Source organism: Microbacterium gubbeenense DSM 15944, from assembly GCF_000422745.1.
In the GTDB taxonomy this organism is placed as follows: Bacteria; Actinomycetota; Actinomycetes; order Actinomycetales; family Microbacteriaceae; genus Microbacterium; species Microbacterium gubbeenense.
Map to the genome: position 1 here is coordinate 56126 of NZ_AUGQ01000009.1, position 41494 is coordinate 97619.

Consider the following 41494-nt stretch of genomic DNA (forward strand, 5'->3'; position numbering starts at 1 on the left):
CGCCGACGCCGAGTCCTTCGGACGCCACCGGCTCTGGGCTCGAGACGCCGATCTCCAGGAGTTCGTGGGTCGTGCGCGTCGACATCATCTGCAGCTTCTGGCGGGGCACGAAGGATCCGTCGATCATGCGCACGTACGTCACGACGCCGCGGTAGGCGTCGTAGACCGAGTCGAAGATCACGGCGCGCGGAGCCGCGTCCGCGTCGCCGGTCGGCGCGGGGATGTCGCGCACGATGCGGTCGAGCAGCTCCTCGACGCCGATGCCCGTCTTGCCCGATACGCGCAGCACGTCTGCGGGGTCGCCGCCGATGAGATCCGCGAGCTCCTTCGCGAACCGCTCGGGGTCGGCGGCCGGCAGGTCGATCTTGTTGAGCACCGGAATGATCGTGAGGTCGTTCTCGAGCGCGAGGTAGAGGTTCGCGAGGGTCTGCGCCTCGATCCCCTGCGCGGCGTCGACGAGCAGGATCGCGCCCTCGCAAGCGGCCAACGACCGCGAGACCTCATAGCTGAAGTCGACGTGGCCCGGCGTGTCGATCATGTTCAGGGCGAAGGTGTCGCCGTCGACCTGCCACGGGATCCGCACCGCCTGGCTCTTGACCGTGATGCCGCGCTCGCGCTCGATGTCCATGCGGTCGAGGTACTGCGCGCGCATTTCGCGGTCGCCGACGACGCCGGTCAGCTGGAGCAGCCGGTCGGCGAGGGTCGACTTGCCGTGGTCGATGTGGGCAATGATGCAGAAATTGCGGATTCGCGCGGGCGGGGTTGCCGCGGGCGCGAGCGGCTGAGAGGCACGGGGCGACATATCTAGGCGAGTCTACGCGGAACGCCCGACAGACGCCTGGTGACCGTCAGGGCATGTCGTCGCCTCGTGCATGACATATGGAGGAAAAGTGTGCAGACTAGAGACATCCCGCAACGAAGCCGGTGCGCAGAGTGCTCAATTGGCACCTGCAGCTGATTACGAAACGGTCCGTCCGATACAGATTGATAACGCTTTATTGCTAATGGCCACCCCATTCGCAGAAGCGGACGAACGCAGACTAGAGTCACCTCTCAGCCCTGTGCTCCTCGAGAAAGCCACCTGACACCTTGTTCCGATACTTGACGCGCCGCCTGATCAACTGGCTGGTCATCATCGTCGTGTCGACCAACATCACGTATCTGCTCGCGTGGAACTTCATGGATCCTCGCAGCAACTACGTCGGTCGACGCCCCCCTCTCAGCCCGCAGCAGATCACGGATCTGTTGGAACCGCGCAACCTGAGCGACTCGGTTCCTCTGCTCGAGCGGTGGTGGACATGGCTCACGAACATCGTTCTGCACTGGAACTGGGGCCTCGCCCCCAACGGCGACACCGTCAACACCCAGATGGCGGCCCGCATGTGGGTGTCGGCGGAGTTCACGGGAGTGACGCTCATCATCACGACGGTGGCGGGCATCGCGCTCGGCGTCTACACCGCGAACCGGCAGTACAAGCTGGCCGACCGCATCGGGCACTTCAGCTCGACGATCACGATGAACATTCCGCCGATCGTCGCAGCCCTCGGCTTCGTGCTGGTCGGCATCTGGGTCAATGACCTCGCGGGCAGGACGATCTTCTACGTCACCGGACCCGTCGGGCTCTCGTCCGAACATTGGTGGGTGCCCGTGCTCGATACGCTGCACCGGCTGATCCTGCCCACGCTCGCGATGTCGCTCGTCGGATACGCAACGACGCACTTCCTGCAGCGCGCGCTCCTGCTCGACAACATCAGCGCCGATTACGTGCGCACGGCGCGCGCGAAGGGCCTCACGAAGAAGCACGCGATCCGCAAGCACGCGCTGCGCACGTCGCTGATTCCGATCGCGACGCAGATCGCCTTCTCGATCCCCGTCATCTTCCTCGGCGCGGTGCTCTCCGAGCAGATCTTCGCGTGGCACGGCCTCGGCGAGTATCTCGTGCAGACCATCGGCCGCAACGATGTCCACGGCACCGTCGCCATCGCCGCTTTCGGCGCGTTCCTGACCGCGATCGGCGCACTGCTCGCCGATATTGCGGTCGTGGCCCTCGATCCGCGAGTGCGGGTGAATTGATATGACGACCATTGAGGCACCCGCCATCCAGCGCTCGAAGCCACTGTCCAAGTGGACGTTGTACTCGCGCCGCTTCTTCCGCAACATCCCCGCGACCGTCGCCCTCGGCATCTTCGTCGTGCTCGTCCTGTTCGCCGTCGTCGGCCCGGTCTTCCAGAAGTGGAACCACGTCGAACTCGACTTCCTCGCCCTCAGCGACGGCCCGAGCGCGGACCACTGGTTCGGCACGACGAACTCCGGCAACGACGTCTTCGCGATGACGATCGAGGGCCTGCGCCGCTCGCTCATGATCGCGCTGATCGTCTCGACGGGCACGACCGTGATCTCCGCCCTCCTCGGCGGCATCGCCGCCTACTTCGGCGGATGGTCCGAGCGGGTCATCCTCTGGGTGATCCACTTCATGATGGCGGTGCCGGGCTTCCTCATCGTGGCGCTCGTCACCAACGGCTCCGGCGGCAACTGGTTCGTCCTCGCCATCATGCTGGTCGTGATCGGTTGGATGACCCTCGCCCGCACGGTGTGGACGCTGTCGCTGTCCATCCGCGAGAGCGAATACATCCAGGCGGCGCGATACATGGGCGTCGGCAGTTTCCGCATCGTGCTGCGCCACATGCTGCCGAACATGGCCTCGCTGCTCATCATCAACTTCACGCTCGGCGTCGTCGCCGCCGTCAACTCCGAGACGAGCCTGTCGTTCCTGGGCTTCGGCGTGCGGGTTCCCGACGTTTCGCTCGGAACGCTCATCGCGATGGGATCCAGCGTCGTGACGTCGGCGCCGTGGATCTTCCTGTTCCCCGGCGCGATCCTGACGCTTCTCACGGTCTCGATGGCGTTCGTCGCGGATGGCCTGCGCGATGCCCTCGATCCGAACTCGGCAGCAGGAGGCCGCGCATGACCGAACCGATTCTGTCCGTCAACGACCTCACCGTCACCTTCGCGAGTGAGGCCGGTCGAGTCGACGCCGTGCGCGGCGTGAGCTTCGATCTGTTCCCCGGTAAGACGATCGGCATCGTCGGCGAGTCCGGATCCGGAAAGTCGGTGACGTCGCTCGCCATCATGGGCCTGCTGGCCGACAACGCGCGGGTCAAGGGATCCGTACGCTTCAACGGGCAGGAGCTGCTCGGCAAGTCCGACAAGCAGATGTCGGAGATCCGCGGCAACGGCCTGTCGATGATCTTCCAGGATCCCCTGACGTCGCTCACCCCGGTGTTCACGATCGGCGACCAGCTCGTCGAGGCGATCACCGCCCACCGCGGCGTCTCGAAGTCGGCCGCGTGGAAGCGCGCCGTCGAGCTGCTGAAGACGGTCGGCATCCCGAACGCCGAGGTGCGCATGCGCGCCTTCCCGCACGAGTTCTCGGGCGGCATGCGCCAGCGCGTCGTCATCGCGATCGCCCTCGCGAACGACCCCAAGCTGATCATCGCCGACGAGCCGACGACCGCGCTCGACGTCACGATCCAGGCACAGATCCTCGAGGTCATCAAGAAGGGTCAGCGCGAGACCGGGGCCGCCGTGATCATGATCACGCACGACATGGGCGTGGTCGCGAACGTCGCCGACGACGTGCTCGTGATGTACGCGGGCCGCCCCGTCGAGCACGCGCCCGTCGATCAGCTCTTCTACGACACGCGCATGCCGTACTCGGTGGGCCTGCTCGCCGCGATCCCCCGCGTGGACAAGAAGGACAAGCAGCCGCTCGTACCGATCAAGGGCAACCCGCCCCTCCTGATCGACCTTCCGGATGCTTGCCCGTTCGCCGATCGCTGCCCGATCGCCGTTGCCGCGTGCCGACAGGGTGAGCCCCCGCTCGCCGTCGTCGAGGGCGGCGAAGAGGGCCACCGCGCCGCCTGCATCCGTGCCGATGAGATCCGCAACGGCGTGATCGACGGCGAGCCGGTGTTCCCGCCGCCGGTGATCCCCGAGAGCGAGCTGCTCGCCACGCCGCGCGAGGAGCGCAAGGAGACGTTGCGCGTCGAGAACCTCACCAAGACCTTCCCGCTGCTCAAGGGAGCGCTCGCCAAGCGCAAGGTCGGCGAGGTGCACGCGGTCAAGAACGTCTCGTTCGACATCCGCGAGGGCGAGACCCTCGCGATCGTCGGCGAGTCGGGATCCGGTAAGACGACGACGCTGCTCGAGATCATGGAGCTCGCGCAGCACGACGACGGCGACATCGTCATCGGCGGAACGAGCGTCAAGGACATCGGTTCCAAGCGCCATGAGCGCGCGCTGCGCCGCGACATCCAGATCGTCTTCCAGGATCCGATGGGCGCGCTCGACCCGCGCATGACGGTGTTCGACATCATCGCCGAGCCGTTGCGGACGATCGGCGTCGACAAGAACAAGACGCACGAACGCGTCGACGAGCTGATGGGCCTCGTCGGCCTGAACCCCGCGCACGGCGACCGCTTCCCGCAGGCGTTCTCCGGCGGCCAGCGGCAGCGCATCGGCATCGCCCGGGCGCTCGCTACCGAACCCCGCCTCATCGTGCTCGACGAGCCGGTCTCGGCGCTCGACGTGTCGATCCAGGCCGGCGTCATCAACCTGCTCGACGAGCTCAAGGCGAAGCTCGGCATCTCCTACCTCTTCGTCGCACACGACCTCTCGGTCGTGCGCCACCTCGCCGACCGCGTGGCCGTGATGTATCTCGGCCAGTTCGTCGAGCTCGGCGACGTCGACGAAGTCTTCGACGACCCGCAGCACCCGTACACACAAGCGCTGCTGTCGGCGATCCCGGTTCCGGATCCCCATGTAGAACGCACACGAGAACGTGTGGTGTTGACGGGGGATCTTCCCAGCCCGACCGACAAGATCTCGGGCTGTCCCTTCGTGAGTCGCTGCCCGTTGTACCAGACTCTGGATACGGCGAGCAGGACCCGCTGCGAGGAGGAGCCACCACAGCTCACTGGACGTGAGGGCGTGCACACCAACGCGTGCCACTTCCGGTAGGTCTCCCCCTTGAATCCCACCCCCAGCGCAATAGCGCGAAAGGAACACCAATGAACAAGCACTCAAAGTGGATCGGAGCGGCCGCCTTCGCGGCGACCTTCTCCCTCGCTCTCACGGCCTGCAGCGGCGGCGGATCCGGAGACGGTAACGGCGGCGACGGCGGCGGAGACGCAGCTCCCGTCGAGACGAAGGAAGCCGACTACAACCCGGTTGACCGCGCCGACATGCAGCAGGGCGGCGACGTCACGGTCGCGATCAGTGAGATCACGCCGCAGATGAACGCCATGAATCAGGATGGCGCTGTGCCGACCCAGACGATCTGGACCTGGTACAACCCGCAGATCATCCTGTCGACCCCCGAGGGAGAGTCGTACCCGAACCCGGCGTACATCTCCGACAAGACGGTCGAAGAGGTCGACGGCAACACTGTCATGACCCTGACGTTCACGGACGAGGCCGAGTTCAACGACGGCACGCCCATGGACTGGAAGACGATCGAGAACACCTGGATCGCCAACCGCGGCGAGGGCGACTATGCGCCCAACAGCACGGAGGGCTACCGCAACATCGCGTCCGTCGAGGCCGGCGATACTGACAAGCAGGCCGTCATCACCTTCGACGGTACGTTTGCCTGGGTCGATGCGCTGTTCTTCAACGTGACCCACCCGGCGGTTGACAGCGCCGAGAAGTTCAACGAGGCCTACCTCGACGGTGCTCACCCCGAGTGGGGCGCAGGTCCGTACATGATCGATGAGTTCGATCGCGAGGCCGGTGTGATCTCGTTCGTCCCGAACGACAAGTGGTGGGGCGACGAGCCGATGCTCGATACGGTCACCTTCCGCGTCATGGAGCCCACGGCCGAGATCAACGCGTTCCGCGCCGGCGAGATCGACATGGCGGGCAACTCGCAGTCGCTCACGGCCGACACGCTCGAGCAAATTGCTGACGTCGAGGACACGACGGTCTACCGCGCCGCCCGCGCGTCGAACAACCTGATCCAGCTGAACGCCGAGCGGGAGCAGTTCGCCGACCTCGAGACGCGCCAGGCGATGTTCATGGCCATCGACCGCGAGCAGATCACCGACGTGATGTGGGATGGGCTCGACTACTCCGAGGAACCGGCCGGTTCGCTGAACCTTTACCCCTACCAGGACGGGTACGAGGACGCGCTGGCAAACTCGGGCTACGAGTACAACGTCGAGGAGGCGAACTCGATCCTCGACGAGGCCGGCTGGGAGATGGGCGACGACGGCATCCGCGAGCGCGACGGCGTGCGCTTTGAAGGCCGCCTGCCCACATTCGGCGATGACGCGCTGACCGAGGCGCGTGCCCGCGTGGTCCAGCAGCAGCTCAAGGCCATCGGCTTCGACATGCAGCTCGACCAGCGTGCATCGAGCGAGTTCTCGACCACGCTGACCGAGAAGGACTGGGACCTCGTGACCCTCGGCTTCAGTTCGTCTGACGCCTACGGCGTGATGTGGATGTGCCAGGTCTACTGCGAGGACAGCGGACTGAACCTTTCCGCGACGATGAACGAGACGTTCGACGAGCGCATCCACGAGGTCGAGGCGCTGCCGACGGCCGAGGAGCAGATCCCCGCGGCGATGGAGCTCGAGTCGGAGCTGATGGCCGAGTCGTGGGGCATCCTGCCGCTCTACGCCGGCCCGCAGATCATGGCGGCGAAGGACGGTCTCGCGAACCTCACCCCCGAGCCCTACACCGGTCTGGACCTCTTCGGAGTGCTGCCGGTGGAGAACTTCGGGTGGGCGAAGTAGCCCTCTGATCGACAGCGGGGTCGGTGCTTCGGCACCGACCCCGCTGTCGTTGGGTCGGGTTCTCCAGGAACTTCCTGGTAGAGTTATTCCTTGGCTTGCGTGTGGGTTCCCACGCCCGCACACGTCGAACGGCAGCCCCTCTACCTGCCCGACGACAACATCCGATTTCACTCGAACGAAAGTCTGTACAGACGTGGCAAACATTAAGTCGCAGATCAAGCGCAACAAGACCAACGAGAAGGCCCGCGAGCGCAACCGCATCGTGAAGAGCGAGCTGCGCACGGTCGTCCGCGCGACGCGCCGCGCAATCGCCGGTGCCGACAAGCCCGCCGCGGAGACCGCCTTCGCGAAGGCCTCGAAGAAGCTCGACAAGGCCGTCTCGAAGGGCGTGATCCACAAGAACCAGGCAGCGAACCGCAAGGGCGCCCTGGCGAAGCAGATCAACGCTCTCTGAGCTGAGTGCCGAGAAAAGCCCGCCCCAAGGGGCGGGCTTTTCTGCGCCCCCACGCTAATTCTTCATTTCTGGCACTTTTCTACACGCAATTGCGTGTAGAAAAGTGCCAGAAATGAAGGGTTGGGGGCCGGTGAATGGTCGGGGCGCCAGCGTTACGCGCCGAAGGGTGCGCGCGTGGCGACGACCGTCACCATGCGCTCGAGCGCGAAGATCGGATCCCGCGATGCGCCCTTGACCTCGGCGTCGGCGCGCGCGACGGCCTGGATCGCGAGGCCGATCTGGCCCCCCGTCCACCCCACGAGATCGCGCTGTGCGCGCTCGATCTGCCAATCGGGCATGCCGAGCTCGCGCGCGAGCTGCCGCGCCGGCCCGCGCTTGCCACCGACCCGCGCCATGGTGCGCAACTTCATCGCGAAGGCGGCGACCATCGGCACCGGATCCGCGCCGGAGTCGAGCGCGTGCCGCAGCGTGATCAGCGCCCGCCCGTAATCGCCCGCGATCGCGGCATCGGCCGCGGCGAAGGCGTTCGTCTCGACTCGCCCACCGTAGTAGCGCGCCACGACCTGCTCATCGATGACGCCCGTCGTGTCCTGGATCAGCTGCTGGCAGGCGGCGGCGAGCTCGGCGAGGTCGCCCGTGAACGCCTGCGTGAGGGACGCGAGGGCGTCGGTCTTGATCCGGCGCTTCGCCTGACGGAACTCGTCGCCGGCGAACTGCACGCGGTCGCGGTCGTTCTTCACCGTCGGGCAGGCGATCTCGACGCCGCCGCCCGTGCCCGCGCGGATGGCGTCGAGGAGCTTCTTGCCGCGCACCGTCGCGCCCGTGTGGCGCAGCACCACCGTGGCGCCCTCCTGCGGGGCGTCGATGTACGCGAGGGCCTCCGTGAGGAACGCGTCGCTGCACTTCTCGACGCCGCCGACGCGCACGAGGCGCGGCTCGCCGAACAGCGACGGCGAGGTCACCCCGAGCAGCGTTCCGGACGTGTAGTCGTCGGCGCGGAGGTCTGTCACCTCGAGCGCGGGATCGTCGGCCTTCAGCAGCGTACGGATCGAACCCGTCGCACGCTCGGCGCAGACCTCTTCCGGCCCCGACACGAGCACGACGGCAGCCGCCCGCGGGTCGCGCCAGTCGAGCTGCGGGATGACCGTGGCCTTCTTCGCGGGTCCGGGTCGTCGAGCAGCAGCCATGGTTCAACAGTACCGACCCGCGCTCGCGAGATGCTGTTCACAATCATCGATTCGGCGGAGTTATCTGACGATCGCGCGATCGGGCCGCATCTCGTCGCGCTCGACTGCATAGCGTCGATCCCATGTCGGATCTCGAGGGCTATCGGCGCGCATCGCCGCGGGCCCGCCTCGGCATCGGCGGCGCCATCGTGCTCGTGCTGGTCGCGCTCGCCGCGACGGTCGGCATCGGCATCTGGCGGGGTCAGACCGCGCCCGTCGAGCACATCGCCGAAACGCCCGCAGTCACGACGAATCCGTCGGGGGCCGTCGCGGAGGAATCGTACGTGCACGTGTCGGGCGCCGTGCGACATCCCGGCCTCTACGTGGTGCGGCCTGGCGCGCGCGTGATCGATGCGGTGTCCGCGGCGGGCGGGCTCGCCGACGACGCGGACGAATCGGCCGTCAACCTCGCCCGCCCGGTGACCGACGGCGAGCAGCTCGTCGTGCCCGCCGAGGGCGAGGCGCCGGCACCATCGGCGCCCGGCGGCGGATCCGCGCCCGGACTCGTCAGCATCAACACCGCCGACGCGGCCGCGCTCGAGGATCTTCCGGGCATCGGCCCCGCGCTCGCCGGCCGCATCATCGATTGGCGCGACACCGAGGGGCCCTTCGGAACGGTCGACGATCTGCTCGCGGTCTCCGGCATCGGGCCCAAGGTTCTCGAATCGCTGCGCGACCTGGTGACGGTGTGACGCCGCGCGACTTGCGCATGATCCCCGTCGCGGGCGCGACGTGGGGCGCCGCCCTCGCGTCCGTCCTGCGGCCGGAATGGGCGCCCGGGGTCGCGGCGCTGCTCTGGGGCTCGACCGCCGCAGCGTTCGCCGCCGTGGCGATCCTCGAGGTTCGACATCGCCGCACGAAGCCCCGGCCCGAGCTCGTCGGACCGAGCCCCGGCCGTTTCGCCCTGCTCCTCCCCCTCGTCGCGGTCGCCTGTGCCGCGGCGGGGATCGCCTCCGCACACGTCGCGATCGTCCACGCGGAGCGCGCGGCCGTCGCGGCCGCCCTCGATGGCCGGGTGACCGACCTCGCCGTCACGGTCACGACGAAGGTCGAGCCGTCCACGGGCGGCGTGCGCTTCGACGGCACCGCGACCACACCGGACGGATCCGCGCGCATCAGCGTTCTGCTCCGGGCCGACCCTCCGCCGGACGGGCTCGATCTCGGATCGGTCGTGTCGGTCTCCGGCGGCGGGGAACCGGCCGATCCGGGCGACGCCGCCGTCGCGGTCGTCTTCGCGGATGGCCTGAACGTGCGCGCACCGCCCCAGCACGTGTTCGCGGTCACGAGCCAGCTGCGGCGCGGCTTCGTCGACCTCGTGCGCCAAGGCCTCCCCGACCCCGGTGCCGGGCTCTTGCCGGGGCTGTCGGTCGGCGAGACGAGCGGCGTCTCGAACGAGCTCGATGCCGACATGAAGGCGTCGTCGCTCTCACACCTCACAGCCGTATCCGGCAGCAACTGCTCGCTCGTCGGCGCGATCGCGTTCGGCATCTGCGCGGCCTGTGGCGCCGGCCGTCGCACGCGCGTGATCGTCTCTCTCGTCGCCCTCGCCGGATTCGTCGTGCTCGTCACCCCCGAGGCGAGCGTCATCCGCGCCGGCGCCATGTCGACGATCGCGCTGCTCGCCCTGCTGACGGGCCGCCGGGGTGCGGGGGTCGCGGTGCTCTCGCTCGCGGTGACGGTGCTCGTGGCGGCGGATCCGTGGCTCGCGACCTCATACGGGTTCCTGCTGTCGGCCAGCGCGACGGGCGCCCTTCTCCTGCTCGCCGAGCCGCTCGCGACAGGCCTCAATCGGTGGATGCCGCGTGCGCTCGCGCTCGGGATCGCCGTTCCCCTGGCGGCGCAGCTCGTGTGCGGCCCGATCATCGTGCTGTTCGCGCCGCAGGTGTCGCTCTACGGCGTCGTCGCGAACATGATCGCGGGCCCGGCCGCTCCCGCCGCGACGGTGCTCGGCCTCGCCGCCTGCCTCGTACAGGCGATCCCTCCGCTCGCGCTCGGTCTGGCATCGCTCGCGTGGCTGCCGTCCGCGTGGGTCGCGCAGACCGCCGAGACGTTCGCCGCGCTGCCCGCCGCGGGGCTCGGCTGGCACGAGGGATGGCTCGGCTTCCTCGCGCTCACCGCCATCGGCGCGTGCGTCGTCGTCGCGATCACCGGGGCTCCCCGTCGCCTCCCGGCCGCCGCGCGACGATGGATCCTGCGATCTTCCGTCGCCGTTCTCGCGCTCGTCGTCGGCGCCGGAGGCGGAACCGTCGCGCTCACGAGCGTCGTCGGCCCGCTGACCGCCCCGCGCGACTGGTCGATCGCGCTGTGCGACGTCGGGCAGGGCGACGCGATCCTCCTGCGCTCGGCCGGCCGCACGGCGATCGTCGACACCGGGCCCGACGTCGACGCGCTCGAACGGTGCCTGACCCGCCTCGGGGTCGACGAGATCGACGTGGCGTTCCTCACCCACTTCGACGCCGATCACGTGACGGGCGTGCCCGCGCTCGCGGGACGCGTGCGAACGATCGTCCACGGGCCGTACGAGAGCGAGGACGACCTGAGCGACGCACGAGGCGTCTCGGGCGACGTGCGCGAGGGATACGCGGGCATGCACGGCGCGCTCGGCGACGCAACGTGGCGGATCCTCTGGCCCGCGCGCGATACGCGGGCGTTCGCTCCCGGCAACGACACCAGCCTCGTGGTCGAGGTCTCGGGCGGCGCCGTTCCCCGCACGCTGCTGCTCGGCGATCTCGGCGAGGACGCGCAACGACTGCTCTGGGGATCGGGCCGCGTGATGGGAACCTACGACGTCGTCAAGGTGTCCCACCACGGCAGCCGCGATCAGTCGCCCGCCCTCTACGCCGAGATCCGCCCGCTCATCGGGCTGATCGGCGTCGGCGAGAACGACTACGGCCACCCGCATCCCGACACGCTCGCGCTCCTCGCGGGATCCGGCACCGCGGTCGCCCGCACCGACACCGACGGGCTCGTGCTCGTGAGCGCGGCGGACGGGCTCAGCGTCTGGCGCGAGCGGTGAGCGCGGGGCTCACTTCACGACGAGACTCACGATCTTCGGCGCGCGCACGATCGCCTTGACGATCTGCCCATCGCCGACGAAGCGCTGCACCTTCTCGTCGCCGCGTGCGAGGGCCTCGAGCTCCTCGGGCGTGATCTCCGCCGACACCTGCAGCTGCGATCGCACCTTGCCGTTGACCTGCACGACCGCCGTGACTTCGTCTGCCGTGAGCAGGGCCGGATCGGCGTTCGGCCACACGACCGCGCTCACGCTCGGCGCGTGGCCGAGGATCTCCCAGATCTCCTCCGCTGTGTGCGGAGCCACGACGTCGAGCATGACCGCGAGCGTCTCGGCGGCCTCGCGCACGGCGGGATCCGCCCCGCCCGCGCCGGAATCGATCGCCTTGCGGATCGCATTGACGAGCTCCATGAGCCGCGCGACGAGCACGTTGTACTTCGTGTGCTCGACGATGGCCGGGGCGTCGTTCAGCAGGTGGTGGGTGACGCGGCGCAGGGCCTTATCGCCGGTCGCCGGATCGGCGCCGACCTCGGAGGCGACATCCTCCGCCGCGCGCATCGCACGGGCGAGGAACTTCTTCGCGCCCGCCGTCTGGACGTCATTCCAGTCCTTGTCGTCCTCGACGGGCCCCGCGAACGCGAGCGCGACGCGCACCGCGTCGGATCCGTGCTCGCCGAGCTGGTCGGACACCTGCACGAGGTTGCCCTTCGACTTCGACATCTTGGCGCCGTCGAGCAGAATCATGCCCTGGTTGATCAGCGCCGAGAACGGCTCGGTGAAGTCGACGAGCCCCATGTCGTGCAGCACCTTCGTGATGAAGCGCGCATACAGCAGGTGCAGGATCGCGTGCTCGACGCCGCCGATGTACGTGTCGACGGGCGCCCAGCGGTTCGCCTCGGCCGGATCGAACGCGACGGTATCGCTCTTCGGCGACAGGAAGCGCAGGTAGTACCAGGAGCTGTCGACGAACGTGTCCATCGTGTCGGGGTCGCGCAGGGCGGGCTCGCCGGTGACGGGATCCGTCGTGGTGACCCACTCGGTCGCGCCGCCGAGCGGCGAGGTGCCCTTCGGCTTGAGGTCGATGTCCTTCGCGACCGGCAGCGTCACGGGCAGCTGGTCGGCCGGCACCTTCTCGATGCGGCCGTCTGCCGTGTGGATCATCGGAATCGGCGTTCCCCAGAACCGCTGACGCGAGATCAGCCAGTCGCGCAGGCGGTACTGCGTGGTCGCGCGGCCGGATCCGCTCTTCGCGAGGATCTCGGTCATGCGCGCGATCGCCTCGGCCTTCGGCAGCCCATCGAGCTCGCCCGAGTTGATCAGCACGCCCTCGCCGGCAAGGGCCTCGCCCGTCTCGGTGGGATCCGGCAGGTTCTCTCCCTCCGCGCTCGTGTCGAGCACGACGCGCACGGGCAGGTCGAAGGTGCGGGCGAAATCGAGGTCGCGCTGGTCGTGCGCAGGAACGGCCATGACGGCGCCGTGCCCGTAGTCGGCCAGCACGTAGTCGGCGGCCCAGATCGGCAGGCGCTCGCCGTTGACGGGGTTGATCGCGAAGCGCTCGAGAGACACTCCGGTCTTCTCGCGATCGGAGGACTGGCGCTCGATGTCGGTCTGCTTCTGCGTCTTGTCGAGGTAGTCCTGGAAGCGCATGCGCGTTTCCGGGCTCGCCGATGCGGCCAGCTCGGCGGCGAGGTCGCTGTCGGGGGCGACGACCATGAACGTGGCGCCGTGCAGCGTGTCGGCGCGCGTGGTGAAGACGGTGACCTTCTCGGCGCGGCCCTCGATCTCGAAGTCGATGTCGGCACCGGTGGAGCGGCCGATCCAGTTGCGCTGCATCTGCAGCACCTTGTGCGGCCAGACGCCCTCGAGCGCGTCGAGGTCTTCGAGCAGGCGGTCGGCGTATTCGGTGATCTTGAAGTACCACTGCGTGAGCTTCTTCTTGATCACCGTGGCGCCGCAGCGGTCGCAGGATCCGTCGACGACCTGCTCGTTCGCGAGCACGGTCTGATCGTTCGGGCACCAGTTCACGGGGCTCTCGGCGCGGTACGCGAGGCCGCGGTCGTACATCTGCTGGAACAGCCACTGGTTCCACTGGTAGTACTCGGGATCCGACGTGTGCAGCACCCGCGTCCAGTCGAACGAGACGCCGTACTTGCCGAGGCTGTCGCGCTGCTGCGCAATGTTGTCGTAGGTCCACTCGCGCGGATCCGCGCCGCGCTGGATCGCCGCGTTCTCTGCCGGCAGCCCGAACGAGTCCCAGCCGATCGGCTGCAGCACGTTGTACCCGCGGTGGCGCCAGAACCGGGCGACGATGTCGCTGTAGAGGTAGTTCGAGGCGTGGCCCATGTGCATGTCGCCCGAGGGGTACGGGAACATGGCGAGAACGTACCGACGCGGTCGCTCGTCATCCGCGCCGCCCGCGAGGAAGGTGCCGTTGTTCTCCCAGTAGCGCCGCCACTTCTCTTCCACGGCGTGCACGTCGTGCGGCTCGGCGGTGGCGGTGATGTCGGGAGAAGAGGAATCGGTCACGTCGGAGGGGGCCAATCGATCGGGGCTTCTCCCGCGGCATGCCCCGCGGGAGATCGGGAATACTCCAGATTACCGCGCCCTCGGGGGCATTTCATGACCGTAGTATTTATGGGATGCTCAACGATGTCCTCTCGTCGATCCTCGACGTCGTCTCGGGCGTCGAGCCGTGGCTGCGGATCCTCATCGCCAGCGTTGCGATCATGCTCGAAACGAGCGTGCTGATCGGCCTGATCGTGCCGGGCGACTCGATCGTCATCGTCAGCGCGATGGGCGTCACCTCGATCCCCGAGGCGATCATCCTCGGCGCGTTCGTCGTCGCGGGCGCCCTCGCGGGCGAGAGCATCGGCTTCATGATCGGCAGGTGGGCGGGGCCGAAACTGCGGCATTCCCGGCTCGGCCGCTGGATCGGCGAACACAACTGGCTGCGCGCGGAGACCTACCTCCGGCGGCGCGGCGGCATCGCCATCTTCCTCTCGCGCTTCCTGCCCGTGCTGCACTCGGTCGTGCCGCTGACGGTCGGCATGTCCGGATACTCGTATCGCAAGTTCCTCGCGTGGACGCTGCCCGCCTGTGCCCTCTGGTCAGCCCTGTACATCACGATCGCCGCGGGCGCCGCTGAGACGTACCGCGAACTCGCCGACAGCGCGCACTGGGCCGGGTACGTCTTCTTCGGCCTGATCGCGCTCGGACTGCTCGTCGTGTTCGGTGGGAAGAAGCTGCTGCACTTCCTCGAACACCGACACATGAAAGACTAGGACGGATGGCCTCTCGACCCGCGCAGACCGCGCACGACCCGGCACGCAGGATCCATTGGTTCGCGCGCCTGGAACGGCGCTTCCATGCGTGGCGCGAGCGCGTCGCGCGCAAGAAGGGGCGCACCCCGGTCGTGCTCCCCTTCCAGGGGTACGGCGGCGACGGCTGGGTCCGCGTGCTCGGGCGCGTGCTGATCGTTCCGCCGCCGACCGGTCACATGCGCAGGAATGATGGCGTGCGCGGCTGGCGGTCGTTCGTCGGGATCGCGGTGGCGTACGCCAGCGTCTCGGTCACGATCGGAGACGAGACCCATGAGGTCGTCGCCGACCGCGGCGGGGTCGTCGACATCGTCCTGCCCGCGTCGCTCGAGCCGGGCTGGCAGACGTTCCGCATGTCGGTCGAGGGCGGCGAGGCCGTCGAGGCGCACTCGTTCGTCGTGGATCCGTCGGTGCGGTTCGGCGTCGTGAGCGACGTCGATGACACGGTGATGGTCACGGCGCTCCCCCGCCCGCTGCTCGCCGCGTGGAACTCGTTCGTCCTGAACGAGCACGCGCGCCAGCCCGTTCCCGGCATGGCGGTGCTGCTCGAGCGGCTCGTCAAGGAGCACCCGGGGGCGCCGATGATCTACCTCTCGACCGGCGCCTGGAACGTCGCGCCGACGCTCAACCGGTTCCTGCACCGCAATCTCTTCCCGCGCGGGGCGATGCTGCTCACCGACTGGGGCCCGACGCACGACCGCTGGTTCCGCAGCGGCCGCGAGCACAAGGAGAGCAACCTGCGCCGACTCGCGCGGGAGTTCCCGGAGATCACCTGGCTGCTCGTGGGCGATGACGGTCAGCACGACGACGAGATCTACACCGAGTTCACAGCCGAGTACCCCGCGTCGGTTGCGGGCGTCGCGATCCGCCGCCTCACGACCGCCGAGGCCGTCCTCGCGGGTGGACGCGTCTCGGTTGACGACCACTCGGCGGCGGGCGTGCCGTGGATGTCTTCGCCCGACGGCGCTGGTCTCGCGAAGCGTCTCGAGCGCACCGGGATCCTCTCCTAGCCTTCTCCCCTCCCCTCTGACCTTCGTTTGTCAGGGGTTCGAAATAGTGTTCGAAAGCCACTTGGCATATTCGAACATTATTTCTAGAATGAGGGTGTGGGAATGGCAGCTCAGTCGGCAGAGGTCATGCGCCTGCGCACGCAGATCGGGCAGATGCAGCGGCGCACGGCGCACGCCGACGCGCTGTCGGTGCCGGAGGCCCTCGCTCCCCTCTTCCCGTCCGGCGGCCTGCGACCGGGGGCGGCCTATGCCCTGGCCGATTCGCCCAGCCTGCTGTTCGCCCTCGCCGGCCGCTCTTCACGCGAGGGGTCATGGTGCGCGTTCATCGGCATGCCCGACCTCTCGCTGGAGGCCGCGGAGGGGTACGGCGTCGCTCCCGGCCGCGTCGCCCTCATCCCAGCCCCTGGCGAGCGGTGGCTGCAGGCGGTCTCGTCGGCCGCGGAGGTGTTCCCCCTCGTCGCGGTGCGCCCGCCGCGGGCGGCGTCCTCCGCCGAGGCCGCGCGGCTCGGAGCCCGCCTGCGCGATAGGGGCTGCGCCCTGCTCGTGGTCGGGCCATGGGAGGGCGCCGAGGCCTCGCTCAGCATCAGCGACCCCGCCTGGGGCGGGATCGGTCGAGGCCACGGCCTGATCTCTTCTCGCGCCGTCACGGTGGCTTCTGCGGGCCGGGGATCGCCCCGGCCACGCCGGGTGCGCGTGCTGCTGCCCGGTCCCTCCGGCGGCGCGGAGGCGCACGGCGCAGGCACCGTCGCCGGCCGCCCGCACCTCGTGGCGGTGGGCGCATGACGCTCGACACGCGCACCATCATGCTGTGGCTGCCCGATTGGCCGATCACGGCGCACCTGCGCACTCAGGCGCTCGAGGTGCCGCAGGCCGAGCGCACGCTGCCCGATGAGCCGCTCGCCATCGTGCATGCGGGCGCCGTCGTGGCGTGCTCCGCCGCGGCGCGGGCGGAGGGCGTCGCGCGGGGTCAGCGGCGGCGCGACGCGCAGGCCGCGTGCGCCCGCCTGCGCCTGATCCCGTTCGATGCGGCTCGCGACGAGCGCGCCTTCCACGGCGTGCTCACCCATCTCGAAGATCTCGTTCCCGGCGTGCAGCCGCTGCGGCCGGGGCTCGCCGCGATCCGCGCGCGCGGCCCCGCCCGGTTCTACGGGGGCGAGGCCGAGGCGGCCGAGGCGCTGCGCGCCGCGCTCGTCGGCATCGGCCTCGACGAGGCGCGCGCGGGCATCGCCGATGGCCTCTTCACCGCCGAACAGGCCGCGCGGGCGGCGCATCCCCTCGCGATCGTGCCTCCCGGCCGCTCCGCGGAGTTCCTCGCCCCGTTGCCGGTCACCGTCCTCGGCGACGACGACCTGGCCCTGCTGCTCGCGCGGCTCGGCGTGAAGACGCTCCGAGAGTTCGCGGCTCTCGATGCCCAGCGCGTGCACGAGAGATTCGGGCCCCGGGGGCTGCGGCTGCGCTCGCTCGCCGCGGGCGCCGACTCGCGCGTGGCCGCGCCGCGAATCCCACCGCCCGAGCTGATGCGCGAGCTCGTTCTCGAGCCTGCCCTCGAGCTCGCCGAGCAGGTCGCCTTCGCGGTGCGCCAGACCGCCGAATCGTTCTGCGAGGGCATCCGAGCAGAGCGACTCGTCTGCACGGCGGTGCGCATCACGGTAGAGACCGATCGAGGCGAGCGCAGCGAGCGGGTCTGGCAGCACCCCACGAGCTTCGATGCCGCCGGCGTCGTCGACCGCGTGCGCTGGCAGCTGCAGCCCTCCGCGCGGGAGGCGCCCGTCGAGGGCGGCGTCTCGCGGATCCAGATCGAGCCCGAGGCCGTCGACGACGGCGCGGCCCACCAGCCCGCGCTCATCGGCCAGGGCCCCGACGAGCGCTCCCACCACGCGATGACGCGCGTTCAGGCGGTCCTGGGTCATAGGGCGGTGCTCACCCCGAGCCTCGGCGGCGGCCGGTGGTCGGCCGAGCGCGAGGGCCTCGCCCCGTGGGGCGACGTCGCCCCGCCCGAGCATCCGCGCGATCGGCCGTGGCCCGGCTCTCTCCCCGTCCCGCTCCCCTCCGAGGTGTTCCGCGATCCGCACCCGGCGCGCGTCCTCGGCGGGGGCGGCGAGATGATCTCGGTCGACGAGCGCGGCTTCGTCACCGATCCGCCCGCCACCATCGATGGTCTCGCGGTGACCGCGTGGGCGGGGCCGTGGCCCGTCATCGAGCGCACGTGGGATCCGCGCCGCGCGCGCCGCGCCCACCGATTCCAGCTGGTCGACGCGCGGGGCACCGCCTGGCTCGCCGTGTTCGAGAACGACGTCTGGTGGCTCGAAGGGCGGTACTCCTGATGGGCTTCAAGAATCCGCCCGTCTCGTGGAACGAGATCGAGCGCACGCTCAGCGGCCGCCGTCCCACGGCGAGACCCGCAGCGGCCGACGGCGGCGACAGCCCGGCGTGGGGCCGGAAGCGCGGCGCCTACGAACCGCCCGAGATCCGCCGACAGAAGTCGTCCACTCGCTATGCCGAGCTGCATGCTCACTCGACGTTCTCCTTCCTCGACGGCGCCTCCTCTCCGGAAGACCTCGTCGAGGAGGCCGAGAGGCTGGGCCTCGAGGCGCTCGCGATCACCGACCACGATGGGTTCTACGGCGCCGTGCGCGCCGCGGAGGCCGCCGAGCACACCTCGGTGAAGACCGTCTTCGGCGCCGAGCTGTCGCTCGATCTGACGACGCCGCAGAAGGGCCATGCCGATCCCGAAGGCCAGCATCTGCTCGTCCTCGCCCGTGGCGAGGACGGCTATCACCGCCTCTCCCAGGCGATCACCCGGGCGCAGCTGCGCGGTAAGGAGAAGGGGCGCCCGCTGTACGACCTCGACGATCTCGCCGAGACGTCGGGCGGGCAGTGGGCGATCCTCACCGGCTGCCGGAAGGGCGCCGTCGGCCGGGCGCTGACCAGCGGGTCCCTCAGCGCGGCGGAACGTGCGCTGAGAGACCTCGTCGACCGGTTCGGCCGCGACAGCGTTCACGTCGAGCTCACCCATCACGGCGATCCGTCCGATGATCCCCGCAACGACGCACTCGCTCTCCTCGCGGAGCGTGTCGGGGTTCCCCTCGTCGCGACGGGGAACGTGCACTACGCGCGCCCCGAGCGCCTGCCGATCGCGCAGGCCGTCTCCGCGATCCGCGCGACGCGCAGCATGGACGACCTCGACGGATGGCTGCCCGCGACGGGGGCCGCGCACCTGCGCTCGGGCGACGAGATGGCGCGCCTCTTCGAGCGGTTCCCCGGCGCCGTCGAGGCGTCTGCGCGCCTCGCGGGCGAGCTCGCCTTTCCGCTGCGCGCAGCCCGCCCGGCGCTGCCGAAGATCAGCGTTCCCCCGGGGCAGACGCCGATGTCGTACCTGCGCGATCTCGTCTGGAGCGCCGTTCCTCGTCAGTACCCGAGCCTGCGCGACGACGACAGAGAGCGCATCGCGCACGAGCTCGATGTCATCGAGCAGAAGGATTTCCCCGGCTACTTCCTCATCGTCCGCGACATCGTGAACGAGGCGCGCCGGCGCGGCATACTCTGCCAGGGGCGCGGATCCGCGGCGAACAGCGCCGTCTGCTATCTGCTCGGCATCACGGCGGTCGACGCGATCTACTACCGTCTGCCTTTCGAGCGGTTCCTCTCGGCCATGCGCGATGAAGAGCCCGACATCGACGTCGACTTCGATAGCGACCGTCGTGAAGAGATCATCCAGTGGGTCTACGAACAGCACGGGCGCGACCGCGCCGCCCAGGTCGCCAACGTCATCCAGTACCGCCCGAAGAACGCCGTGCGCGACGTCGCCCGCGCCCTCGGCTTCTCGCCGGGCCAGCAGGACGCCTGGTCGCGGCAGATCGAGCGCTGGGGCGCCACGATCGAGTCGGGCGGCGACCACGACATCCCCGATCAGGTGCTCGAATACGCCATGGGCGTCATGGGCGCGCCCCGCCACCTCGGCATCCACTCGGGCGGCATGGTGCTCACCGATCGGCCCGTCGGCGAGGTCGTGCCGATCGAGCACGCGCGCATGCCCGGTCGCACCGTCATCCAGTGGGACAAGGACGATGCCGCGTGGATGGGGCTCGTGAAGTTCGACCTGCTCGGGCTCGGCATGCTCGCCGCGCTGCAGCACTGCTTCGACATCATCCGCGAGGCCACGGGCGAGGTGTTCGACCTGCGCGAGCTCCCCCGCGAGGAGCCCGCGGTGTATGACATGCTCTGCCGCGCCGATTCGATCGGCGTGTTCCAGGTCGAATCGCGCGCGCAGATCGGCCTTCTCCCCCGCTTGCAGCCCCGAGCCTTCTACGACCTCGCGATCCAGATCGCGCTGATCCGTCCCGGCCCGATCCAGGGCGGCGCCGTGCACCCGTTCGTGCGGCGCAAGATGGGCACCGATCCCATCGCCTATCCCCATCCCAAGCTCGAACCGGTGCTCGAACGCACGCTGGGCATCCCGGTCTTCCAGGAGCAGCTCATGCAGATGGCGATGGCAATCGGCGACTGCACGGGAGAGGACGCAGACCTGTTGCGACGTGCGATGGGCTCCAAGCGCGGCGTCGAGCGCATCGAGTCGCTGCGGGAGAAGCTCTACGACGGCATGGCCGGCAACGGCATCACCGGCGACGAGGCGGATGGGCTCTACGCGCAGATCCAGGCGTTCGCGAACTTCGGTTTCGCCGAGTCGCACTCGCTCTCGTTCGCACTGCTCGTGTACGCGAGCTCGTGGATCAAGCTGCACTACCCCGCCGCCTTCCTGGCGGGTCTGCTGCGCGCACAGCCCATGGGGTTCTATTCGCCCGCGACCCTCACCTCCGATGCCCGCCGGCACGGCGTCGAGGTGCGCCGACCCGACATCCTGCGCTCGAGAGCTGAGGAGACCCTCGAGGTGCTCGATCCGAATCGTCGCGGCGCGACGGGTCACGACTCGTGTCTGCGCGATCAGGAGTCGCCCCCGGCCGCGTTCGACCGGCGCGCGCCGGACGAGTCTGCCGCGCACCGCCGCGACGGCGGGTTCGCCGTGCGACTCGGGCTCGCGGGCGTCACCGGGGTGGGCGAGAGGACGGCGCGCGCCATCGTGGCCGAGCGCGACAGGGGCGGAGATTTCCGCTCGATGACCGATCTCGTACGCCGCACAGGCATCACCGAGCGACAGCTCGAGTCGCTCGCCTCGGCCGGGGCGTTCGCCGCTTTCGGACACGGTATGCGCGACGCGCTGTGGCTCGCGGGGGCCGCGTCCGACGAGCGGCCCGAGTTCCTCGAGGGCACGGGCGCGAGCGTGCAACCGCCGCTGTTCGGAGATCCCACGAGCTATGAGCGTCTCGCGAGCGACCTCTGGGCCACGGGAGTCTCGACCGACGATCATCCCCTCGCGCATTTCCGCTCCCCGCTCGACGCGCGCGGGGTGCTCACCTCCTCCGACCTGCGTTCCCACGAGACCGGGCGGCGCGTCGAGGTGGCGGGGCTCGTGACGCACCGGCAGCGACCCGCGACGGCCTCCGGCATCACCTTCCTCAACCTCGAGGACGAGCACGGGCTCGTGAACGTCGTCTGCTCCGTGGGCGTCTGGACGAGGTATCGCCACCTCGTGCGCGACCGACCGGCGCTCATCGCGCGGGGCATCCTCGAGCGATCCCCCGAGGGCGTTGTGAACATCGTCGCCGACGGCTTCGAAGACCTGTCGGTCGGCATCGGTCACCGATCGCGCGATTTCCGTTAGGTTCGAGGCATGTGCGGACGATTCGTGGTGGCCCGTGTCGGCAGCGAGCTCGTCAGCGAGCTGAGCGTCGATCTCGTGAGCGACGATCTTCCGCAGCCGAGCTTCAACATCGCGCCGACCGCGCTCGCTGCCATCGTGCTCGACTCTGCGAAGTCCGATCCGCCGACGCGGCGCCTGGAGCCCGCCCGGTGGGGTCTCGTTCCCGGCTGGGCGAAGGACCTCTCGGTCGGAGCCCGCGCGTTCAACGCCCGTTCCGAGACGGTCGCGGAGAAGCGCACGTTCGCCCCGGCGTTCGCGAAGCGCCGAGCCGTCGTTCCCGCCACTGGCTACTACGAGTGGAAGGTCACCGACGACGGCAAGCTGCCGTTGTTCATCCACCCCGCGGGCGGCGAGCCGATGCTGTTCGCCGGGCTGTACGAGTGGTGGAAAGATCCGCAGGACGCGTGGGTTCTGAGCTTCACGATCCTCACCCGCGACGCCGTCGGCGACCTCGGGTCGATCCACCATCGCATGCCGGTCTTCCTCGATTCCGACCACGCCGACGCGTGGCTCGACACCGACATCGACGCCCCGCACGACGTCCTCGAGGCCGCCCTCGACGACGCGCCGCGCGTGGCCGAGTCGTTCGCGTGGCACGAGGTCGACCGCGCCGTCGGCAACGTGCGCAACGACTCCCCGGATCTCATCGAACCGGTCTGAGAAGATGAACGGGTGACGACCATTCCTGACGACGCCCGCAGCCACATCGATGACCTCGCCGCCTTCGTTACGGCCTCGCCCTCTTCGTACCACGCGGCCGCCGAGGCGCGCAGGCGCCTCGAGGAGTCGGGGTTCGTTCCCCTCGTCGAGCACGACGAATGGGCGCTCACGCCCGGCGGAAAGTACGTCGTCGTGCGGGAGGGATCCGTGATCGCGTTCGTACTGCCGGGCGAGGTCACGGCGACGACGCCGTTCCAGATCGTCGGGGCCCACACCGACTCGCCGAGCTTCAAACTCAAGCCGAAGCCCTCCACGACGGGTGCTGGCGGCTGGTGGCAGCTCGGCTGGGAGGTCTACGGCGGCCCGCTCGTCAACTCTTGGCTCGATCGCGAGCTCTGCCTCGCCGGCCGCATCGTCACGCTCGCAGGCGAGGAGCACTTCGTGAAGACGGCCCCGATCGCGCGCATCCCGCAGCTCGCGATCCACCTCGACCGGCAGGTCGGCGACGGTCTGAAGCTCGACAAGCAGCAGCACACCGCGCCGGTGTGGGGGCTCGGAGACGCAGAATCGGCCGACATCGTCGCCGTTCTCGCGCGCGAGGCCGGCGTCGCTCCCGAGGTGATCGGCGGCATGGACATCGTGGCCGCCGACACCCAGCCTCCTCGTCCCTTCGGCGCCGACGACGCCCTGTTCGCGAGCGGCAGGCTCGACAACCTGCTCTCCGCGCACGCCGGTGTCGTGGCGATCGCCGCGGCCTCCCCAGTCGAGGCGATCGCGATGTTCGCGGCGTTCGACCACGAGGAGATCGGATCCGCGTCGCGCTCGGGCGCGGCGGGTCCGTTCCACGAGGAAGTGCTGTCGCGGATTCTCGCTGCGTTCGGTGCGGGCACCGAGGATCGCGCGCGTAGCTTCGCCGGTTCGCTGCATGTCTCGAGCGATGTCGGCCACGCCGTGCACCCGAACTATGCTGACCGCCACGACCCCGCGAACCACCCCGTCGCGGGCGGCGGCCCGATCCTGAAGATCAACGCGAATCAGCGCTACGCGACCGACGCGCACGGCGCCGCCGCGTGGCAGGCGGCGTGCCGTACCGCGGGCGTTCCGACGCAGGAGTTCGTCTCGAACAACGCCATGCCGTGCGGATCGACGATCGGCCCGATCTCGGCGACCCGACTCGGAATCCGCACGGTCGACGTGGGCGTGCCGATCCTCTCGATGCACTCGGCGCGCGAGCTGACCGCTGTCGTCGACCCGTGGTACCTGACGCGGGCCATGTCGGCGATCCTCGACCGGTGACGGTCTTCGCCTCAGACGACTGGCGGCAGCGCGAGAGCGCGCACGCCGACCGAGCGACGGCTCTGACGGCCGAGCACATTGCCCGGCGCAGCCGAGGCGAGACGCACCCCGTGTGGGATTTCCTGTTCACGTACTACTCGTACAAACCGTCCGCGCTTTCTCGGTGGCATCCCGGGGCGGGTGTCGAGCTCGAGGATGCGGCGAGCGACGATCGCGCCGCGTGGCGCTGGTACGTGCCCGGGAGCGCAGCGGGATCCCTTCGCGTCGACGCGGAGTCGTACGAAGCAGATAAGCGCGCCGTCGTGCGGCTCGCACGCATCATGCTGCGACGCACGTCCGAGCGGCCGGGCCAGTTCGACTGCTTCGGGCTGCACGAGTGGGCCATGGTCTACCGGCAGGACGAGCACCGGCATGCGCAGCCGCTTCGCCTCGGTCAGAGGCAGACCGACGAGGTCGTGGAGAGTCACGACCTCAAGTGCACCCACTTCGATGCGTTCCGGTTCTTCACGCCCGACGCCGTGCCGCGCAACCGCCAGCCGCTCACGGTCGACGAGCGAACGGCGAACGAACAGCCCGGGTGCCTGCACGCGGGCATGGACGTGTACAAGTGGGCGATGAAGCTCGGACCGTTGGTTCCGGGCCACTTGCTGCTCGACGCCTTCGAGCTCGCCCGCGACATCCGCCTGCTCGACATGCAGGCCGCGCCGTACGACCTGTCGGACTTCGGCGTCGTACCGGTGCAGATCGAGACGCCCGCGGGCAAGGCCCAATACGTGCGGCAGCAGCGCGGGTTTGCCGAGCGCGCGGATGCTCTTCGCCGCGCGATTCTCGCCGCCTGAACAGAATTTCGCCGAGCCTCTGTCGCCCGCAACCATCCGCAGATAGCCTGCCGAGGATCACTCTCATCGAGACCTCGGAGAACCGAAATGAAGTTCTTGCAGAACTTGGGCAAATCGCTGATGATGCCCATCGCCGTTATGCCCGTCGCAGCGATCCTGTACGGCATCGGCAACTGGATCAGTAACACCGCCGGCGACAACATCGTCTCAGTGTTCCTTCAGGGCGCGGGCAGTGCGGTCATCGACAACCTCGCCGTCCTGTTCGCCATCGGCGTCGCCTTCGGTATGGCGAGGAAATCCGACGGCGTCGCGGCGCTCGCGGGACTCGTCTCGTGGCTCGTCGTCACGGTATTGCTGGCACCCGAGGCCGTCGCCGGATATTACGGCGGCATCGAGGTCACCGACGTCGACCCCGCGTTCGGCCGTGTTCAGAACGCGTTCGTCGGCATCATCTGCGGTCTCGTCGGTGCGTTCTCCTACAACCGCTTCCACGACACGAAGCTGCCCGACTGGCTCGCCTTCTTCTCGGGTAAGCGCGCGGTCGCGATCGTCTCGGCCGGCGCATCGATCGTGCTGTCGGTCGTGCTGTTCTTCGTGTGGCCATTCGTGTTCGGCGCGCTCGTCGCCTTCGGTGAGTGGATCGTCGGATTCGGGCCCATCGGCGCCGGCATCTATGGGTTCCTCAACCGCCTCCTGATTCCGACGGGCCTGCACCACGCCCTCAACTCCGTGTTCTGGTTCGACGTGGCCGGCATCAACGACATCCCCAACTTCCTCGCCGGCGCGGACGGCGACGGCGTACTCGGTGTCACCGGTATGTACACCTCGGGCTTCTTCCCGATCATGATGTTCGGCCTGCCGGGCGCTGCTCTCGCGATGTACGTCACGGCGCGCAGCACCCGTAAGAAGGCGGCCGCCGGCATCCTGTTCTCGGCCGCATTCGCGTCGTTCTTCGTCGGCATCACCGAGCCGCTCGAGTTCTCGTTCATGTTCCTCGCGCCGGCCCTCTACGGACTGCACGCGTTGTTCACCGGCATCTCGATGGCGATCACCGCGCTCCTCCCCGCCCGCATGGGCTTCGGGTTCTCAGCCGGCGCGATCGACATGGGCCTCGGATGGAACAACCCGCTCGCGCAGAATCCGTGGCTGCTGCTGCTACTCGGAATCGCGTGGTTCGTCATCTACTTCCTCGTGTTCACGTTCGTCATCAAGAAGTGGCAGCTGAAGACCATCGGTCGCGAAGACGACGAGGATCTCGCGGACGATGCCCCCGTCGGGCAGTCGGTCGATGCGAAATACGCCGCGACCGCGAACCGTTTCCTCGCCGCGCTCGGCGGATCCGCGAACATCACGAGCCTCGACAACTGCGCCACCCGCCTGCGCATGGAGATCAACGACGTGTCGAAGGTCGACGACAGCGCCCTCAAGCGAGCCGGTGCCGCGGGCACCATGAAGCCCGGGGGCAAGTCGGTGCAGGTCATCTACGGGCTCAACGTGCAGTTCGTGAAAGAAGCCATGGAGGGGATCATGTCCGGCGCGATCGAGCCGCCCTCTGCCGACGCGCCCGCGTCGGTTCCCGCGACCGACACCGTCGCCACCGTGACGCGCACCGACACGCGCGTCGTGCGCCTGCTGCAGCCGATCGCCGGCCAGGTCAAGCCGCTCTCTGAAGTTCCGGACCCGACGTTCGCCGAGCAGGTCATGGGCCCGGGTCTCGCGATCGAGCCCACCGGCGACACGGTGGTCTCCCCCGCGCCCGGACGCGTCGGGCACGCGTTCGACACCGGGCACGCCATCGCCATCGTCACGGACGACGGCGTGGAGATCCTCATCCACATCGGCCTCGACACCGTCGACATGCAGGGCGATGGGTTCGAGACCCTCGTGAAGACGGGCGATCTCGTCGACGAGGGCACGCCGCTCATTCGCATCGATCTCGAGAAGATCCGCGCGGCCGGGCACCCGACGATCACACCCGTGATCGTACTCAACAACGAGAACGCGACCGTTGAGTTCCGGTGATCGCCGACCGCAGCCGCGGAGGCCGTAGCATCTGAAGGCATGAGGACCGCTTACGCGCAGTTGCGCGATCTTGTGCAGCACGCAGGCGACACGCCCCTGTGGAAGGCGCCGGACGGCTCGCTCGTCGATGACGAGCGGACCCGCCCGGCGGCCGTCCTGATCCTGTTCGGCGTGCTCGACCAGGTCCCTTCCGACTACGACGCACAGCACCGCGCGGTCTCCCGTGATCTTGACGTGCTGCTCCTCACGCGTGCGGCGACGCTGCGCTCGCACCCCGGGCAGGTGGCGTTTCCGGGCGGCCGGATCGATCCGGAGGACGAGGACGACATCGCCGCCGCGCTGCGCGAGGCGCGCGAAGAGACGGGCGTCAATACGTCCGGCATCGAGGTGCTCGGCGCGCTCACGCCGCTCGCCCTCCCCGGATCCGACCACCACGTGACGCCCGTGGTCGGCTGGTGGCGCGATCCGAGCCCGGTCGGGGTCGTCGACGAGGCAGAATCACAGGCCGTGTGGCGCGCGCCGGTCGCCGACCTCGTGAATCCGGAGAACCGCGTCACCTGGGCACACACGTGGTCGGGCAAGACGATGCGAGGACCCGGGTGGCGCCTCACCGGTGCGGGCGACGAGCAGTTCGTCTGGGGATTCACCGCAGGAATCCTCGACCGCCTGCTCAGGACCCTCGGATGGGACGAGGAGTGGGATCGCTCGCGCGAAGTATCGCTCGACTGAATGAGAGGATGGATCAGTGACCCCATCCCTCGGACTGCTCCTCGACGTCGACGGCCCCATCTCCAGCACCCGCACGCGCACCCTGCGACTCGCCGCGCTCTCCGACGACCTCACTGCGATCGCCAAGAGCGGCTGCCCGGTGGTCTTCAACACGGGGCGGTCTGCGGATTTCCTCGGCGAGCAGATCATCCCGCGGCTCGTCACCTCGGGCCTTGCGCCGACGGATCCCGTATGGGGCGTCGGCGAGAAGGGCGGCACTTGGTTTTCGCTGACGGGCACGACAGGCGCGGCGCGCGTGGGCACCGTCTCCGAGGACCAGAACATGGCCCCGCCGACCACGCTCGTCGAGGCCGCACGCGACATCGCGGCTCGCTTCTCCGAGATCGTGTTCTTCGATGCCACGAAGCGCACGATGATCTCGCTCGAGCAGCACGTGCACGTCTCGAGCGCCGACTTCCACCGCGTCAGGCCCGAGATCATCGCCGAGATCGAACGACAGATCGAACGCACCGGCGCGCACGACATGACGATCTACCCCACATTCATCTCCATCGATGTCGAGCACGCCGACAGCGGGAAGGCGCTCGGAGCCCGGCGCGCCCTCGACCTCCTGGGCGAGCGCATGGCGGCACCGCAACGCTGGTTCACGGCCGGAGATTCGGGCCAGGACTACGACATGGCCACCGAGCTGCACGAACGCGGCTTCGACGTCACCCACCTCGACGTGCGCCTCGACGGCCCCGCGCGCGACGAGCCGTTCCGCGTCGTCCGCGAGATCCCCGACTTCGCCGGCGGCAGCGCCGAAGACGACATCACGGCGTACCACGTGCACGAGCTGCGCGCCGAGCTCAGGATCTGACCGTGCGCCGCCTCACGACGCGGATCCGATGAGCCGCCGACGCAGCCGCCGAACGATCACGAGCACCCCGCGGATCGGCGTGCCGACGACGCCCGCGAGGCGTCCGCCCGCGCTCCGATCAATTCGGCCGAGCGCCTGCCGGCGATCCCACGCCTCGTGTGCGCGGCCGCCGACGATCCGCGGCACGTCGCGCGGCGGAAGCTCGCCCCGCGCCCGACGCTCGACGAGTTCCTGCACGACGCGGATCCACGTATCGTCCGACGGGTCGTGGAAGTAGTTGTCGGCGAGCCAGCCGGCGTCGGGATGAGCGAGCCTGCGCGCGACCACGTCCGCCGCGGGCCGGAGCAGGCCGCTCCCCTCGAACACGAGATTGATGAGCTCCGGCGCGACGCCGAACTCATCGAGCGCGATCACCGGCACGCCCCACGCCGCCGCCTCGATCGCGGCCGTCGAGCTGACGGTCACGAGTCCCTCCGCGATCGCAAGAGCCTCGCGCATCGGCGCGTACGAGACGACGAGGTTCGCTGGCACGTCGCCCATCTGCGCGAGCAGATCGGGATAGGTATCGAACTCGCGGTGCGTCTCGTGCTCTCCCGGTCGCCCGCGCAGCTTCAGCACCACGCGGCGCGACGGATCCGCGTGCGCCGCCTCGACGAGGATCCGCGCGACGCGCTGCCGTTCCGTCCGCTCGCGCGGCACGATCGCCTGCGCCGCGAACACGAGATCGGTCCCCTCAGCCCGGGCGGCGTGCGCCCGAGCGAACGGCAGGCTCGCGAGCGCGAAGCGCTGATCGATGCCGCGCTCGACCGCGAGCGCCTCGAACTCGCGCACCTCGCGATGCGAGTGCAGCACGAACAAGTCGCACTCTCGTCGGAAGTGCATCGCGAGCCAGGTCGGCGGAATCGAGATTCCCGGCAGCCCCGTCACGATCACGGGTCGGGGCGACAGGCGGCCCGCGACCCGGGCGACGACCCTCGCGACGGGGCCGCGCGCCGCCACGAGCACGACCTCGGCGCCGACGAGCGCCCGTCGAAGTCGGTCGTACGGCACCCGCCGGACCGGCACGTCGAGCCCCGAGACCGCCGACCGCAGCTGCGAATCGCTCACCGCGAGCTCGGTCTCGAGCACGAGGAGGGACCCGTCGACCCGCGGATCCGCGATGAGCGCGGCCGCCCACTTCACATACGAATCGGTGTCGGCGACCGCGACGACCCTCACGCGGGAACGCGGCGGAGCTTGGCCTTGGGCGCCTCTTCGCCGGGGAAGACCTTCTTCACGCCGTCACCGCGGGCGGCCTCGATGATGCGGATGTCGCGCACGAGCGTCGCGAACCCGCCCGGCTCGAGCGAGGCGGCGTGATCCGAGCCCCACATGGTGCGGTCGAGCGTGATGTGGCGCTCGACGGCAACGGCGCCCATGGCGACTGCCGCCAGCGAGATCTGCAGGCCGCGCTCGTGTCCCGAGTATCCGACCGGCACGCCGGCGAAGCGGTCGCGCAGGACGGGAATCATGCGCATGTTCGCTTCTTCCGGCTCCATCGGGTAGGTCGACGTCGCGTGCAGGATGACGAGGTTGTTGGTGCCGAGCGTCTCGACCGCGCGATCGATCTCATCCATCGTCGACATGCCCGTCGAGAGGATCACCGGCTTGCCGGTCTCACGCAGCGCGTCGAGCATCTCGATGTCGGTGACGCTGGCGGAGGCGACCTTGTGCGCCACGACGCCGAGGTCCTCGAGGAACTCCACGCTCGGCACGTCCCACGGCGATGCGAACCACTCGAGCCCGCGCATCGTGGCGTAGTCGCCGACCTCGATGTACTCGTCGCGCCCGAACTCGACGCGGTGTCGATACTCGAGGTAGGTCATCGTGCCCCATGGCGTCTCGCGCGGTGTGTCGCGCATGTGCTCGGGGGTCGCGATCTCGGGAGTGCGCTTCTGGAACTTCACGGCGTTGGCGCCGGCGTCGGCCGCAACGTCGATGAGCTGCTTGGCGATCTCGACGGATCCGTTGTGGTTGAGGCCGATCTCCGCGATGACGAAGGCGGGCGCGCCGCCGCCGATCCGGGATGCTCCGATGGTGACGCTCATCAGCGTGTTCCTTCCGTTGGGGTGGTGCGCGATGCGAGCACGCGCTCTGCGAGCTCGCGGACGGCTCCGTTTCCGCCGCGGCGGCTGAGCACGAGACGTGCGGCCGACGCGGCGCGGGGGTGGGATCCGGGAACGACGACCGGCCAGCCGACCGCCTCCAGGCATCCCAGGTCGTTCACGTCGTTACCGACGTAGGCGATGCGGTCGAGCGGGATGCTCGCCTCGCGGGCCCAGGCGATCAGCGCGGCGCGTTTGTCGCCCTGCCCGTGCAGAACGTCGACGCCGAGCTTCTCCGCGCGGCGCGCGACGACCTGGTTGCGCTCGGTCGACAGGATCAGAACCGGGATTCCCGCCTCGCGCAGTAGGCGCACGCCCATGCCGTCCGAACGGCTTACGCGCACGTGCTCCTCGCCGTACTCGTCGACGCCGGCCGTGTCGTCGGTGTGCACGCCGTCGAAGTCGGTGACGACCGCGCTCACGTCGATGCGGTCGCACTGTCCGGCATCGGCGAGCGGCGCGAGAACACGGGCGGCCTCCAGCTCGTCGGCGGTGTCGATCTCGATCGAGAGTTGCGCCGGTACCCGCGCGATCGCGGTGCGGCCGAAGAACCGGTGCCGCGCCGCGCGGAATCCCTCTTCGCGGAACACGTAGAACGCGCCCGTTTCGACGAAGAGCGGATCGCGGTCCTGACGGCGTGGACGATGGTCGCGGTCGTGCCCGACCGCCCACGCTTCGCCATCATCCTCGGCCCACGAGAACTCGTACGACTCGCGCGCTGAGAACACGCTGTCCGCGTCGCCCGAGCGCACACGCGCCACGGCGTCCGAGAGCGGTTCTAAGGGGATGAAGGGGCTCGTCGTCTGGAGGAACGCGACCGTGTCGACGACCACACCGCGCGATGCCAGATCCTCGAGCGCATGCAGGACGGCGTCCTCGGAGGTCGCGGCATCGTCCGCGAGATCCGCGGGACGCCGGACGACCTCCGCACCCCAGCTCTCCGCGACGCCGGCGATCTCGTCGTCGTCGGTCGACACGATCACGCGGTCGATGCCGTCGGCCGCGCCTGCCGTGCGCACGGCACGCGCGACGAGCGGGATCCCGCCGACCCGCAGAATGTTCTTGCGCGGCACGCCCTTCGAACCGCCGCGTGCGGGGATGATCGCGACCGTCTCCCCCGTCACGCGGCGATCTCCTCCCCCGCGGCGTTGATGCGCTCGGTCACGATGGATCCGGTGCCGTCCAGAACGCGGCGCAGCGTCACGGCCGCGCTCGAACGCAGCATGACGATGTCGTGGGCGCGTCCGGCGGCAAGCACGAGCTCGATCGGCAGGCCCGTGCGCACGATCTCGATCCCGTCGAGACGCGCCACGGCGCCAAGGGTGTCGTCGTCCTCACGCCGATGCGGGAGATACGCGCACGCGCCGCCGCGCGACTCTCTGCGGACCCACGCCAAGTACTCCGACTGCGACATATGTCCGTCGACAACCCGCGCGCTGCCGAGAATCACGCGCCGATGCGGCACATCGGCGCCGAACAGCGCGCTCGGAGCGGTGCCGCGCAACCACTCGAAGCCGTGCCCGCCGATCGCCGCGCCGAGATCGCGAAGCGCACGCTCGCGCTCTTCCCCGAGCGGAAAGGCGGTGAACACCTCGGCGCGACCCGATGCGGCGCGCAAACGCATCGTGTCGAGGGCGAAGGGCGCGATTCGGCGAGCGAAGCCGCGCTCCTCGATGCCGGGACGCGCGTACTCGCGCGATCCGGTCAGCGCGTCGGCGAACGCGATCGCGTTCAGCCCGTCGTCGAGGAAGGTGAGCGTCTTCGGTCTCAGCAGCGCGGCGGCCAGGCGGAACTGGCCCGAGAAGCCGTCACCGATGAGCCAGTGATCGTGCGAGGCGAGCATGCGCCACGGCACGCCGTAGTAACCGGCCTGGATGCCGAACATCGCACCCCGTGCCGTGAGCTCGGCGGTCGTCTGCTCGACCTGAGCGGTGAGCCGTGCGGCCAAATCGATCCGCGTGCCGCGAGCGGACGCCCACTCCGCGGCGCCGATGAGCTGCAGCGGTGATTCCACCCAGGCGAGGGGCGACGACATGCGTTCTCCCAGCGATCGGATCCCGGCTCGTGCGAGCCGTTTCCGTCACTGTGCGCGACGCTGGTGAACGTCACCCTCGGTTCATGTGACGTGCTGCTGAATCGTCGGTGAACCGATGCGGATGCGGTGCTCGCCCGCGTACACGTTCATACGGGGCCCGCGCAGAAAGCCCACGAGCGTCATGCCCGCCTCGGTCGCCAGCTCGACGGCGAGCGATGACGGAGCCGACACGGCGGCGATCGCGGGGATCCCGGCCATCGCGGCCTTCTGCGCGATCTCGAACGCCACGCGGCCCGACACCAGCAGCACGTGGCCGACGAGCGGGATCCGGTCGTTCATCGCCGCCCATCCGATCACCTTGTCGACGGCGTTGTGGCGGCCGACGTCCTCGCGCACGACGAGCAGATCTCCCGTGACGCCGTCGAACAGCGCGGCCGCGTGCAGCCCGCCGGTCTTGTCGAACGCGTCCTGGTGCGCGCGCAGTACATCCGGGAACGCGGCGAGCATCCCGGCATCGATCTCGAGCGGATCCGTCGACACGTCATACGCAGATTCGCCGCGCACCGCGTCGATCGATGCCTTCCCGCAAACGCCGCACGAGCTCGTCATGTACACGTGCCGCGCCGTATCCGGCGTCGGCGGCGCGACGCCCGCCGCGAGGGTGACATCGAGCACGTTGTAGGTGTTCTCGGTGCCGCCCTCGCCCGGGCCGCCGCAGTGGATCGCGCCGACGACATCGGCGCCCTTCGCCGCGATCCCCTCGGACAGCAGGAAGCCGGTTGCGAGCTCGACGTCGTGGCCCGGGGTGCGCATCGTGACTGAGAACGGCACACCCGCGACACGGATCTCCAGCGGTTCCTCGACCGCGAGCGCATCGGGGCGGCGGCGCGGCTGCTCCCCCAGCGTGATCCGCGTGACGGGACGCCTGGTCGTGATTCTGCCCAATCTATCCCCGCTTCTCGAATCGCACGATGATCGATTTCGACGTCGGCGTACCGCTCACGTCGGCGAACGACTCGAGTGGAACGAGCACGTTCGTCTCGGGATAGTACGCCGCGGCGTTCTTGCGGGGCGTGTCGTAGGAGACGAGGCGGAACTCGGGTGCGCGGCGCTCCTCGAGCCCCGCCGGTCCGTGCCATTCGGACACGATGTCGACGATCTCGCCGTCGCGGAAGCCCAGTTCGTCGATGTCGTCGCGATGGATCAGCACGACGCGGCGGCCGTTCGAGATGCCCCGGTAGCGGTCGTCCTTGCCGTAGATCGTCGTGTTGTACTGATCGTGCGACCGCAGCGTCTGCAGGAGCACGCGGCCCTCGGGGATCCGCACGTACTCGAGCGGGTTCGCCGTGAACATCGCCCTGCCCGTCGCCGTGGCGAAGCGCCGCGAATCGCGCGGATCGTTCGGCAGGTAGAAGGTGCGCCCCTTCTGGATACGCTCCTCGTAGTCCTCGAAACCCGGCACGACGCGCGAGATGTGCTCGCGGATCCCTCGGTAGTCGTTCTCGATTCCCACCCAGTCGGCCGCCGGAGCGTCATCGCGACCGGCGAAGACGCGCGCGCAGAGGCGAGCGATGATCGCTACCTCACTCAGCAGATCTTCGGCGGGCGGCGCAAGACGACCGCGCGATCCGTGCACGGCGCCCATCGAGTCCTCTACCGTGACGCGCTGCTCGCCCGATCCGCGGCGGTCGCGGTCGGTGCGGCCGAGCGTCGGGATGATGAGCGCGCGACGACCCGTGACCACGTGCGAGCGGTTCAGCTTCGTCGAGATCTGCACGGACAGGCCGGTCTTGGCCATGCCGGATTCGACGACGGCCGTGTCAGGGGTGGCGCTCACGAAGTTGCCGCCCATGCCGAGGAAGAACCGCACTCGGCCGGTGTCCATCGCGCGGATCGCCGCAACGGTGTCGTAGCCGTGCTCGCGGGGCGCCCGGAACGAGAACTCCTCTTCGAGGGCATCGAGGAACGACGTCGACGGCTTCTCGTAGATGCCGACCGTGCGATCACCCTGCACGTTCGAGTGCCCGCGGACGGGGCACACGCCCGCACCCGGTCGGCCGATGTTGCCCTGCAGTAAGAGCGTGTTCACCACGTCGCGCAGCATCGGGACCGAGTGCTTGTGCTGAGTGAGTCCCATCGCCCAGCACACGATCGTCTTACCGGAGGCGCGCACCTGCTCGGCAATGCCTCGCATGCGGTGTTCGGTGAGGCCCGTCGCCCGTTCGAGCTCGGCCCACTCCAAGCCAGCGACATGCTCCGCGTAGGCGTCGTAGCCCGACGTGTGCACATCGATGAAGGACGAGTCGAGCACGCCGCCGTGCTCGGCGTGCATCTCGATCAGGTGCTTGCCGATCGCCTGGAAGAGGGCCTGGTCTCCGCCGAGGCGGATCTGCACGAAGTCGTCGGCGAGCGGCGTTCCACCGAGGATCACTCCGCGCGGAGTCTGCGGATTGTTGAAGTGCATCAGCCCGGCCTCGGGCAGCGGGTTCACCGCGATGATCGTGGCTCCGCGCTGCTTCGCCTTCTCGAGCGCGGTCAGCATGCGCGGGTGATTCGTGCCCGGGTTCTGTCCCGCGACGATGAGCAGGTCGGCCTCGTGGATGTCGGTGATCGAGACGGTGCCTTTGCCGATGCCGATCGTCTCGCCGAGGGCGGATCCGCTCGACTCGTGGCACATGTTCGAGCAGTCGGGCAGGTTGTTCGTGCCGAACCCGCGCACGAGCAGCTGGTACACGAACGCCGCCTCGTTCGAGGTGCGTCCCGACGTGTAGAAGACGGCCTCATTCGGGTCGTCGAGCGAGCGCAGCTCGTCGGCGATCAGGTCGAGCGCGTCGTCCCACGAGATCGGGCGGTAGTGAGTGCCCCCCTCATCGAGGACCATGGGGTGCGTCAGTCGGCCCTGCTGCCCGAGCCACCAGTCGTCGTGCGCACGCAGCTCGTCGATGGAATGCTCGGCGAAGAACTCCGGGGTGACCCGGCGCACGGTCGCCTCCTCGGCGACGGCCTTCGCGCCGTTCTCGCAGAACTCCGCGACGTGGCGCTTGTCCTCCTCCGGCCACGCGCATCCGGGGCAGTCGAATCCGTCCTTCTGGTTCACACGCACGAGCGTTTCGGCCGTACGGCGGATGCCCATCTGATCGATCGCCATGCGCAGCGAGCTGACGACCGCGGGCACGCCGACAGCCTCGGTTTTGCGGGGCGAGATCGTCACCCTCGACTCGTCGATATCCCGCTCGGGAGGCCTCGTCACCATGTGGCCAGGGTACGCCCCCGCGTCGATCGACGACGGATGCGCGCGGCGGCATACGGTAGAGAAATGGAGATCATGGCGGCGGTGCGAGCCCAGCGCCGCTCTCCCCTGCTGCAGGTCGTCAAGTCGGTCGTGGCGACCGTTGCCGCCTGGCTGCTGTCGGTGCTCGTGATCCCGGACGGTCCGCCGCCCGTATTCGCCGCCATCGCCGCACTGCTCGTGGTGCAGCCGAGCCTGAACCAATCGTTCCTGAAGGGCATCGAGCGGTCGATCGGCGTGCTCATCGGCGTCGTGATCGCATCACTTCTGGGCCTCGCGCTCGGCTCGGCCTCGTGGGTGATCCTCGTCGCCGTGGCGGTCGCCCTGCTCGGCGCGTGGGCGTTCAAGATGACGCCGGGAACCACGAATCAGGTGGGGATCAGCGCACTGCTCGTGCTCGCGCTCGGCGCGGCAACGCCTGACTACGCCCTTATCCGCGTCGTCGAAACAGCGCTGGGCGCGCTCATCGGATTCGTCGTGAACCTCGCCCTCGTTCCGCCGGTAGCGGTCGCCCCGGCACACGCCAGGCTCGACGCGCTCGGTGAGGAGATCGCCGCGACGATGGAGCGCCTCGCGGCCGCTCTCGAGACCCCGCAGACCTATGCCCAGCGCGAAGAGCTGCTACTGACGGCCCGCCTCATGCGGCCTATGCGAGACCAGGCGCAGGCAGCGATAGACGATGCGGCGGACTCGCTCGCCCTGAACCCGCGCAGCAGGCGGCATCGCGGCGAGCTCAAAGAGATCCGCGGGCTGCTCGAGCGGTTCTCCCCCGTCGTCACACAGGTGCTCGGCATGACGCGCGCGTTCTACGACCGCTACAACGACGAGCTGAGCGAAGAGTCTGCCGTGATCGGCATCGCCGAGCAGCTGCGCCGCGCCGCCCACGACGTGAGGCTCGCGCTGCGGCTCACGGGATCCGCGAGCGCGCCCGCCGTGACCACCACGCTGCCGGCGCTGACGACGCCGTACACGGTCGTCACTCCGACAGGGGACCACTGGATCCTGATCGGCGCCCTCCTCGAGGACCTGCGCCGCATCCACGACGAGGTGACGGGCGAGGCCTGAGCGAACGGAACTTCTTCGGCACCGACCGCTGACTTATGGACGGTCTCGGCGTAGCGTGACGGGCATGACTGAGAATGCGACTGCCGATCAGTTCTTCGAGACCTACGCTCGCGCGCTGCTCGACCGCGATGCTGCTGCGATCGGCGCACAGTACGGCGTTCCCGCGCTGATTGAGTTTCCCGACCAGCGCATCGCCGTGACGGACTCATCCCAGACCGAGGGCTTCTTCAACGGAGCATTCGGCCAGTACGAGGGCGTCGCCGAGGCCCACGCGAGAGTCGACGTCGTCGCCGAAACGGCCCACAGCATCTGGGCGGACGTCACCTGGACCTACGACGGTGGCGCCCCCGCCGAGAGAAACATGTATGAGCTCGTCCGCGTCGGCGACGCCTGGAAGATCGCCGTCCTCACCCCGCTCCAGGCTTGAGAACCCGTCGATCTGTCCGAGTGAGGCGGCGGAGCTAAAGCGTCTGGACGGGCTCGGAGCCGGCGCGCCGACGTCGCGCCCGCACCAGCGCCGCCAGGCTCCGAATTGCAGCGCGCGGCGTGTGAACGGAGACCGAACGGCGCCGGTTCGATGTGGGATCCGCGTCAGCGCCGCACATCCCTGCTCTGAGCACCTCGCGAGACGCCCGCGGCGACGAGCATCGTGACGATGGTCACCACCACGAGGAACACCAGGGCCCAGAAGCCCACGGTCTCGGTCGGGATCCCTACCCACAAGCTGATCGACATCCAGATCACTGCAGATACCGCTCCGGCGATCAGTCCGCTTCTGAAGTTGCTGCCCATCGGTATTTCCTCCCCTTCACAGACGGAGCCCCGATACTCCGTGGCACAAAGTATATGGACTCGGTCAGTTCTTCGCGCCCCCTCGAACGGATCCGTTTCTCGCGATATGCTCGCGGCGTGTCATACGAGCTCGACCGCGCTGAAGCGTCACTCCGGGAGATCGGCGCCCTCGCCGACCGCACGCGTCGCGCCAGTCGATCGATGGCAACCGGGTTCCCGCTCATCGGCTGGGGTGCGGCCTGGACCGCAGGTTACGCGGCGCTGGACTTGCTCGACGGTGTCGTTCGGATCGCGGTGGTGGTCCTTGCATGGGTTTTCGCGATGCTCATGAGCTGGATGCCGCTGCGCGCGGTCATCCGCACGGGCGTCGAGTCGCGCATGCGGTGGGCCTGGATGGCCGTGATGGTCGCGTCACCGTTCCTCGTGGCCGCCGGACAGCCGGCCTCCATGGTGCATCTCGCGCTGCTCCTGGGTGCGCTGTGGGGCATGGCCATGTGCCTGTACGCGATCACCGCGCACGACACGGTGTTCGCGGTCGTCGCAATGTTCGGGGTCGTCGTCGCCGGCATCGCAGGGATCCAAGAAGCCGTCCCCGCCCTGCTGCTGTTCGGGCTCGCGTCGGGACTGACGATGCTGGCGCTCGGAATCTATCGCGTCATCGTCGGGTTACGGCATGTCTGACGAGCAGACGCTCCGGAGCTCGGAGCTGTCGGCGGAGCTCGGGGAACGGCTGCGCACACCGTTCGACGCGGTACTGTCGGATCCGAACCGATTGCGCATCCAGGCAGCGCTGCACGGCCTCGCGCCGTCGGGCTCGATCCGCTTCACCGCGCTCGCCCGCGCCCTGCGCCTCAGCGACGGCAACCTTTCGAGCCACCTGGCCGCACTGTGCGAGGTCGGCTACGCGACATCCTCATCGACCTTCACAGGCAAGCGCCGCACGCGCTGGTACTCCGCCACCGCCGCAGGCCGCGCGGCATTCGAGGCGCACGTGGGCGCGCTGCAACTGATCGTCGATTCGTCGCGTATGGCGGCGCCGGAATCGCCCTGACGGGGGTCGGCCAAGCCCGTTTGGCGAGCGACGACGACGAGCTGAGTACGATCCCGCGCTTGGAGCTCAGTCATCGCGCGCTGAACGTGAGCGCGGACAGTGAATGGGCTGAAGCACATGCGATTCGCAACCAGAACAACCATCTTCTGTTCACGGGGCGTGAAATCCGCGGGTCGCACGAGCTGGAACGCGAACGAGAGCCCGGCCGATGACCGGGCTCTCGTTCGTCAGAAACTGTGGAGGTAGCGCGACAGTGCTCTAACCTTGCCCCATCCTTGCAGTCGGCCGTTTCCGCGCATCGCGAGATCCGTCGTCGGCACAGGACAGCAGCGGTTTCGCAGGGTTCCACGCGGCCACTCCCGAAGCCGGTTCCGCGGTTGACGGAGGAGATGCTGGATGAGGCAGAGCGCCGGTACAGGGGCGGTGAGATCCTGCGGGCGATCGCAGGCGACCTGGGCGTGAGTCGTCAACGCCTCGCTGAGCGGCTGCGAGAGCGAGGAGTACGGCTGCGTCGTGAGAAGCCATCATCGGAACAGGTACTCGAAATGTGCCGCCGCTACGAGCAGGGCGAGTCCTTAGCGAGGATCGGCGAGAGGCTTGGCTTCAATCCAAGCTCAGTTCGCCTGTACCTGCTGCGTGTGGGAATGCCGCTCCGTGATCCCCATGGCCGCGGTCGCTAGGTGGGATGAGCCCCCACCGTTGCTTCCGGTTAGCTTTCGGTCGCCAAAGTGTGGGCGGTCTCCTCGCCATCGACGACCGGTAGGAACCCGTACCGTCCCAGGTCATCGCGCTTCGTGAATCGGATGTCGCGCGCGTCGGCCCCGAGTGGGTCTAGAGGGTCAGTGTTCTCCATGACGATGACCTGACCGTCAAAGTTGGCCTGAATATCACGGTAGAACGCCCGCACAACACCTTCCGGCGGCTGATCCCCTGTCCCCGTGGACTGGTCGGGTGGGCGGTAGGTGACAAGCGGCGAGTCAAGCACAACAAAACCGGGGTGTGGCAGCTCCCGGTCAAAGCAGTATTGGGCGAGGGCGAGCGTGAATGCGGCGTGGAGGACCGCGCGTACCCCTTTGCCGTGCGCCGAGCGACGTTGGTCGCCAGCGATGATGTCGAGTTCTTTCCGGTCGTACCGTACAGACGCCGCGGACGGGTAGTCCCATTCGGCCAGGCGCTTGGAGATCTCGGCTGAGAACTCCCGTACGGCGGTGAGGCTTAGACCCGCAACTGCTGTTGCCACCTCCGCCTCAGTCTCGTCCGCGATCCGTCGGATCATGTCCTCAAAGGTCTTGACTTGTTCGTAGAGGCCCAGGTGCTTCTCGATCTCACTGCGCTTGGCAAGAAGTTCGCGGAGGTTCCCCTTTTCTGGGTCCATCTTCGCGTCGAGCTTTTCGATGCTCTCTTGCAGTGCCAGGGAGTCTCGCCGTGTTGTTCTGATCGATGTACGGAGGTCCTCGGTTCGCGCGTCCAGGCTCTCGATTGTCACGCGGAGGTCTTCTAGGAGACCCCGGGTTTTCTGAGACTCGTAGTCGACGGAGACGCCAAAACTGGTCGCGTCTCCTTCGCACTCCAGATTTAGATGTTGGCTAGGGCGTGTCTCCTATATGTGAGGTGAGGGTCGCGAGATACTGGCGGGGTGAATGAGAAGTCTCGGTTTGAGGCGATGACGGATGAGCAGTGGGAGCGTGTGGAGCCCCTGTTGCCAACGAACTGTGGGCGTCGGGGTCGCCCGTTCTCGAATAGTCGGATGATCGTCAACGGGATCATCTACCGCTACAGGACGGGGATTCCTTGGAGAGACCTGCCTCGTGAGAGGTATGGGCCGTGGCAGACGGTGTGGAAGCGTCACCGCTCCTACGCGAGGCGGGGCGTGTGGGATTGTGTCCTTTCTCAGGTGGTGGCCCAAGCGGATTCGGCTGGGAAAGTGGATTGGACGGTCAGCATTGACGCCACGATCAACCGTGCCCACCAACACGCCACGAACACGACGCGCCCCGACCAGGACACGGGGGGCTTCATCGAACTACAAGAATTTGAGTCGCCCCGGTGTGTCCGGAGGCAGAATTCCTTGGAAGGATCTGTCTCATGGCACGTCCCAGCAAATACCCGCGCGAGCTTCGTGAGCGCGCTGTCCGTATGGTCGCCGAGGTGCGGTCCGAGTATCCGAGCGAGTACGCGGCGATCACCGCGGTCGCGGGCATGCTGGGGATCGGATCGCCCGAAACGATCCGCACCTGGATTCGCCGGGTCCAGGTCGATGGCGGGCAGCGGCCCGGTGTCGCGAGCGACGCGCAGGCAGAGATCAAGAAGCTGAAGCGCGAGAACGCTGAGTTGCGGCGTGCGAACGAGATATTGAAGGCGGCCTCGGCTTTCTTCGCGGCCGAACTCGACCGGCCACACCTGCGATAGTCGCCTTCATCGACGAGCACAAGGATCGCACCGATGGTGGGCTCCGGTGGGGTGTCGAGTCGATCTGTGCCGTGCTCACCCAGCACGGTTGCAAGGTCGCCCCATCGAGCTACTACGACACCCGGAGCCGGGAGCCGTCGGCGCGGGAGGTGTCGGACGAGCGGTGGAAGCCGATCATCCTGGCCACGTGGCGCAAGCAACGGCGGCTGCTCGGCGCTCGAAAGCTCTGGTTGCGGTTGCGACGTGAGGGGCATGACATCGCCCGCTGCACGGTCGAGCGGCTCATGCGGGAGCTCGGGATCGCTGGTGTCGTCCGTGGGCGGCGCAAGAACCCGGTCGACGCGGATCCGAGGGAAAGCAGGCCGGCCGACCTCGTCGACCGGCACTTCGCCCGGTTCCGCACGAATCAGCTCTGGGTGGCCGACTTCACCTACGTGTGGACGTGGTCGGGGTGGGTGTACGTCGCGTTCGTGTTCGACGCGCACTCCCGTCGCATCCTCGGCTGGCGGGCCGCGACGAGCATGACGACCCCGTTGGTGCTGGACTGCCTCGAGATGGCGCTCTGGACTCGGCGGCGCGAAGGCGCCACCGGCTTCGCCGGACTCACGCATCACACCGATGCCGGGTCGGTCTACACATCGATTTCGTTCACCGACCGGCTCATCGACGAGGGCATCGACCCGTCCGTCGGGTCCGTCGGTGATGCGTACGATTGTCAGTCTGTTTCTGCCG

General features: G+C 68.7%; 35 protein-coding genes and 1 pseudogene (1 of these 36 only partly in view). 25 read left to right on the forward strand and 11 right to left on the reverse strand.

The window, feature by feature from the left end; genetic code table 11:
* A protein-coding gene (gene lepA, locus G510_RS0107430; protein ID WP_029153116.1) for a translation elongation factor 4 crosses the window boundary here: on the reverse strand, positions 1-802 show its 5' end (the start). The gene continues 1049 nt to the left of window position 1, outside the view; the window shows 802 of its 1851 coding nt (coding positions 1-802); its start codon is at positions 800-802; the stop codon falls past the left edge of the window.
* Positions 803-1089: 287 nt separating this feature from the next.
* Here lepA and G510_RS0107435 point away from each other — a divergent pair, with 287 nt between their 5' ends.
* From G510_RS0107435 to rpsT, 5 genes are all read left to right on the forward strand, one after another.
* Positions 1090-2073 carry an ABC transporter permease gene (locus tag G510_RS0107435; RefSeq protein ID WP_036322360.1) on the forward strand — a complete coding sequence of 328 codons (984 nt, stop codon included), beginning with the start codon at positions 1090-1092 and terminating at the stop codon, positions 2071-2073.
* Between the two features lies 1 nt (position 2074).
* The gene (locus tag G510_RS15890) at positions 2075-2968 is read left to right on the forward strand and encodes an ABC transporter permease (protein ID WP_036322362.1); all 894 of its coding nucleotides are present in this window, start codon (positions 2075-2077) and stop codon (positions 2966-2968) included.
* Positions 2965-5019 carry an ABC transporter ATP-binding protein gene (locus G510_RS0107445; RefSeq protein ID WP_029153118.1) on the forward strand — a complete coding sequence of 685 codons (2055 nt, stop codon included), beginning with the start codon at positions 2965-2967 and terminating at the stop codon, positions 5017-5019. Before G510_RS15890 ends, G510_RS0107445 begins: the two co-directional genes overlap by 4 nt.
* Before the next feature lie 50 nt (positions 5020-5069).
* Positions 5070-6794: an ABC transporter family substrate-binding protein gene (locus G510_RS0107450; protein WP_029153119.1), complete on the forward strand. Its 1725-nt coding sequence runs from the start codon at positions 5070-5072 to the stop codon at positions 6792-6794.
* Positions 6795-6987: 193 nt separating this feature from the next.
* Entirely contained in the window at positions 6988-7248 is a 261-nt protein-coding gene (gene rpsT / locus G510_RS0107455) for a 30S ribosomal protein S20 (protein WP_029153120.1), read from the forward strand.
* A gap of 152 nt (positions 7249-7400) precedes the next feature.
* Here rpsT and holA read toward each other — a convergent pair whose 3' ends face one another.
* Positions 7401-8435, reverse strand: a complete 1035-nt coding sequence (gene holA, locus G510_RS0107460; RefSeq protein ID WP_029153121.1) for a DNA polymerase III subunit delta — start codon at positions 8433-8435, stop codon at positions 7401-7403.
* Between the two features lie 122 nt (positions 8436-8557).
* On the opposite strand from holA, the gene G510_RS0107465 reads away from it, so the two are divergent.
* Both G510_RS0107465 and G510_RS0107470 read left to right on the forward strand, forming a co-directional pair.
* The gene (locus G510_RS0107465) at positions 8558-9166 is read left to right on the forward strand and encodes a ComEA family DNA-binding protein (RefSeq protein WP_029153122.1); all 609 of its coding nucleotides are present in this window, start codon (positions 8558-8560) and stop codon (positions 9164-9166) included.
* A complete protein-coding gene (locus G510_RS0107470; protein WP_029153123.1) occupies positions 9163-11490 on the forward strand; it encodes a ComEC/Rec2 family competence protein in 2328 nt (775 codons plus the stop codon). Before G510_RS0107465 ends, G510_RS0107470 begins: the two co-directional genes overlap by 4 nt.
* A gap of 9 nt (positions 11491-11499) precedes the next feature.
* Here G510_RS0107470 and leuS read toward each other — a convergent pair whose 3' ends face one another.
* The gene (gene leuS, locus G510_RS0107475) at positions 11500-14013 is read right to left on the reverse strand and encodes a leucine--tRNA ligase (RefSeq protein WP_245563255.1); all 2514 of its coding nucleotides are present in this window, start codon (positions 14011-14013) and stop codon (positions 11500-11502) included.
* Between the two features lie 113 nt (positions 14014-14126).
* Between leuS and G510_RS0107480 the strand changes: the two genes are divergently transcribed.
* The 11 genes from G510_RS0107480 (at position 14127) to G510_RS15905 (ending at position 27977) form a co-directional block, all read left to right on the forward strand.
* Positions 14127-14768 (forward strand): DedA family protein, encoded by a 642-nt coding sequence (locus G510_RS0107480; protein WP_036322364.1) that lies wholly within the window; start codon positions 14127-14129, stop codon positions 14766-14768.
* Between the two features lie 5 nt (positions 14769-14773).
* A complete protein-coding gene (locus G510_RS0107485; protein ID WP_029153126.1) occupies positions 14774-15814 on the forward strand; it encodes an App1 family protein phosphatidate phosphatase in 1041 nt (346 codons plus the stop codon).
* Between the two features lie 102 nt (positions 15815-15916).
* Positions 15917-16597 (forward strand): hypothetical protein, encoded by a 681-nt coding sequence (locus tag G510_RS18240; protein WP_051216570.1) that lies wholly within the window; start codon positions 15917-15919, stop codon positions 16595-16597.
* Complete coding sequence (locus G510_RS0107495; protein ID WP_029153127.1) at positions 16594-18138, forward strand: DNA polymerase Y family protein; 1545 nt, start codon at positions 16594-16596, stop codon at positions 18136-18138. Before G510_RS18240 ends, G510_RS0107495 begins: the two co-directional genes overlap by 4 nt.
* Positions 18138-21533, forward strand: coding sequence for an error-prone DNA polymerase (locus tag G510_RS0107500; protein WP_029153128.1), 3396 nt, complete (start codon positions 18138-18140; stop codon positions 21531-21533). The genes G510_RS0107495 and G510_RS0107500 overlap by 1 nt, the downstream gene beginning before the upstream one ends.
* Positions 21534-21542: 9 nt before the next feature.
* Positions 21543-22232, forward strand: a complete 690-nt coding sequence (locus G510_RS0107505) for an SOS response-associated peptidase (protein WP_029153129.1) — start codon at positions 21543-21545, stop codon at positions 22230-22232.
* 12 nt (positions 22233-22244) lie between these two features.
* Complete coding sequence (locus G510_RS0107510; RefSeq protein ID WP_245563256.1) at positions 22245-23528, forward strand: M18 family aminopeptidase; 1284 nt, start codon at positions 22245-22247, stop codon at positions 23526-23528.
* A complete protein-coding gene (locus G510_RS0107515) occupies positions 23525-24367 on the forward strand; it encodes a hypothetical protein (protein ID WP_029153131.1) in 843 nt (280 codons plus the stop codon). The genes G510_RS0107510 and G510_RS0107515 overlap by 4 nt, the downstream gene beginning before the upstream one ends.
* A gap of 87 nt (positions 24368-24454) precedes the next feature.
* On the forward strand, positions 24455-26389 hold the full coding sequence (gene nagE / locus G510_RS0107520; protein ID WP_029153132.1) for an N-acetylglucosamine-specific PTS transporter subunit IIBC: 1935 nt from the start codon (positions 24455-24457) through the stop codon (positions 26387-26389).
* A 39-nt stretch (positions 26390-26428) separates the two neighbouring features.
* Positions 26429-27118, forward strand: a complete 690-nt coding sequence (locus G510_RS15900; protein ID WP_051216571.1) for an NUDIX hydrolase — start codon at positions 26429-26431, stop codon at positions 27116-27118.
* A gap of 16 nt (positions 27119-27134) precedes the next feature.
* Positions 27135-27977, forward strand: coding sequence for a hypothetical protein (locus tag G510_RS15905; RefSeq protein WP_051216572.1), 843 nt, complete (start codon positions 27135-27137; stop codon positions 27975-27977).
* A gap of 12 nt (positions 27978-27989) precedes the next feature.
* Here the strand turns inward: G510_RS15905 and G510_RS15910 are convergent, their stop codons facing one another.
* From G510_RS15910 to G510_RS0107560, 6 genes are all read right to left on the reverse strand, one after another.
* A complete protein-coding gene (locus G510_RS15910; protein ID WP_051216573.1) occupies positions 27990-29195 on the reverse strand; it encodes a DUF6716 putative glycosyltransferase in 1206 nt (401 codons plus the stop codon).
* On the reverse strand, positions 29192-30064 hold the full coding sequence (locus G510_RS0107540; protein ID WP_029153133.1) for an N-acetylneuraminate synthase family protein: 873 nt from the start codon (positions 30062-30064) through the stop codon (positions 29192-29194). Before G510_RS0107540 ends, G510_RS15910 begins: the two co-directional genes overlap by 4 nt.
* Complete coding sequence (locus G510_RS0107545) at positions 30064-31245, reverse strand: acylneuraminate cytidylyltransferase (protein ID WP_036322366.1); 1182 nt, start codon at positions 31243-31245, stop codon at positions 30064-30066. Before G510_RS0107545 ends, G510_RS0107540 begins: the two co-directional genes overlap by 1 nt.
* Entirely contained in the window at positions 31242-32156 is a 915-nt protein-coding gene (locus G510_RS0107550; RefSeq protein WP_029153135.1) for a hypothetical protein, read from the reverse strand. Before G510_RS0107550 ends, G510_RS0107545 begins: the two co-directional genes overlap by 4 nt.
* Positions 32157-32237: 81 nt before the next feature.
* Entirely contained in the window at positions 32238-33101 is an 864-nt protein-coding gene (gene fdhD, locus G510_RS0107555; protein ID WP_029153136.1) for a formate dehydrogenase accessory sulfurtransferase FdhD, read from the reverse strand.
* Between the two features lies 1 nt (position 33102).
* Positions 33103-35409, reverse strand: a complete 2307-nt coding sequence (locus G510_RS0107560; protein ID WP_029153137.1) for an FdhF/YdeP family oxidoreductase — start codon at positions 35407-35409, stop codon at positions 33103-33105.
* Between the two features lie 63 nt (positions 35410-35472).
* Here G510_RS0107560 and G510_RS0107565 point away from each other — a divergent pair, with 63 nt between their 5' ends.
* Both G510_RS0107565 and G510_RS0107570 read left to right on the forward strand, forming a co-directional pair.
* Positions 35473-36510, forward strand: coding sequence for an FUSC family protein (locus G510_RS0107565; RefSeq protein ID WP_029153138.1), 1038 nt, complete (start codon positions 35473-35475; stop codon positions 36508-36510).
* Between the two features lie 64 nt (positions 36511-36574).
* Positions 36575-36937 carry a hypothetical protein gene (locus tag G510_RS0107570; RefSeq protein WP_029153139.1) on the forward strand — a complete coding sequence of 121 codons (363 nt, stop codon included), beginning with the start codon at positions 36575-36577 and terminating at the stop codon, positions 36935-36937.
* Between the two features lie 164 nt (positions 36938-37101).
* Here the strand turns inward: G510_RS0107570 and G510_RS0107575 are convergent, their stop codons facing one another.
* Positions 37102-37302, reverse strand: coding sequence for a hypothetical protein (locus G510_RS0107575; RefSeq protein ID WP_029153140.1), 201 nt, complete (start codon positions 37300-37302; stop codon positions 37102-37104).
* Positions 37303-37419: 117 nt separating this feature from the next.
* Between G510_RS0107575 and G510_RS0107580 the strand changes: the two genes are divergently transcribed.
* Both G510_RS0107580 and G510_RS0107585 read left to right on the forward strand, forming a co-directional pair.
* On the forward strand, positions 37420-37983 hold the full coding sequence (locus tag G510_RS0107580; RefSeq protein WP_029153141.1) for a hypothetical protein: 564 nt from the start codon (positions 37420-37422) through the stop codon (positions 37981-37983).
* Positions 37976-38353 carry a transcriptional regulator gene (locus G510_RS0107585; RefSeq protein ID WP_051216574.1) on the forward strand — a complete coding sequence of 126 codons (378 nt, stop codon included), beginning with the start codon at positions 37976-37978 and terminating at the stop codon, positions 38351-38353. The genes G510_RS0107580 and G510_RS0107585 overlap by 8 nt, the downstream gene beginning before the upstream one ends.
* A gap of 709 nt (positions 38354-39062) precedes the next feature.
* On the opposite strand, the gene G510_RS0107590 is transcribed toward G510_RS0107585, so the two are convergent.
* Complete coding sequence (locus G510_RS0107590) at positions 39063-39839, reverse strand: type IV secretory system conjugative DNA transfer family protein (RefSeq protein WP_029153143.1); 777 nt, start codon at positions 39837-39839, stop codon at positions 39063-39065.
* A gap of 177 nt (positions 39840-40016) precedes the next feature.
* Between G510_RS0107590 and G510_RS17890 the strand changes: the two are divergent.
* The 3 genes and pseudogenes from G510_RS17890 to G510_RS0107600 all read left to right on the forward strand — a co-directional run.
* A pseudogene (locus tag G510_RS17890) lies at positions 40017-40392 on the forward strand (IS5 family transposase); the annotation flags it as partial.
* A 46-nt stretch (positions 40393-40438) separates the two neighbouring features.
* Positions 40439-40762: a transposase gene (locus G510_RS19080; protein ID WP_029153144.1), complete on the forward strand. Its 324-nt coding sequence runs from the start codon at positions 40439-40441 to the stop codon at positions 40760-40762.
* Between the two features lie 8 nt (positions 40763-40770).
* Positions 40771-41494: IS3 family transposase (locus G510_RS0107600; protein WP_036322406.1), on the forward strand; the 724-nt coding region annotated here is incomplete at its 3' end.

Bases quoted from the DNA above. Each gene is read 5' to 3' on its own strand.
- G510_RS15890 (WP_036322362.1), top strand. From the start codon at position 2,075: ATGACGACCATTGAGGCACCCGCCATCCAGCGCTCGAAGCCACTGTCC.
- G510_RS0107445 (WP_029153118.1), top strand. From the start codon at position 2,965: ATGACCGAACCGATTCTGTCCGTCAACGACCTCACCGTCACCTTCGCG.
- G510_RS0107450 (WP_029153119.1), top strand. From the start codon at position 5,070: ATGAACAAGCACTCAAAGTGGATCGGAGCGGCCGCCTTCGCGGCGACC.
- holA (WP_029153121.1), bottom strand. From the start codon at position 8,435: ATGGCTGCTGCTCGACGACCCGGACCCGCGAAGAAGGCCACGGTCATC.
- G510_RS0107465 (WP_029153122.1), top strand. From the start codon at position 8,558: ATGTCGGATCTCGAGGGCTATCGGCGCGCATCGCCGCGGGCCCGCCTC.
- G510_RS0107480 (WP_036322364.1), top strand. From the start codon at position 14,127: ATGCTCAACGATGTCCTCTCGTCGATCCTCGACGTCGTCTCGGGCGTC.
- G510_RS0107485 (WP_029153126.1), top strand. From the start codon at position 14,774: ATGGCCTCTCGACCCGCGCAGACCGCGCACGACCCGGCACGCAGGATC.
- G510_RS18240 (WP_051216570.1), top strand. From the start codon at position 15,917: ATGGCAGCTCAGTCGGCAGAGGTCATGCGCCTGCGCACGCAGATCGGG.
- G510_RS0107495 (WP_029153127.1), top strand. From the start codon at position 16,594: ATGACGCTCGACACGCGCACCATCATGCTGTGGCTGCCCGATTGGCCG.
- G510_RS0107500 (WP_029153128.1), top strand. From the start codon at position 18,138: ATGGGCTTCAAGAATCCGCCCGTCTCGTGGAACGAGATCGAGCGCACG.
- G510_RS0107505 (WP_029153129.1), top strand. From the start codon at position 21,543: ATGTGCGGACGATTCGTGGTGGCCCGTGTCGGCAGCGAGCTCGTCAGC.
- nagE (WP_029153132.1), top strand. From the start codon at position 24,455: ATGAAGTTCTTGCAGAACTTGGGCAAATCGCTGATGATGCCCATCGCC.
- G510_RS15900 (WP_051216571.1), top strand. From the start codon at position 26,429: ATGAGGACCGCTTACGCGCAGTTGCGCGATCTTGTGCAGCACGCAGGC.
- G510_RS0107540 (WP_029153133.1), bottom strand. From the start codon at position 30,064: ATGAGCGTCACCATCGGAGCATCCCGGATCGGCGGCGGCGCGCCCGCC.
- G510_RS0107550 (WP_029153135.1), bottom strand. From the start codon at position 32,156: ATGTCGTCGCCCCTCGCCTGGGTGGAATCACCGCTGCAGCTCATCGGC.
- G510_RS0107560 (WP_029153137.1), bottom strand. From the start codon at position 35,409: ATGGTGACGAGGCCTCCCGAGCGGGATATCGACGAGTCGAGGGTGACG.
- G510_RS0107565 (WP_029153138.1), top strand. From the start codon at position 35,473: ATGGAGATCATGGCGGCGGTGCGAGCCCAGCGCCGCTCTCCCCTGCTG.
- G510_RS0107570 (WP_029153139.1), top strand. From the start codon at position 36,575: ATGACTGAGAATGCGACTGCCGATCAGTTCTTCGAGACCTACGCTCGC.
- G510_RS0107575 (WP_029153140.1), bottom strand. From the start codon at position 37,302: ATGGGCAGCAACTTCAGAAGCGGACTGATCGCCGGAGCGGTATCTGCA.
- G510_RS0107585 (WP_051216574.1), top strand. From the start codon at position 37,976: ATGTCTGACGAGCAGACGCTCCGGAGCTCGGAGCTGTCGGCGGAGCTC.
- G510_RS19080 (WP_029153144.1), top strand. From the start codon at position 40,439: ATGGCACGTCCCAGCAAATACCCGCGCGAGCTTCGTGAGCGCGCTGTC.